The organism is Marinomonas sp. G8-14, assembly GCF_055808935.1.
The window spans coordinates 1,461,535-1,519,205 of the sequence record NZ_CM147891.1 but is presented as its reverse complement, the minus strand read 5'-3'; the positions used below and the strand labels follow the sequence as shown (position 1 = coordinate 1,519,205).

Genomic DNA, 57,671 nt, shown 5'->3' with positions numbered 1-57,671 from the left:
AGCGGCTGGCACAGTGTCCGTGACAGGTACAGCAACAGGTGGCGACATCGCAGAAGGCGATACCGTGACCTTGGTGATCAACGGCAAGACTTACACAACCGCAGTGGATGAAAACGGCGAATGGTCTGTAGACGTAGCGGGTTCTGACCTTGCCGCGGATACGGCGTCTCGATGCGGTCGTGACGTCTTCTGATGCCGCGGGCAACACAGTCGATACAACAGGTTCTTCAACTCATACGGTTGACTTGAATGCTAATGCCAATATTGATATTGACAGAATTACCTCTGATAGTGTGATTAATAGCAGTGAATCCGCAGATGGTGTGATGGTTGGTATCACTGGTTGGGTCGGCGGGGATGCTAAGCCTGGTGATACGGTTACTATTACTTTGGATGGCGAGGTGATTGGATCCGGTATTGTTTCAAATGAGCAAAATGCCTCAGGTAAGTATACATACTCTGTTGATGTTTTAGGGTCCGACCTTGCTACTACAACGTTGGCTAATCCATTTGTGACGGCTACCGTGACAGGTACTGATGAGGCAGGTAATCCCTTCTCTGCAAGCAGTACAGAGATCTTTAAAGTTGATACATTTGCCGATGTTGATGTGTTTTTAGCTGAAAACAACAATGATGGCGTGGTTAATTTTGATGAGGCTGGTAATTTAACTGTTGGTGGTTGGTTAGAAGTTGGAGGAAATGTCACCTCTATCACTGTTACTGACAGTGAAGGTCAAATGGTTACTCTGACTGGTAATATTGTGGTTTCTGAGGATGGCAGTGGTTGGGCATATTTCGAAACTAATATTGATGTCTCAACACTTGCTGATGGTGAGTTAAGTGTGGTCGTTAATGTAACAGATGTTTATGGTAACGAAGGGGTTTCTAACCCTCAGTCGATTGTTAAGGATACAGTGGCTGATGCCGGTACGGTGACCGTGAATGCGATCACTTCTGACGATGTTATCAACGCGGAAGAAAGTGGCCAAACTATCACTGTGTCAGGTAAGGCCGTTGGTGGTGATATTTCCGTTGGAGATGTTGTCAAGATGACTATTAACGGCAAGGAATATTCTACGACGGTTGCTGTCGGTGGTTTATGGGCTCTTGCTGTTGCTGGCAGTGATTTGGCGGCTGATACCGAGTTCGAGGTTGTCGTGACGTCTTCTGATACGGCTGGTAATACCGTTGAGAGTAAAACAACGTCTACTCATGTCGTCGATACTACCGCGCCAGATTCACTTGTTATATCACTTAACACTGATAGTGGTAGTTCAGCGAATGACAATTTGACTAATGATGGCAGCTACACGATTACTGGTATCGAAAGTGGCGCTACGCTTGAATATTTTGTTGATGGAGAATGGATCACTACAGCACCAACCACAACAGAAGGTGTGAATACAGTTACTGTTCGTCAAGTTGATTCTGCAGGAAATACGTCTGAGAGTAGTACGTTAGAGTTTACTCTTGACACAGTTGCTGAGGTGGCTGGTGAAACAGTGTCTATGAATGAGGATTCTGCTGAGCCGATAGTCATTAATATTCTCGCAAATGATGAAAGTGGTGCCGTATTGGTTCCCGGCAGTGTCTCTTTTGACTCTGAAAAAGGGACTGTCACTGTCAATGAAGATGGCACACTACTCTTTACACCGGCTTCGGATTTCAGTGGTGAGGTAGAGATTGCGTATCAAGTTATAGATGAGGCTGGTAATACGGCTTCAGCGACGGCAACCGTCAACGTCACGCCAGTCACTGATGTGCCAACAGTTGAGTTGACGTTGGCGCCGACTACGACAACTACTTTGTATAGCGTAGATTTATCCAACGTGCTAGATGGAGTAGAAGATCCAGTTGGTAATCCAGCTGGTTTTACTGTGACTGCTTATAACAGCGACAATGATGTCGTTGCTATTTCCATTAAGGATTCAGGAACGCCTACTGGTTTCGGTGTGACGGGACAGGCTAGTAACGGGGCGGACTCAGAAATTGGTAAGCAAGAGAAGTTAGTCGTCGAGCTTGATAAGCCGGCTTCATCCGCAACATTCGAGTTGGCTTGGTTAAATAGTTATAATGAGACGGCTGTTTATACTGTCAAGTATAGTGATGGAACATCGGAGACTTTTACCATCGATGGTAATAGTGACGAAGGCGGTTATGATCGAATTGGTGCTCCTGTAACGGTGAACGCGCCAGAGGGTAAATCCATATTGGCAATCGAGTTTTCTACACCGACAACTGGGGATCGTGTTGCGACAAGTGATTACTTGCTTCATAGCGTTTCTTACGAGTCAGCTGTAACAAATTACATCGTAGACATTACGGCTGCTCCGACAGATACAGACCATTCTGAAAACATTACTGAGTTAACTGTGACAACGCCAGAAGGGACATCCTTGTCTGGAGCTGAAAAGTTGGGGACAGAGAATGGCATAACAACTTGGAAAATCTCGCTAAACAGTGGTGGATTTACAAATAATGTGGAGGTTGATCCTGAAACTGGTGTTGTTACGGTTAAAGGTTTAATACTGTCAGTTCCTGACAACTTTGATGGTGAGTTGTCAGTAACTGCGACAGCTACAGCAGTAGATCCAGGTGCTGCTGCCGTTTCCGGTAGTGCAACTTGGGAAAATTCTGCCCCTGAGCTAGCGTTTGCGGATGGTTCTGATTCTGTGGTCATTTCCGAAGAAGATTTGCTTGATAGCGATTCTGCAGCGGCGAATGGTGTCTCAGTGACTGGGACATTTAGTATAAGTGATGCAGAAGGTCAGAATTTGGCGTTATCACTTGTTGCTCCAGCTGAGGTCATGACATCAGGTGGTGTAACCTTGGTTTGGACAACCGACAGCAGTGGCAATTTGGTCGCCAAAGCGGGTGAGACTGAAATTATTCGTGTGGCGCTTACAGACACAGATGGTCAGCATGGTTATGTGGTTACTTTAAGTGGTCCTGTGGATCATGGTGATACTACATTGGGGGATGCGGTCACTGTTGACTTTGGTATTGCAGTCAATGATGGTCTTGTGACAACGACTGAGTATGTCTCTGTTTCGATTGAAGATTCTGCGCCTGTTGCCGTGAATGACGAAGATAGTATTATTGTTCGTCGAGAAACCTTTGAGGTTACTGGAATAGAGGCAAACTGGGTAAGCTATCAAAATGGTTCTGATATTCGTAAGTTTGATAGCGATGACAATGACGATGGTTTGGATCAGATTCGTTGGGGTAGTCCGGCAGGTTCAGGCTCTCAATCGGGTTATGGTTTTGTAGATAATGATGCGAACCTCGATGGCCGTTTTGAGTTAAATGAAGATATCGTGCTTGGTACATTTACTCACTACAATTACCCTGTTTATGACGGTGGTGCTATCACAGCAGCTTCTATGGAAGTCGCTTTCTCTATCACCGATGACACTGGTGCGACTCAATCAGTCACACTAAAAGTAGACTTTGATCATAATGAGACCGTTAACTCAAGCGATGCTTTAGCTTCACGAGATATTGTTACGGTTAAAAATACTTTTGTGACATTTGAATGGGAAGGTGAGGTTTATACTTTACAGGTTGTTGGTTTTAGAGAAGTCGGTAATTCAGATGGCGATATAATTACTTCTATTTACACGGATGAAAATGCATCGACTAGTTACGAATTGGTTGTTCGAGTTGTTGAAGGTGAAGGGTATAGCCTTCCCGAAACAACAGGTAATGTGCTTGAGGGCGATGATGGTGTCGGGGCTGATGTACTCAGTCAAGATGGCGATATTTCTGTTGTCAGTGTGGCTCTTGGGGGGCTCGTTACTGAGTCTGATGCGAATGTTGGTTCTAGCATTCAGGGGCAATATGGTAATTTAGTGCTTAATGCAGACGGCAGTTACACGTATCAAGTAACGGTTTCTGTAGACAAAATTCCAGCTGGCGCGCAAGAAACATTCTCTTACATGATCCAAGACTCAGATGGTAGTACATCATCTGCGACTTTATCTATCAACGTCGGAACGAACACGGCTCCCGTTGCTCAGAATGACCTGTTTGCTGGTGAAACTGCGCAAGGATTAGTGATAAGTGTAGAAAGTTTACTTTCGAACGATACAGATGTAGATGGCGATACTTTAACTGTGACGAGTATTAGTAATGTTCAGAATGGGTATGCATACCTGAATTCTGACGGGAATGTTGTCTTTACGCCGGCATCAGGCTTTTCTGGAACTGCTTCGTTTGACTATACGGTTTCAGATGGCAATGGCGGTACAGATACTGCGACGGCAACCATCAATATAGTGGCAGATGAAGAGGGGCAGGCTAGTGTTACCGTGACTCTTAATCGAGTTGAACCTCAAGTTACCAGTGATATCTGGCAGGGATTTGAGGAAGGTCATACTTTTGATATTCAAAAATATGACTGGCATGATTGGTATAATGTAGGAGGTAATGACTACAAAAATACAGGTGATACAAGAGTTCAGTTTACGGACATAAATGGTTCAAGTGATGTATTACTTAAAGGAAGCACTTGGTCTAATTCAACTATTACAACCAATCAAGGTGATGATTTTATTCAGATCACTGGCAATTCGAGTGCTGTAATCTCAACGGGTGATGGCAATGATAGTGTTGCTCTAGGTTCTTCTACTAACAGTGGGTCTTCTATTTCTCTTGGATCAGGTAATGATTCTTTGTATGTAAATGGTAACTTAACTGGTAGTGTAGATATGGGAAGCGGTAAAGATAAGATTCTGATTGAAGGGAATCAAAATGGAAGCGGTACGATTACTACTGGCTCTGGTGATGACACTGTTGTTGTCCGTGGTGATGCAAATGCGACCATTTCGACAGGTTCTGATAACGACACAGTTTACGTAGCTAAGACTCTTAATAGTGGCGCTAATATAAATACTGGAAGTGGTAATGATAAGGTATTTGTAGGTGGCAATGTTAATTCAACTATTGATATGAGTGATGGCGATGATGTCCTTATTATAAAAGGTGTAGTAAATGGGACATTAAAAGGTGGACTTGGTACAGATTCATTGTATTTGTCGGAATATACCATTGCACAGGTTCGATCTCTGATTAATAACGGTAGAATATCAGGCTTCGAAAATATTAAGGCAAGTGATGGGATAGTACAGGGAAGTGACTTTTCGGTTTCTTCTTCAGATCCTTTTGTTACATCCTCTTCTGCCGTTTATTACACCGTGTCTATTGATGTGTCTAATTTGGCGAGCGATGAAACTTTATCGAGTGTTGTCATCGATGGCGTTCCAACAGGGGCCAAATTGCAACAGAATGGCGTGGATCTCGATATAAATGATGATGGAACCTATACCGTTTCTGTTGATAGTGGTGTTACTTCAATAGACAACCTAACAATTGTTAGTAGCTCTGATTCTCCGCTTGATGATTTTGAACTTACGGCATCTATTAATACCAATGGTGTAAATGATGATTTGATTGGTACCACAGATGAATCTGTTATTGTTGGCGGTTCCGGTGATGATTTCTTGTCTGGTACTACTGGGGAAGATTCATTATTGGGTAACTCTGGCGATGATGTGTTGTTTGGTGGTAATGATCAAGTTTCAGATACCCTGATGGGAGGCTCTGGTAACGATATCTTTATATTGAATGACACAGCAGATGTGTCAAATATCGATATTATTACCGATTTTAACGCGGCTGAGGACGCATTAGATTTAACTGATCTGTTAACAGGAATAGAAGGAAACCCTGGTAAAGATGCTGATGCCGATGCGATTACCAAGTTCTTAACAGATAACGTTAAGGTAACAGATGGACATGTTAAAGTTGGGGGCGAGGATGTGGCTGAATTTGGTTCTGCTTCTAGTTTCGATTCTAACTTGGATGGTTCGGTGTCATCGACTGATTCGATCAAAGTTATCTACAATGACCAAGAGTACAACATCAATATTGATGGTTAATCTGAGTCTGAAAAGACGAAAATAAAAAAGGCCGAATCGTTATGCGATTCGGCCTTTTCGTTTCTAAAACGTGTTTAGTCTAGAGTGTGATTATTCTTGTTAACTTAAATTATACGCTTAAGCCAATAGGGCAGCTCACGCCTGTGCCTGCGAGGCCACAATACCCATTCGGGTTTTTGTGTAGGTACTGCTGGTGATATTCTTCAGCAAAGTAGTAGGTATCGAGTGGCTCAATCTCTGTGGTGATCATGCCGTGGCCTGCGCCGAGTAGTTCTTTTTGGAAGGCCGCTTTGCTGGCTTCCACAATTGGCATGTCTTTATCGTTTGTTGTGTAGATAACAGAACGATATTGGCTGCCGATATCATTGCCTTGGCGCATACCTTGGGTAGGATCATGGTTTTCCCAGAAAACTTTAAGGATGCCTTCTAATGAAATAATAGAGGGGTTAAATACAACCTGTACGACTTCGCTGTGGCCTGTTTGTCCTGAGCAAACTTCTTCATAGGTTGGGTTGGGGGTGTAGCCGCCCGCGTAGCCAACAGAAGTGACGATAACACCGGGCGTATTCCACAACTTACGCTCGGCCCCCCAAAAACATCCCATGCCTAGGATAATCTCAGATTCATTAGGGTTTTTAGTGCGGACAAACGGTTCATTGTTGACAGCGTGTATCCCAGAGATTTTAAGAGGAGCACTTCTACCAGGAAGAGCATCGGCTTTAGCGGGGATTGTTGATTTTTTGAGAATGGTTTCAATATTGCTGGGCATTTATATCTCCTAACCATATGGTCGAAAAAGTATCGTAGCTATCTTTACCCTGCCATAGTCTTTTATACAAGGTGTTATAGGTGTCTCTAACGTAGATCTGCGTTTACTGATATTAGATAATGAGGGGGAAAGGTCAATTTTCAACTATTCGTAGATATATTCTCAAGTGGGCTTGACTCTTGGATTAATCTACCTATAATACGCACCTCGTTAGCAAGGGTTGAGCAAATTTGCTTAACCAACAAGCATTGATGAATGTTTGTTGTTAATGATGATTAGTCGCGGGATGGAGCAGTCTGGTAGCTCGTCGGGCTTCATAACCCGAAGGTCGTTGGTTCGAATCCGGCTCCCGCAACCATTTTAAATAAGGTAGCAAGTTCCTATTTTTAATTCTAAATAGAGCAATAGCGTATCTTATTTTAGATGAAATCTAATCAAACGAAATCGTTAGTGATTCTTGTAAAAGTTAATTTGTCGCGGGATGGAGCAGTCTGGTAGCTCGTCGGGCTTCATAACCCGAAGGTCGTTGGTTCGAATCCGGCTCCCGCAACCAATTCGTAAAGCAGTAAGAATTTATAACCGTTTTGTAAAATATATTTCGAAATTAACCTATTTAATCTCAATAGGTTGCATGTCGCGGGATGGAGCAGTCTGGTAGCTCGTCGGGCCTCATAACCCGAAGGTCGTTGGTTCGAATCCGGCTCCCGCAACCATTTTGAAAAGGTCGTTGGTTCACTTTTTAATTAAGAAAAGGGCTCCCGCAACCAATTCGTAAAGTAGTGAAGAATTGGTCATAAAGATTATATCTACACATCAAAAAATCTATATATAGATTCGTTGTCGCGGGATGGAGCAGTCTGGTAGCTCGTCGGGCCTCATAACCCGAAGGTCGTTGGTTCGAATCCAGCTCCCGCAACCATTTCTTAATAAAAAATCTTAGGCTCACTTTTAAGTAAAACCAAGTTCTCATGCAACCAATGAGATTTATTGTCTAAGCAGAAAGTTGTCTCACACCTTTATTTTTCCAATATTTTCCTATCTTAGTTCTATTTTCATTTTAAATGCAGTGTTCTTATCAATTGTTTGTTCTTTATAGTTCTGACATGATTTTTGCGGTCAGCTCGGTTCTAGTTTGAACAGTAGTTTTTTTAAAAATGTGGTTTAAGTGAGTTTTTAAGGTCGCTAGGCCCATATCAATACGCTTAGCAATTTCTTTATTGTTCGCCCCCGAAATAAGCATTTCTAGTACATCCAATTCTCTGTCGGTTAGATTATATCGAGTTTGCAAACTGGTACGTTCTTGATCTCGCTTAGGAAGGTAAACCGTGTTTAAACTGTATTCCATGAAGGCGTGAACGGAGTGTAATAGATCGATTTCTTCCTTAGTAAAATCTGACAGAGACTTGTCTCTTAGTAAGCTAATGACGGCAATAATCTCATTGCGTGAATTCCGAAAAAATATATCCAACACATACCTATGTTGGTACTTCTGCATGAATTCTAGATAGTAGCGGTGTTTCATCAAACGTTCAGTTGAAATTTGGGAGCTGAGTGTGACAACGCGATCATTGGTATCTTTAAAATTTCTAGGATGAATTGGATCAAGGGCAAAATAAGTTGAAGTGTAGGCTTTTTCAATTTCAGAGGGCGCGTTGGAAATATAGGCACCTTGATGCTTCATGTCTGGTTGTACCAAGAAAAATACCGAACTGCTTATTTTGATAAGGTTATTAATTAATTCGAGACTTTTGGCTTGAAATAAACTTGGAAACTGATGACTCTGCAAACTTTACCACCAACTGATTTTATCACAAATTGCTGTTGTTTTACTCAAACTTGAGGTCAACCATCTGGTGGATACAATAGCAGATTTGGCTCGTCTAGTATGTAGTTTCTATTTTACGGTTTTTTGTAGGTGCTACAATGGAAAGTCAAACAGAGTTGTTATTAAAACGACGCCATAACACTATTGGTAAGTATTCTCCGTTATTTTATGAACAACCTATTCACCTCGCTCGTGGTGAGGGGGTTTGGTTATACGATACGGACGACAATAAATTTTTAGATTGCTACAACAATGTGCCTCATGTAGGGCATTGTCACCCCAAAGTCGTTAATGCCATTACTCAGCAAGTTACGAAGTTAAATATTCATACTCGCTATCTGCATGAAAACATTGTCAATTATGTTGAACGGCTGACTGCTACCTTTGCTGAGCCTCTTAATGCCGCTATGTTAACTTGTACAGGAAGTGAAGCAAATGAGTTGGCTTTGCGTATGGCACGCTTTATGTCTGGCTCGCAAGGAATAATAGTAACCGATGCGGCTTATCACGGTAATACGGAGGCCGTTGGTGAATTGGGAACAGGATTTATGCCTGAGGCTCAAAGAACGAAGCGAGTGCGTTCTTTTCCTATTCCAGATACGTATCGTGGTCTTCCAAATGTTCCTGTAGAAGAGTTAAAAGACGCTTATCTTAAGCACATCAAAGCCGCGATCAATGCTTTTCAAGAGGATGGTCTTGGTGTAGCTGGTATGTTGGTTTGTCCAGATTTTGCTAACGAAGGTTTGCTCAATCTTCCTGACGGCTTTCTTGAAGAAGCGGCTGAAATGGTGCGTGCAGCAGGCGGTTTTGTCATTTTTGATGAAGTTCAAGCTGGCTTTGGTAGAACGGGCAAGCATATGTGGGCGCATCAGTGGTATGACGTTGTTCCTGATATTGTCACGATGGGGAAACCCATGGGAAATGGTTTTCCGTTGGCGGGTATTGTTTCGAGTTTGGATAATATCAACGCTTTTACAAAACATGCTATGTATTTTAATACTTTTGGTGGAACACCTGTCGCTTGTGCTGTCGGTAATGCCGTATTAGATGCCTTGGAAGAAGACAATCTTTTGGAAAATGCTGTGACGACAGGACAATACGTGACGGAAGGTCTACTTAAATTACAAGAAAAATTCGATTTGATTGGTGATGTAAGAAGCCGAGGTATGTTCTTTGGTGTGGAGTTGGTATTAGATAAAACCTTAAAAACACCAGCTAAAGTACAAGCTAAGCAAATCGTTAATTTCATGCGTCATCATGGTGTATTGATCAGTACGATTGGTCCTAGTGACTCGGTTTTAAAGATTCGTCCCCCTATGCCATTTAAACCAGAGCATGCAGACATTTTACTCGCTGCTCTGTTTAAGGCGTTTGATGCAGTATCTCAAGAGGTGGGCGTATGAGTAATAAAGTTGATGATCGTTTAGCCCAGTTAACTCATGCCGCTGAGGCTTCTTTAGTACATTGGAACTTAGAAGGTTCCAAGCTGGATTTAATTAAATACCGTGAAAATGCAGTTTATAAATTAACGACTGCTGACGGTGAGCGTTACGCATTACGGATCCATCGTCCAGGTTATCATGAATATGCTGCTTTGCTTTCTGAACTGCAGTGGATGAGCGCATTATCTGAGTTTGGTGTTGCAACACCTGATGTCATTAAGAATATTAATGATGAATTAATGACTAACATTGTTATTCCTGAAACGGGTGAAGAGGTCTTTGTTGACTTATTTGGTTGGGTCGATGGAGAGCCTATCGGATCTGTCGAAGAAGGGGTGGCAATGACACCAGAGCAAAGTTATGAGATTTATCACACCATTGGTGAAATTGCTGCACAGCTTCATAACCAATCATCTACTTGGACTTTACCAGAAGGTTTTAAACGCCACGCTTGGGATCAAGAAGGTTTAGTGGGTGAAATGCCATTCTGGGGGCGTTTTTGGGAGTTAGAATTACTGACCCCAGAGCAAAAATCTAAGATAGAAGAAGCCAGAGCGAAAGCGATTGAAGTGCTCCAGAGCATTGAAAAGACGGATCAAAATTACGGTTTGATTCATGCGGATTTCGTTCCCGAAAACTTGATGAAAGAAGGTAATAAAGTTCGTCCTATTGACTTTGATGACGCTGGTTTTGGCTGGTATATGTTTGAGCTTGCCACGGCTTTGTATTTTATTCAAAAAGAAGCACACTTTGAGGATGCCAAAGCGGCATTAATAAAGGGCTACCGTTCTAAACGTGACCTTCCTGACAGTGAATTGGCTTTGTTAGATTTGTTTTTAGCGTTACGAAGCTTTACCTATCTGGGTTGGATTCGCAGTCGACAAGAAACTCAAACCGCAAAAGAGTTAGCCGAATACTTGATTGAAAGAGCGATGAGTCAAGTAAAGCAATTTCTCGCGTGGGCCGATAACTATCAAGCTCCATAAATTGGTTAAGATGAAAGCGCTTATTAGATAGTGATAATAAAAAGATGGGTTGTTATACAAAACAGCCCATTTTTATGTCATTACCAGTAAGGTAGCCCTTTTACATGCTGAGACAACGCTTCTGTGAATGCCCTTTGCAGGGGGGTGACTTGTTTGCGGTTGGCGTAAACAGCATAAACGCCTAAGGTTTTAGGCTTCCATTCAGGCAATAGTTTTACGAGCTTTCCATTTTCTATTAATGGCTGCACTGTTGGGAGTGGTTGTAAGCTTATTCCGTTGCCTTGTAATGTTGCAGCGAGCAATACTTCTGAAAGATTAGCGCTTATGTTCCCTGTAATAGGAACAGATTCAGGTCCATTTGGCCCATCAAAAACCCAAGCTGAGCGACCAAAATAAGTGAAAGATAAGCAGTTATGCTGACTTAACGACTGGGCGTCCTGAGGCGTTCCATGTTTAGCCAAATAAGCTGGAGATGCACAGATAACAGATCGGCATTCTCCTAATTTTCTGGCGACCACATTGGGAGCTAATTCATTGGTAATTCGAATGGCTAAATCTATGCGTGACTCAATCAAATTCACCGATTCATCAGTCGACATTATGTCGATAGATGTGCCGGGCCACGTAGAGACAAAGTCATGGATTACATTCATTAAAAAGCTATCTATTAGTGAATAACTGGCTGTTATTCTCAGCTGTCCTTTAAGTGTCGGTGTGTTTTTATTACGAATTCCTTCTAGATCTTCAGTCATTGCCAAGAGGTTTTGAGCAATTTCTAATGTTTCTTCTCCTATGGATGTCAGGCTGAGGCTTCTTGTTGTTCGGTGGAGTAGCCTTATATCCATCCAGCTTTCGAGTTCGGCAAGATATCTTGATACCTTTGCCCTAGACATATCTAGTCGTTCAGCAGCAGCACTTAAGCTGCCTTGCTCTGCAATGGTCACAAATACATGTAATGCGGTGAGTCTATCCACGTAAGTATCCGTTTATTAGATCGAAAAATGAGACAGTGAAAGTTAATTTATAGGGTATTTAGTCGGAATTCAATCAAATATAGTATCGTTATTCACAAACAGCTTCTTAAACATTATGAAAAAAGGCAATCGTATTATGACTAAATTCTCTTCGATAATTCTTACCAGTGCGGCATTGGTTGTTGGCTCTGCATCTGCATCCGATTTGACATTCTCACAATATAATCCGGGGGAAAATGCAATTTTCCCTGTTACCTCTGTGTTGGTAAGTGGTGAGAAAGACGCCATTTTGTTTGATGCACAATTCAATACACAAGATGGACAGGCTTTGGTTGACATGATCAAAGCAAGCCACAAAAACTTAAGCATGATTTATATCTCTGCTGGAGATCCTGATTACTACTTTGGCCTTCAGTCTTTAGTTAAAGCGTTTCCAAAAGTCAGGGTGGTTGCCAGCCAAGCGGTAGTTGAACACATTCAAAGTACAAAAGATGCCAAGCTAGAATACTGGGGACCTATTATTGGTGATGCTGCGCCAACTAATATTGTAGTGCCTGAAATACTAAATGATACGACATTGATGTTGGACGGTAAGGCCATTGAGATCAAAGAGATTAACACTCATCAGGCGTATGTGTGGATTCCATCTATCAAGGCTGTATTGGGTGGTGTTTCAGTCACTTCTGGTATGCATGTCTGGACAGCGGATACGCAAACGCAAGCTTCTAGACAAGAGTGGACTGAATCCCTTAAAAAAATGGCTGCTTTACAGCCAGATGTGGTTATTCCAGGTCATTATTTGGGTGCGATGCCTGCAAAAGCGGAAGCGATTTCTTTTACTATTGATTACCTAACAGCCTTTGAAAAAGAATTAACAGCAGTAGAAAAGCTCAAAGCAAACAAGTCTGATGCCGTAATTAAAGCAATGAAAAAACGTTATCCAGAACTGCCAGGTGAAAGTGATTTGGAGTTGAGTGCAAAGGTGAACACTGGCGAAATGCAGTGGTAATTTTGTCATTAAATAAGGTTGCTCTATGAACAATAGGGCAACCTTATTCTACAAATGTATCCCTCAGATATGAGATCATTATGGTGAATATTGAATACAGACCTGCATCTGCAGATGATTTTGATGCTATCGTTGAAATCTTCTTGGCGAACATGAACCTGAGTATTTTCACCACTTCAACGGATAAGGACGCGTTACGTAATTTGGCGGTTATTTTTTTAGCGAATGATTTTCGTAATGCAAGCTATATGCAAGTCGCTGAATGTAAGGGGGAAATATGTGGTGTGCTTATAGGTATTACTCGAACGTTATCTACGAAAGCGTTAGTTTTTGATTCCAAGCCTTTGGTTAAACAGGCGAAAGCTAATTTACGTAGTTTTGAGGAGGGCGTTAAAGTACTGTCTGATTTAGCCAAAAATAAAAGCCCAATATCGTTCACAAACAACAGTGCTATATCTGATTGTGACAGTGAGTTGGTATTCTTTAGTACCAATGCAAAATATCGACGTCATAAAATTGGCTCTACTTTAATGACGAGGTTTGAGACATTTTTGAAAGAGTGCAATGCAAAAAAATATTTTCTTTATTCTGATAGTCTTTGTACATATCAGTTCTACGATAATAATGGTTTTCAGCGAGTAGAGAAAAAGCAAAATACCTTTAATCCAAAGGTTGAAAACTACACCTATGTTAAAAAAATTATTTAATTTTTTTAACATAGGTGACTGTAATAAATGGTTGGTTTTTAATAAGTATTAAGGTTGTTTGATTTTTACTATGTTAAATGTAGCTTGCGGTATTCTTTTGAGAACTCATCCCTGTAAAAATTTTAAACGCTCTTGAAAAGTGAGCTTGATTAGAAAATCCACATTGATAAGCAATTTCTGAAATGTTCGAATAGTTTTTTTCTGATGATGAGAGTAATTGCGCTGCTCGTTCTAGTCGTTTCAAAATGATATATTGCTTAGGTGATGTATTTTCCTGGGCAAATATTCGTGTGAGATGACGCGAAGAAAGTTCACAAGTCATTGCTATCTCTTCACAACTTAAATCTGGATTATGTAAGTTTTCAAAAATATAATGCTTAGCAGCGATTAAATAGCTTAAACCAAGGGTGTCGCTATTATTAAAGTTTTCAGATAGTATACTTCCTAATAGATCAATGATTTCGTGTTTAAATGTTTCAGCCTTATTTTGGTTCGGGTCCTCTAGATATTGCATTCCGATATGATAAAGCGTTTTAATTAGAAAACGATTTCTTTTAGTATCGTTTTTTATTATTTTAGGGGTGTCTAGATTTATTGTCTTCTTGAACAATAAATGATGTCTTTCATAGGGTATGTCAAAGGTTAATTGTTTCATGTTGGATGAAAAGCCAAAAAGGTAAGGCTTATCTGTTCTATAAATGATGAGATCATTTATATCGGGTTTGAAACATTCTTTACCTTGATAAAAAAAAGTATGGCTACTTAACCCGAGTGAGAAAAATATAGACTCCTTTGGTAAATCTTTAACAATATGAATGTTTCTTTCGACAACATGTTCATTGGCACGTATAAAAGCTATACCAAAATTATCTATGTGGATGTTCTTTCCCGAGGCAATAAATCCTTCATCTGAAAAAGTGGAACAGCGTAAACCGATCAACTGCTTACCGTTATAGTTTTCCCAGAATTGGCAGCGCTGTTCGGGAGGAGTTAAACTTGTACTAATTGAATCAATTCTTACTGATGTGGTCATTATTCTTATTACTCCCAGTAATTAGGACTCTCTACATTTTAATGATAATTATTATCTTTTATTCCTTTGGTCTTTTGATTTCCAGTCTTGGTGACTAAAGATATCCTATTTTTAATACTACATAAATAGCGGATTGACACATTCGGATTGCCTGATGTTTGTCCGTTTTGATCAAAAAATATGGCAGATAGTATCAAACTCATATGGCAAATCTTTCTTAGAATTTCTACGTTGAAACAACAATAATAAGATTAGGAGAATGTTATGCCTGAGTTAGCGAAAAACGAATTTTGGAAGGGGCTAAAACCAATTGAAAACTGCCTTATGCCAGATTCGAAACCAGAAGTCTATTTGCCTGATGTTGCCACTGACGATTTAAAAATGTACGTCCCTTTTACTGAGACGGTATCATCGCGCCCGTTATGGATCTCCCCTAGTGAGAATCGTTGGTGCGACATCCTTATGTCGACCAGTGCAGGATTGGTTAATCGTCATTATCATCCCCATGAGGTATTTGCCTATACCATATCTGGAAAATGGGGATATCTAGAACATGACTGGACTGCCACTGCTGGCGATTTTGTCTATGAAACCCCAGGAGAAGGACATACTTTGGTGGCCTATGAGCATGACGAGCCTATGAAAGTATTTTTTATCGTTAAAGGGCCATTAATTTGGCTAAATGACGACGGTAAACCCGATGGCTATTTTGATGTGCATGACTACATTGCTATGTGTCGAAAACACTATGAAGAAATAGGCTTAGGTGCTTCTTACGTGGATAATTTATTCCGTTAAGACTCTACAACACACTTACTCCATAAAATTAAAATAATATGCGGTAGCAATTAACATTGATGCCGCAAGGAGCATTATTATGAATGGTCAGCATTCAGTTAAATACGAAAACACTTTATTGTGTATTCTTTTTTAGCATTCGGCTTTGTTTTTTTTGATCGTTTAGCAATCTCTTTTTTATTTCCTTTCATGCAAGAGGAAATGAATCTCACTAATACCGATTTAGGTCTGTTATCGTCAGTTCTAGCATTAGCTTGGGCACTTTCAGGTGCTGTTGTTGGGGCTTATTCAGACCGAAAAGGAATTAGAAAGCCTATATTATTAGTCGCTATCATACTATTTTCTTTATGTTCTGCGATATCTGGTTTGGTTACCACATTTCTCACCTTGCTGGTGTTCCGCTTAATTATGGGATTGGCAGAAGGGCCAATTTTACCATTATCACAATACCTCATGGCAGAAGCATCAAGTCCTAAACGTAGAGGCTTCAATATGGGGCTCCTACAAGGATCTGCTGCAGGTTTACTTGGTGCTGTTGTTGCACCAGTGGTATTGGTGGGTTTGGCCGAATATTACGGTTGGCGTCATGCGTTTGTTTTATCCTTGATTCCTGGTTTGATTATTGCCTTTCTCGTCTGGCGTTTTGTAAAACCAGATGATGCGGTAACAAGTGAACGCAAACACATACAGAAGGAAAAAGTTTCTTTCATAGACCTTTTAAAATATAGAAATATATTGGTATGTGCGCTGATTTCTTGTGCTTATCTTAGTTGGTTTGTCGTACTCGTCTCATTTACGCCCACCTTTTTAGTAAAACAACGCTTATTGGAGCCAAGCAACATGGCCACAGTGATGAGTTGTCTTGGTATCGCGTGGGTATTTTGGGGGGCTGTGGTTCCTGCTATTTCAGATCGGATAGGTCGTAAAGTTACGATTATTGTATTCTCTTTGGTTGCAGCATGTTGCCCAATTGTCCTTATGTTTGCACAGGGCACGCTGTTGCTAAGCTCTTTAGTCATACTCACCTATACAGGATTGGGGTGTTTTACTCTTTTTATGGCGACCATTCCAGCAGAGACAGTGCCTAAGGCTCAACTAGCGACCGCTTTAGGCTTGATTATGGGGTTTGGTGAATTGGTCGGTGGTTTTGCTGCTCCGATGTTAGCGGGTTTAGCAGCAGACCATTATGGCTTATCAGCCATTATGTGGATTAGTTTTTTTGCAGCACTTACCGCAGCCTTCTTCGCAATTTTCTTAAAAGAAACCGCACCAATTATTGTTAATAAAACGGCAGTGTTGTCTAGCAATAATTTAGGAGGAATATAATGCAAGCACTTCGATGGCATAATGCCAAAAACATTAAGGTTGAATCTGTTGAGCTTTCACCAATAAAGCCCGATGAGGTTGAAGTTAGCGTAGCGTATTGTGGTATTTGTGGGAGTGATTTACATGAATACATCGATGGACCGCATGCAATACCGGTAAACAGTTGCCATCCCATTAGTGGGGCTTATGCCCCCATTACCCTTGGACACGAATTCTGTGGCACTGTCTCGCAAGTAGGCGCTGAGGTTGTTGGTATCAACGTTGGTGATCGTGTTGCTGTAGAGCCAGAATATCGTTGTGGTCATTGTCAGTATTGTAAAAAAGGGCAATATAACCTTTGTGAGTCTATGGGATTCATTGGATTGATGGGCAATGGTGGCTTTGCTAGTAAAGTTAATGTACCAAGTTATATGCTGCATTTGCTTCCTAATAATGTGTCTTTTGAGCAAGCTGGAGTATTAGAACCTGCGGCGGTTGCACTACATGCAATTAACCAATCGTCACTACAGGTAGGGCAAAGCTGTATTGTTTATGGGTTAGGGCCAATTGGTTTATTAATTATTATTTTGGCTAAGTTAAAAGGGATAGAGAATATATGTGCAGTTGATATGAGCGAAGAACGTCGCTCTTTTGCTAAAAAGTTGGGAGCGACGGCAACATTTGACGCAAAGAAAAGCGACGTTATGTCCGATATCGAAATGTACATGCCTTCGGGTTATGATGTGGCCTTTGAGGCTGTTGGACATCAAGCAACCTTAACAAATTCGATTCATTCGGTGAAAAAAGGAGGCGAAGTTATTTTGGTTGGCTTGATGGGAGATGTCACTATCAATGCTTTCTATCTCGTTAACAATGAAATAAAGCTAATTAGTAGTGTAGGCTATAGAAATGTCTATCCTGAATTGATCCAGTATATATCACAAGGAACACTTGATATTGCTCAGATAGTTACTAAAAAAGTATTATTGGATAATGTTGTTGAAGAGGGCTTTGAATCGTTAATTAAAGATAAAAGCCAAATTAAAGTATTAGTGAGTCCGGCTGAATTCATTAGCTAGTATCTTATTACATAAGATAAAAAAAGAGCCTGAAGCATCATACAGGACCTAAAAAGGGTAGAATAAATGTAAAGTGATCTGTTGTGTTGAAAAGACAGATATACTTGGAATTGCTGTGATAATTCTGAATAAAATTATCCGTAGTCTTGTCTTTATCCATCACATTTAATGTATTAACAAACAGTATTAGGTTTTTATTTGAGCGTCTCAACCCAGTTAATGCAAAGCATGTACTGGGTTAAAAGCGGATATGTAAGGCCTATTAATGTGTCTACTGATCAAATGTCATCATGAACGTTATAGACACCTAAGGTACTTTGATAAGAAGTGCCTTAGGTGTCGCTTTACATGCTAAGCAATGGAACTACAGATGTATTTCATCTCTAAATAGTCTTCGATTCCATACTTAGAGCCCTCACGACCTAGCCCCGATTGCTTAACCCCACCAAAAGGCGCGACTTCATTGGAGATTAAGCCTGTATTGTGACCCACCATGCCATATTCCAAGGCTTCGGATACACGAATCATGCGAGCATGATCACGAGTAAAGAAGTACGCGGCTAGGCCAAAGATGGTGTCATTCGCCATTGCGATAGCTTCTTCTTCCGTATCGAATGGGAAAAGAGGAGCTAAAGGGCCAAAGGTTTCTTCTTGAGCAACATTCATTTCAGGTGTAACGCCCGTTAGAATAGCGGGTGTGATAAATAATCCACCTAAACGATCACCACCATGTACTAACGTCGCGCCTTTACTAACGGCATCTTTGATGTGTTCTTCTACTTTCAAAATGGCCTTTTCTTCGATCATAGGGCCAATGTCTGTGCCTGCTTCAGCGCCATTACCTACTTTTAGAGCTTTGACTTTTTCAGTTAGTTTGGCGGCAAAGGCGTCATAAATACCACGTTGCACTAGGATTCGGTTTGCACACACACAAGTTTGCCCAGCATTGCGGTATTTGGAGGCCATGGCACCTTCAACGGCTTTGTCCAAATCGGCATCATCAAAGACGATGAATGGCGCGTTGCCGCCCAATTCAAGAGAGACTTTTTTGATGGTGTCTGCACATTGCGCCATTAACAAACGACCTACTTCTGTGGAACCCGTGAAAGACAGTTTGCTCACCACATGGCTATCAGTTAGCACTTTACCAATTTTACTGGCTGAACCTGTCACTACTTGGAATACACCAGCAGGGATGCCAGCGCGTTGAGCAAGCTCTGCAATGGCTAAAGCCGTCAGGGGCGTTAAATCAGCAGGGCGCACAATCATTGAACAACCTGCTGCTAAAGCTGGAGCGGCTTTGCGAGTGATCATAGCGGCAGGAAAATTCCAAGGCGTAATCGCTGCTGTTACACCGATAGGTTGACGAATAACCGTAAGTCGTTGATCAGCACGCGGTGCAGGAATCGTATCACCGTAAATGCGCTTCGCTTCTTCGGCAAACCATTCAATAAAAGAAGCGGCATACGCAATTTCGCCTTTTGCTTCCGCCAGCGGTTTACCTTGCTCAGATGTCATGAGCAGAGCTAAGTCGTCTGTGTTTTCAAGTATTAGTTCAAACCAACGACGTAAAATAGCAGAGCGTTCTTTAGCCGCTAAGGCTGCCCATTTTTTTGGGCGATTTTAGAGGCTTCGATCACCGCAGGGATTTCTTCAGGAGAAAGGTGAGGAATCTCGACAATAGTTTCGCCTGTTGCAGGATTGGTAACAGGATGGGTGGTTTTGGCTTTTGCTTCAACCCACTCGCCATTGACAAAACAACGAGACTTGAGAAGGGACATATCCTTTAACATGAGTATCACCTATTTGTTGGTAAATAAAGTAAGCTATTTTTGTACTAATCACATCTCTATTATCAAATCTTCATCGATCAAAGTAAATAGGTTAACATGTTAACTAATTTTTCTTTGATAAAGAGACGGTATCATGAATATAAAACTCTCGGTTGTTGACCAAACGCCAGTGCATGGGTTGCACAGTAAAAAAGATGCGCCTTTGTTAACGGTTGAATTAGCTAAACATTGTGATGAATGGAATTACCATCGTTATTGGGTTGCAGAACATCATGACAGCGTGCATTTCGCGAATCCTTGCCCTGAGATCTTAGTTGCGCATTTGGCCAGTATTACACAACGTATCAAAGTCGGTAGTGGCGGTGTGATGCTATCTAACTATAGTCCATTAAAAGTGGCAGAGTGCTTTTCTATGCTGGCGTCACTTTTTCCTGGACGTATTGATCTTGGTGTTGGGCGTGCTCCAGGTGGGTCCGCAATGACGTCTGCCGCTTTAGCCTTTCCCAATAAAGTCTTGAACGGCCAGTTTTATGCTGAGCAAGCAGATCTGCTAGCAAGCTTTATTCACGGGACGTTTAAAGATAATCATCCTTTTAGCTCAATTCGTGTCATGCCAGAAGTAGGTGATGTACCGGATTTATGGATGCTGGGGTCAAGTGGTGGTAGTGCTGAGTTGGCTGGGCAGTTAGGCTATCATTTGGCTTTAGCGCGATTTATTGATTCTGAAAATTGTCATCCACGTATCTTTGATGCGCACCAAAAAGCGTGGCAACAAGCGGGTCATGAACATCCGCTTCAGCGAATGTTGGCGATTGCGTGTATTTGTGCAGAGACAGAAGAGGAGGCAAAACTTCGAGCAGGAACTGCTGTGTATCGTAAGTTCGCTACCCATATAGGGCAGCGAGAAGATTTTTTGACACCTACCCAAGTTCGCGACAGATACCAGTCAATGCCAGTATCCCATCAAGCTTTATTTGATCGTATTGAAGCCAGTTATACGATTGGGACACCAGAGCAGTGCTGGGCTGAAATGGAATCTCTTGTTAAGACTTTTTCTATTGAAGAGTTTTCTCTTGTGACTGTGACATATAGCCAAGCGGATCGTTTAGATAGTTACCGTTTGTTGGCAAAAAACTTATAGAAAGTGGCATTTTATAATGCGTCAAAATAAAAAACAGGCTGATTCATCAGCCTGTTTAAACACCTAATCATTTTATAAACTAAGAACTATGCGGCACTTAATTGAGCTTTGTTGACTTTAACGGGGGCTGTTTCTGTTAGGAACAGCGATAGCAGTAAGGCCATGAATGACCCCGCAGCCGCAATCCACATGACAATTTGAAGACCATAAGCATCGGCAGCAAAGCCAGCAACTACAGGTGTAATAAATCCACCAAATAGCTCACCAATTCCCATAATCAAACCGAGCGCCGTTGCCACTTGTGTAGATGGAACGGTTTCAGCCGGAATGGTTGCCATGAATAAAGTAAAACAGCCAAGTCCAGTGTAGGTCAGGAAGATTAGCGGAAGCATAGTGTTAGCGTCATCAACAAACAGTAAAACCATTGGACACAAAGTGGCAATCATGGTGAACAAAATTAACGTAGGTTTGCGGCCAAATCGGTCAGATAAAGCAGAAACAATAAACCCCCATACCATCCAAGCAAAACCGAGGCTGGTCATAATGCCTCCCATGACCTCAGGACTAAACCCTTTTAATTGCATCAGATAGGTTGGTGTGAAGGATACTAAGGTGATAAACCAAGAGATGTAAAAGCAAGAAATCAGGATACAAAGTAAGATGTTCTTATTTTTCAATAAGGTTTTTATGTCTGCTTTGTTGCCAATAGCGTGGCTGCTTTGCATCTCTTTGTGTACATGTTTGTTTCGTACGAAGAGCATCATCAAGGCGGCAATGATTAGACCCGGAATAATGGTGGCGTAAAAAGCACTGCGCCAGCCGTAATCTGTTGCAATCCAAATAAGCACCGGAGGCGCAATAACCGCACCGATTAATCCTGGCGCTGAGGCATTAACCAAGCCCATATTTAAGCCTCGGCGTTTTGGTGATGATGCGGCTGCCAATAATGATTGTGAAATGGGGAGCACAGGTCCTTCGGCAACGCCCATCAGACCACGGAATATGAGTAGGCTAATGAAGCTGGTTACCATGCCGGATAGTGCAGAGCAAAGCGTAAAAGCGATAACCGATAATATGAGAATGTATTTTTTTGATTCCTTGCGATCAGCATAGGCTCCCAGTGTCATGCCTGATATGGCCCACATTAACGATAGGGCAGAAGAGAGCATGCCTAAATGGCTGTTATTTAAGTCCAAATCCTTTGCGATAAAAGGAAACAAAAAAGACAGCGCTAAGCGGTCAAAAAAGACAAAGCCAAACCCTATAAAGAGAATGACAAGTAGGCGATTTTCATAAGAGTTTATTTTCATTATTAGATCTCTCTTTCGTTATTGTTATTCGTTGTTGAGAATAAATTCAGCGCAACGCTCTGCGATCATAATGGTCGGAGCGTTAGTGTTACCTGATACAATGGTCGGCATAATAGAGGCATCGCAGATGCGTACACCTTTTACCCCATTAACACGGAGCTTAGTATCGACGACGGCTTGCTCATCAGAGCCCATACGGCAAGTGCCAACAGGGTGATAAACGGTTTTAGCGTGGCTGCGAATATGTGCTTCGATTTCAGCGTCTGAAATATCTTCTTTGGAGGAGGGACGAAGTTCTTCGCTGATTAGTTCAGCCATGGCTGGCGCACGTATAATCTTACGAGCCAGTTTTACTCCTCGGATAAGGGTATCTACGTCGTCACGGTGTGATAACGCACCGCTTTCGAAAATCATTGAGTCTTTCGGGTCTGCACTGCGTAGTCGAGCGAATCCTCGGGATTTAGGTCGTAAGAAACAAGGGTTGATGGAAATGCCGTGACCTTCTATAGGCTCGCGGTCCACGTCACCAACCAAAGTAGGTAGCACATGGAATTGAATATCAGGACGACCGCAATTGCTGGTATCAACAAAGCCTCCGGATTCAACCACGTTAGACGTCAATAAACCTGTTTTAAAACAAGTCCATTGGAAACCATAAGACAGTGCTTTAAGGCCTTTATCACTGCCCAGTAAGCTAATTGGTTGCTTAGTACGCCCATAGATACTGACTTCTAGATGATCTTGATAGTTCTCTCCCACTTCTGGAGAATCGTACAGCGTTGATATGCCGTGTTGGGACAGTTGATTTTTTGGACCGATACCTGACAGCATTAAAATTTTGGGGGTTGATAATGCGCCAGCGGTTAAGATGATTTCTTTCTTCACAGAGAGTATTTCTATCTTGCCCGACTCATTACGCAACTCAATGCCTGTCGCATTGTTATCACCATCAAAGATAATCTTGTTAACGTAACACCCAGTTCGAATTTCTAAGTTTGGCGCGTTTTCAACCTCTTTTAGGTAAGTTGAAGCGGTGCTACCACGGCGTCCATCAAAGGTGGTTGTGTGGTAGAAACCAACTCCATCTTGTTTTTCGCCATTAAAGTCATCGTTATAAGGAATGCCGGTTTGTTGCGCCGCTTTTAAAAAAGCTTGGCTTAGAGGATGCCGGAAACGAGTGTCGCTGACACGCAAGGGACCATTTGTACCGTGGAAGGGTTCGCTTAGACGCATATGGTTTTCTGAGCGCTTGAAGCTGGCTAGGACATTATCCCAACCCCAACCATCGCAGCCGTTGCGTTCCCACTCATCATAGTCTTCCTTCTGACCGCGGATATAAAGCATAGCATTGATTGAGCTGCCTCCACCGAGTGTGCGACCTTGTGGAACATAGGTTTTTCGTCCACCTGCGTCAGGTTGTGGCTCGCTCTCGTAGACAACAGACCGTTTTGAGCCAATAACACGAATGAAAGTGGCTGGCATATGAACGAATATAGAATCGTCTTTTGGGCCATCTTCCAGTAAAACGACTTGAAAACCTGCTTTTACAAGTCTATGCGTCACAGTGCAACCGGATGAGCCACCGCCCACCACGATGAAATCAATAGACTTCATGAGTAAACCTCTCGATCTTATTATTGTGTTTGAATTTTTATGTGTATGAGCATAGAGGTTTACTGAGAGGGAAAATTGACTTGATCGGACGGGCAATTTTACTCTATCGGACATTTTTAGTCGGCATCATATGTTCAAAATACTTAACATGTTTACTAAGTGATTGTCGAGAGGTATGATCAAAGCCAGATTATCTAGATATTCATCCTTAAAAAACAAAAACTATATCGAGGGATTTATGTCGTTCTCAGCACAAGTGCGAGTCTCCACTCGAGATATAGACCTTATGTCTCGACGTCATTATTGGGAAGAGGCCGTTAACCAATATATGATTCATATTGATTGTCCTATCGCTTCGAATTTAGCATTAGAAGCCGAATTACGACATTCACACGGTGACATTATTAGCATCAATCATATTGAAGCGAATGGACATTCTGTGCAACGCAGTCGCACTGATATTGATGAAGATGGTCGCGATGCCTTTTTCATTTGTTTAATGACAAAGGGGAATGGTTATTCGTATCAAGGTATGGATTGCGCGAGTCATATGCCAGGAGATATGGTTATTTATGATACGGCAAAACCCTATGGGCATGGTTTTCCGAATAATATGGGGATGTATGTATTAGGTGTTCCTCGCATTATTGCTGAACGAGAGTTCGGCATTATTGATAATCTCATTAAAATAGACCGTCATTTACAGTGTGGCACCTCATCAACAAGCGCTATTTTTAAATTATTAGAGAGTAATATTGATAGTCATCACAATTTTCAGTTAAAAACAGAAGAGGTGATGCATCATATTCAAGTTCTGTCTGGACTGCATGGTGCAAAATTCAATCAGAAAAACCGGAATTTATTGTTTTTCAAATGCAAGGCATTTATCGAACAGCATTTAACGTCAGCGGATTTAAATACAGATATGGTCAGTCGTCATTTGTTTGTGTCGTGCCGTCAAATAGCCCGAGCGTTTGAAGCCCATGGTATGACGATGAGCCGATACATATGGCAATCAAGATTGAATAAAAGCCGTGATGATATTTTAAATTTAGACAATTTGAGTATTACGGATATCGCTTATAAGTGGGGGTTTAGTCACTCTTCGCATTTCAGTCGTGCCTATAAACAGTATTTTAATGAATCACCTCAAGAAACCAGAAAACGAAAAAGACAGCTCTTGGTATAGGAGTTGTCTTTTGATGGACTGCTTAACTTTCCAGTGCGATGACGTCACTTAATAGTCGACTAAGTTCTTTTAATTTGTCTTCGCCGAGTTTTTCTTTGATTCGTTGATAAGCTGCATCGACTTCTGGACGAAATTTTTTAACCGTTTCATTCCCCTTTGGCGTTAATGAAAGTAGGGAAATACGTTGATCTATTGGGGATTTTTTGCGTATTAAAAAGCCATCTTCTTCAAAGCGCGTGATAATGCGTGTCAAACTTGGGCTAAGAATACAGCATAGGTGCGCCAGTTGTTTTGCCTCTAACTCTTCATGATCGTTTAACACACGTAAGACTCGCCATTGCTGTTCTGTAAAGCCTGCTTTTTGTAGGACAGGTCTAAAAAAAGTCATGGATGATTCACGGGCTCTTAATAATTGCAGTGTCAGGGAGTCTTCTAATCTTTTCATGTAATCTCGATAATATCTAAAATTATGGTGTTGATAGCATCAAATACGCTTTCCTAAAAAAATATTAGCGCATGGTCTGTTGCTATCTTCTTGTTACGATAGTTTTGTGCGTAACACTTTGCTAAAAGTGTACATCCTAAGATGGCAAAGGCAATCATAGATGGATGCAAATCCATCATTAACGGCACGGCTTGGGCAAAAACCGCTCCAAAGCTTAGTTGAAGAAAGCCTATCAGTCCTGCAGCCATACCTGCTAATTTATCAGCAGCGCCAATCGCAGCACTTTGGTAACTTGGTTGGCTAATTCCACGGCCTAGTGTTACCACAGACATGGGTAAAAAAAGGCTCGCAAAACTAGTTGGTAAACTGATTTGTAGTATCAATAAAATACTAGCCCCAAGTAAGCAAAGACTGTTTCCAAGCTGGATTGATTGGTCTAAGGAAAGGCGCTTATTTAACAAGGTACTCATATACCCACCTAGCATAAAGGTACCCGATATCAGAATAAACCAATAGCCGTAAGCTAGATTATTCTCGCTCAAACCTTTGGTTAGATGTGGGGAGGCACTTATAAAGAGATAAAAACAAAGTGCTATGAAGGTATTTGCCATGGTGTAACGGCTAAAAGAATGTTGACGAATCAAGCTCATATAATGATTAAGCATCATTGAAAGGGTGAGCTTTTGTGGCTGTTCAAACGCAGGCTTAATCAATTTGAGGCTGAATAGTAGCAATATTGCGCCTTGAATGGCGGAAAATGCAAAGATGGCTTGCCAACCTATGTGGGTATTGAGCGTGCTGCCAACCAAAGGTGCGATACTTTGTGAAAATGCAATGGCCATCACGATATAACCCATTTGTTGAGCGGCTCGGTCTTTGCCTGAGCTGGCAACCAATAAGGCTCTCGCCATTGACATACTAAATGCACCACCAATGCCTTGTAAAATACGACCTAGTAGCATTAACCATAAGCTGTTTGTTATGAGGGCGACCAAGCCACCTACAATAAAAGTTGAAATTCCTAAGAGAATGGTCGAGCGATTACCAAGTTTAGTGATTACCGCACCGACAGAAAATTGCCCTAGTGCAAGTGCTGCTAAATAGAGTGAGTAATTTAACTGCACCATTGATGAATCTATATCCAGTTGCTCCGCGATTGCTGGCAAAGCAGGTAGCATTGCATTAAGTGCGATAGGGCTACACATAGCCAGAAAAATGAAATAGGCGATAGGAATCATGGGAAACTTAACTAGTTAAATAAATCCAGTATACAGACATAAAAAAATCCCACGAGGGGATTTTTTAGCTTTTTACCAAACATGTTAATGAATAGTGGCTATTGCTGCTATGTTGGGTTTTAAGACAGTTGAGTTAATAGCTGATGTAGCTGTTGCTTGAACTTCGTGAGCCTCGTCTTCTTCCAACTTAGAAAAGATATCTTTTTGCTGTTGGTCTGATATTGCCCATAAGCGCTCAGCCATATCATGGCCTTTTTCGGTTAGGGCTAGTTCACCATTGATTAAGCCAAAACTTTTCAAGCTTTCGACACTTTCAACGACATCGACCGATGGGATGGTGACGAGATGGGTTAAATCTTCAATGGTAATTCCAGTTGTGTCACTTAATACCAGCAATAAGCGAGCTTCACTGGTGCTAAGGCCAGTCGCAGACTGCTTTGGTAAATAGTTTTCTTGAACTTTTTGCAGGACTTTATGCATAAGATAAATGGCGCTGTCATGCAGGCGAGCAAGTGTTTTGTCTGATGCAAGGTTTTGAGCCGGAGTTTTAGCTCCTGTGAAGGGAATCGCCCCCGCATAGCTACCTTGCACATAAAGTAACGGTGCACGGCCATAGTTTGCGAATTCAACGACTTTGCCAATCATGATCCAATGATCACCACCGTCGACAACTTGGTATTTTTCACATTGAAAATTAGCCGCTGTATTGATGAGTAAAGGAGCACCACCAACCCCAGACAGTGTCTCAATATTCGCAAATTTATCGTCGCTTGGTTTGGCAAAATTATTGGATAAATCAATTTGATCCGCGGCCAAAATATTGACAGCAAAATGGTCTGAATTTTCAAACACAGCATAACTGCTTGATGTTTTAACTATGCTCCACAGTACCAGCGGCGGATCAAGAGATACAGAGTTAAAGCTATTGGCTGTCACACCAACTTGCTTACCATCAGCGGATTTAGCGGTAATAACGGTAACACCTGTTGCAAAGTTGCCAAGGCAACGACGGAATTCTTTAGGGTCAAAGCTCATAGGATTCTCTCTTATTCTTATGTGTATTCAGATCTAACCATGATAAGTCATGGTTAGATCTCAGTGTGTCAATATTTAAAGTAGGGACGGATCTGGTTCTAAGCCCATAACTTCTCGACCGATAATTTGTGCGCAAACATCGTAGTCTGTATAAGCATGAGCCTCCGCACATATGACAATCTCGGAATAGTCTTTGTGCTTCTTTGTCTAATAGCCAGTTGTTGGCTCCAATGGCATTAAATAGGCGATCAACGGCTTCGATACACATTTTGACTGCATAAGCTTGGTTTGTTCTCCAATGAGCCAACGTGTAACGATCTGGGTAACGATGAGCTTCAGCGTATTCTGCATGTTCTTCCCAGGTTTTTTCTAAAAAGGCGCGAGCCGCCAAGATTTGATGGGTTGATTCGCCAGTACGAAGGATCGCCGGGATAGCGGCATGAACCTTCGCTCCGGTATAAGCTCGAACACGGTTAGATGTCACTTCTTTGTAGACTTCTAACATTCTCTCCGCTGTACCCAGCGCCATAGCCGCAAATCCAGAGGCAAAGTAAGGGCGGTATGGAGAGTAGAAAAGCTTACTGTCTGGGTATAAGCCATAACCAGCAGATTTACCTTCCATCATGTCTTTGGCTTTTTGGATGCGATGCTCTGGTACAAAGGCGTTTTTGATAAGCAACGTTTTTGTGCCTGAGCCTTTCATTGCCATCGAGTACCAGTCGTCCTCGATGTTGTAATCTGAGGCAGGAATAACCGCAAAGCAGTAATCTTTTGCTCCTTCGGCATTGTCACGTAAAAAGCCCACTATTGCCCATTGTGCGTGGTCACAGCCACTACTCCACTTCATTTCACCATTAAAAATAATGCCGCCATCGGTTTCTTCATATCTACCAAACGGCGCAATACTGCTGCTTGCCATTGCATCTGGATTGTCTTTCCAGACTTCGTCTTGGAGTTGTTTTGGGAACATTGCGATTTGATGATTATGCGTACAAAGCAAACTAAAAGCCCAGGCGGTACTACAGCATGCGCCTGCTAATGCTGCGATACAGTCACCGAATTCAGGTAGGGATATTTCGTAACCACCATAAGCTTTAGGGAGAAAGGCTTTATGCAATCCTACTTTTTGCAGTAGCTCTATGTTTTCGGTAGGTACTTTTCTAAGTTCTTCTGCTTTGTCTGCATTTTTAGCAATCTCAGGTAATACCTTTTTTAGCTCTTCTAATAGTGGGTTTTGACGTTTCATGCACTGTGTCCTCTTATTTTTTTTGTCTTTAGTTCACACAGTATTGATATTCGGTGGTCTTAAATGAATGTGCTTTTTAAGCAAAGTTTGGGACTTTTCTAGAAAAAAAATTTTATTATTGTCTCGTTGTAAAAAAAACGAGCTGAGTGATATAAAATACTTGAAATTAGTTAACATGTTCACTAATTTGTTATCTTCTTGAGGAAATAAAGTGCATGGATTTTTACAACATGGCTGCTTAGTCAACTTTAACATGACTGCTTAGTCAATTTTGTAAAAGCGTATGAGGGATAAAAATATCCCTATAGGGACATAGAAGGCGTTAATTTGAGAGAGTAGTTTTGATGTGTATTATTAAAAAGGAACGATAAAAATGAAAAAACAAATATCTTATGCTTTAAAAGTAATAGCCGCTTCTACTTTGTTGATTTCGACTGTTGCAAGTACGGTTTCTATTGCCGCTGATTATCCTAATCGTCCAGTTAAGTTCATTGTTCCATGGCCTCCTGGTGATTTGGAAGATGTATTGACTCGCGTTATCGCCGAAGAAATGTCAAAAGAAACCGGTGTGCCTGCGAGTGTAGTCAACAAACCAGGTGGTGGCGGTGTACTAGGGGCCACAACGGTTGCGCAATCTCGTCCTGATGGTAGTGTAATAGGTTCATTTGTCGTCGACTTGGTAACAAGTCAGGTTGTTGGGGGCAATGCTCCATATGCTGCTGATGCCTTTGTTCCTGTCGGCATTTTCTTGGATTACCCATTTGTTTTGGCGGTTAAGTCAGATGCACCTTACAGTACTCTAACGGAATTGGCTGAATATGCCAAAACACATGATGTCTCTTTAGGGCACTTTGGTTATGAAGCAACGCCCACTGCCATTACTTTTCAGGCAGCGAAAAAATTAGGCTTTAAATTTGCCTCTGATTCTGCTTTTGATGCTTTAGATTGCTCTGTGTTAGCTAATGGTGATGCGGATGTTATTAATACAACAACGCAGCAGATTCTTCCTTGTTTAGATTCAAAAGACGTGAAAGTGTTAAGTTCTTACACTTTCAAGCGTTTGTCAATTCTTCCACAAGTGCCAACTTTGAACGAAGAAACTGGCATTTCTCAAACACTGTGGAATGGTTTGTTTGTTAAAAAAGGCACCCCCCAACCTATTATCGATAAAATTGCTGCGATTGCAGAAACCGCTCTTCAGTCACCCGATGTGCTGAAGTTGCAAGAAAATACGGGGGCTGGCGTGTATTGGACAAACGATAAAGATGCACAAAAATTGATCACTCTAGATTTCGAAAATGCAAAAAAATTAGTCTCTGAAATAAAGTAACTATTAATTTACGTGCTTCAAATTGCTCAAAATAAAAAGAATGGTGGAAAACATGGTTTTAGACATTATTAATCCAGCGACTAAGCAAGTTTATAAGTCAATTCAGACATCTACGGTAGATGATGTAAATGACTCTGTCGAAAAGGCCAAGGTGGCCTTTAAACAGTGGAGTGCAAAATCACATGAGGAGCGTACTGCGGCCTTGCATAATGTGGCGAATGCCATAGAGGCAGCAGCACCTGAGTTGGCTGAAATTATTACAGCAGAGCAAGGAAAGCCTCTGTTTCTTGCTCAGTTTGAAGTAGGTGGAGCAGTGGGCTGGACTCACTACAATGCGGATTTAAAGCTGGATCCTGAGGTGCTTGAAGACAGTGATGAGCGTCGTGTTGAGGTACATCGTATGCCTGTTGGCGTTGTTGCCTCAATTACACCTTGGAACTGGCCTTTAATGATTGCTATTTGGCATATTATGCCAGCTCTTCGTGCCGGCAATAGTGTGGTGATAAAACCTTCTTCTCTCACGCCAATCAATACACTGCGTTTAGTCGATATTATTAATGAGCACACAATGCCTAACTTGGTGCAGTGTGTCATCGGTGAAAAAGAAGTTGGTGAGCCTTTGGTGTCCCATCCAGATGTTAAAAAAGTTGTCTTTACCGGTTCAACACCTGTTGGCAAGCGTATTGCCTCTTTGGTGGCTGGTGATCTTAAAAAGGTGACGTTGGAATTGGGTGGTAATGACGCAGGTATTGTTTTAGAAAATGCCAATGTTGATAAAATCGCAGAAAAGATTTTTATGACGTCTTTTGTCAATATGGGTCAAACCTGCGCATGTCTGAAGCGTCTTTATGTCCACCGTTCTAAATATGAAGCGCTATGTGATGCTCTTGTAAAAATAGCCGCTGCACAGGTTGTTGGTAATGGTATGAAAGAGGGTGTGACGTTCGGCCCGGTACAAAACGTGAATCAGTATGAAAAAGTGAAAGCGATGATTGCTGATGCTCGCGAGTCTGGTGCGGAAGTGATTGCTGCAGAGTTGCCATCTGGTTTAGATGGTTACTTTATTGCTCCAACTATTATCAAAAACCCACAGCATAATATTGATGTTGTTTGTCATGAACAATTTGGTCCGGTGCTTCCGGTTATTCCTTACGATGATCTTAATGATGTCATGTCAAAAGCCATTCATGAAGAATTTGCTTTAGGCGGTTCTGTTTGGGGTGAGCCTTGTGATGAGCTTGACTGGGTTGTGAGCCAACTTGATTCGGGAACAGTCTGGGTAAATAACCATGCAGAAGTACTCCCTCATGTGCCATTTGGAGGCAATAAGTCTTCTGGATTAGGTGTTGAGTTTGGTATGGAAGGCTTGTTAGAGAACACTGTTCGTAAGGTTGTTAATCGCGCGAAGTAAGTTCCAATGCTGAGATCCAGTCTTCTTTTCAGATGACTGGATCTTTGGAGTCCAATAAATGCGAAATATTTTATACGCGTCTGATTTGGAGCAGGGTAGTAGGGTTGTTTTACATGCTGCTTTAGAACAGGCCTCTTTGACTAAAGGAAAGATTTTTTTCCTACATGTTTCTGAACAATTTCATCGTGGTAATGATGATTCATTCGGAGGCTTTAAATTAAAGAAAGCGCATGATGCGCATCTCGAATCACTAAAGGAAGAATTACGAAGCTACATGAAACAACGAATCCATAACTTTGTTGCGGAAGAGTTGAATGATGTTGATTTTGACGAAGACAGTATTGAAGTGGTCGTTCGTTTTGGTGATCCGGCGAAAAAAATTGTTGATACAGTGAAAGATGTTGGAGCCAGCATGTTGGTGATGGGTGACCGTCGTGTTAACGCATTATCGCGAATGTTTCTAGGTTCTACTGCACAAAAGGTGATTCACAATACAACGGTCCCTGTTTTGATCGTCCCTATTTCTAATACTGTTTCTAACCGTAAGCGAGGGGATCACAATGGAATATGAAAATCGCAAGTCCAAGCTATTTTTTTGGTAATGACCCTCATCAGTTGCTATCTAATCTTTTCTTATCAAGGCCATACAGTAGAGATTAAGCGTGATCATGGTTGGTATACTCAACCTTATGTTGCGCCATTGTTTGGTTTAGGTTTATTGGCTTTTTTTTCGTTTATCAAATTGCTGTTGGTGATTAAACCAATAGAGGGAGAAAAAGGCTTAATAGATAGTTTAGTGGAAAGCTTAGGTGAGTATCGAGTTGTACTGATTACTGCCGTTCTTTTCTTTTTTTATGTCAACATTATCACGATGGTAGGCTTTGCTATATCAACCACATTATTTGTCTTATCCATTGTCTGGTTAAGTCGTTTATTGTCGCCAATTTGGGTATTGAATACTCTTATAGCGGTTGCGCTAATTATTCTTATTTTTAGGGTTGGGGTGAATATCTGGATACCAGATGTAGTCTTGTATGAAAAGCTATTCAGCGAGCAAACCCTTTGGTTCATGAACAAATATTTTTAGAGATTTCGTATGGATTTAATTGCATTAGGTATCCATGAGGTATTTGGGAACGGCGTCATTTGGGCTGTTATAATCGGTGCCCTTATTGGTGTGACTATCGGTTCAATACCAGGTTTAGAACCAGCGGGTGTTATGGCTATTTTGCTGCCTTTGACCTTCACAATGGAGCCGCTCTTTGGGGTGACTTTATTGTTAGGTGTCTATGGTGGTGCTTGGTATGGAGGGGCTATCCCTGCCATATTAATGAATACGCCCGGAACCCCTGTAGCGGTTCTGACGACCTATGATGGATACCCCATGGCCCAAAAAGGGCATGGTAAAAAAGCTCTATCTATTGCCTATACCTCTTCGTTTTTTGGTGGCATTGTGAGTGTTTTGTCTTTGGTGTTTTTTGCGCCAACCTTATCTCAGGTAGCTACCCTATTCGGAAGTGCTGAATTCGCTATGCTGGCATTGCTTGGGATGGTTTTTGTGGTGCTTGCTCATAATAAGTATGCGCTCGAAGCGGCAGCCATGATTGGTTTGGGGATGTTTTTAGGTTCAATTGGTATTGATCGATCCTTTAATTCCCAAGTGTATACTTTTGACCAGTCTTGGTTATTGGCCGGAGTGCCATTAGTTCCAGCGGTTATCGGCCTTTTTGCTATGTCTCAAGCCTATGTGCTGATTTCTACCAAAAGCGGTGACTCTTTCAAAACTAAATTAGAGGGGACTGGGCGTTTTGAGGGTTTTGTTGTGCTGATGCGCAATAAGGTGACAGCGATTCGTTCGGCCTTGTTGGGGGTTGTTATGGGATTATTGCCTGGGGTGGGAGAATTTGGCTCACAATTTTTCTCCTATACCTTGGCGCAGAAGTTCTCTAAAAATCCAGAAGAGTTTGGTAAAGGTGCAGAGGCTGGTATTGTGGCATCAGAAACCTCTAACAATGCGGTAACGGCGTCCGTTTTGGTTCCATTATTGGCGTTTGGTATCCCAGCAGACGCATTAATGGCCATGCTGTTGTCGGTGTTTATGGTGCACAACTATACACCAGGGCCTCGTTTGTTCAGTGAGCATCCTGAGTTTATTTCTGGTCTGTATGTTGCCTTGTTTGTGATGAATATTTTTATATTCATATATTTAACGTTTGCTTCAAGATTCATTATTAATATTACGAGAATTCGTGGCCGTTTTATTGGTGCCTTAATTTTTGTTCTCGGATTTTTAGGTGCTTACAGTCAAAATTATCAATTTACTGATGCCTTTATTGCGTTAGGTTTCTCTGTGATTGGCTATGTGATGAAACGAAATAATGTTCCGGCTGTGCCTATCATTTTAGGTTTAGTACTAGGGCCAGTGTTTCTAAACCGTATGCGTCAAACACTGGGCGTCTCTAATGGAGAGTTTAGTATTTTTATTGAGCGGCCTATCGCTTTAACACTGCTTACGGTGACCGTTCTATCTATTCTGGTGTTTACTTTTAGCAAAATTAGAGAAAAGCGACGAGTAGCTTGATAGTTGTTTGACGTAGATACTAGCGAACTAGCGAACTAGCGAACTAGCGAACTAGCGGGCCTCACAATGGGTACCTTTTTTTACACCTTATTTCATCTTTGGATGAGACTTGTTTAAAGGAGTCTTTAGTGGTGTGCCTGCTACAGTGTAATTCTTAATGGGTAAGAGGAGCGATATTATTTGAAATATAGAAACCGATGTATTGTCTTCAAAAACACCATTCAAAGCAGTATTTATCGTTTTAAATGCTTGATGACTTTATTTACTGAAATGTGTGCTTAGATAGAAAACTGAGCAAAGCGTGCCGCAGCATGCCATCATAATCAAAAGGCTTTCTGGAGTGCCATCAAAGAGTAAACTTGCCAGATAACTGATGAAACTTCCCATGGCAAATTGCATTGCGACTAATAACCCTGAAACCGTACCTGCTTTTTCTGGCAGTTGTATAAAGAGTATTGCTAGGCTATTTGCACCAATAGCCCCCGTTACACTGATATAAAGCATGGTGCCTGTGACAAATAATGCGAGTGGTACTTTATTGAAACCAATCATTCCCCAAATAATTAACGTTGCGACAAAAGACACGGCTACCACCACACGCAATGCCATGCTTACGTTATAGCGTTTGCTTAAATAAGAGTTGAGCAAGGTTGCAATAATAATAGCGAAAATGTTCGCAGAAAACAGTAAAGCATAATGGGTTTCGGAAAGTTGGAAATGCTTGATGTAGACAAAAGCGGATGTCGCAATAAAAGCAAACATACCTGCGAATGAAAAGGCATTTGTCAGTACGTATTGAATCAATAAAGGGGCACGTAAACATTCAATGTAGTTTTTACAGTAATGGCCAACACTAGGCTTTGCGACCACATTTTGTTTTACGTCTGGTAATAACAGAGCGCTCCCCATAAACGCCACCATTGAAAATAGCGCTAAGAAGTAAAAGATCCAGCGCCATTCAAAATAGCTAACAATATAAGCGCCCAATATTGGCGATATCAGCATGACCATCATAGAAATGATGTGCATATACGATAGTATGTTGGCAGCACGTTTTAGTTCATATAAATCTCGAACTAAGGCTCTTCCAAGTACGGCAGCGGCTGCCCCTCCTAGAGACTGTAGAAAACGGAAAAGCACTAGGCTTTCGCCAGTCGATGCCATGGCGCAACCAATACTGCTAAAAAATAAAATCCAATACCTGCTAGCAATAAACGTTTCCGACCTAACATATCGGATAAAGGGCCAAAGATAATCATGCCTATGGCCATCCCAAGTAGAAAAACAGTGATTGTTGTTTGTATCAATTGATCTGTAGTGCCTAAATTATCAGCGATAGTCGGTAGACTGGGTAGATACATATCGATAGACAGCGGCCCAAAAGCGACCAAATAGCCAAGTAACGGGATGGTTAGTTTTTTTAAAACAGAGGACATGGAAGCTCCTAATTTAAAGGCATGTGGCGTTTTGGCACATTGTTCATTCATCAACTAACTAAAGTATTTATTGCGATAGTTGCACAATCAATATCCTGTTGTTCACTGCCGCCAGAGACGCCAATTGCCCCAATGACGATGCCTTGAAGTAAAATGGGGATGCCGCCACCTAGAAAGGTAAAGTCTGGTTCGCTCTGTAAAGCGAGTAAGGTGTTATTTCTTTCTGCAAGTCTTTCTTGCCATTGCTTGGTTGGTATACCAAATGATGCAGCAGTAAAGGCTTTCTTATGGGAAATAGCTTGGGATAGAAGAGGTGCATTGTTCATTGCCGCACTGGCAAGAGTTCGACCAGAAGAATTAACAATCGTTATGCAGATGTTGATACCACATTTTTCCGCTTGATCCATCGCAGCACTACAAAGTTGCAGTGCTGCCTGCGTAGCTAGATCTTGTTTTGTAATGGTTTTATTGAGCATGTACCTACCTAATAGGGAATATTACGTTTACCTGCCCAGTACCTGAGCTTGGAAAGTAATTGGTAATGATTTCCGCCTTTGCGTTATATTTATCCCAGCCTAATGCTCCAAATAGCATCGCAGTGTCATGCATACCGCCTTCACCGCAGCAAAATTTTGCGTATTCAGGTAGCATTGCTAGGAATGTTTTTGTGTCACCAGCTTGCCAGAGATCTAAAACACGAAGGTCAACTTGACGGTGAAATTCACGAGAAATAGTAAATGTTCCGTTATTTTGTTCGTATAAATGATTCTCCCAAATTTGATGAGAAAGTGAGCCAGAGGCGATTAGCATGACATTGTTATTGCTACTTTCAATGGCTGCATGAATGGCTTCACCAACGCGACGAGACTCTTCTAAGCTGTGAACCGTACACCAAGCGGCAATAGAGACCACTTTGAAATGTCTGTCTTCGTTCATGTAACGCATTGGCACAAGAGTGCCATATTCTAAGTCGAGTGTTTCAACTTGGTGCGAAAGCATATGCACACCTTTCTCCGTCGCTTTAGTCGCAATAGCATTGCCTAGTTCTGGATTGCCTTCATAAGAGTAAGACAAGTTTTGAATAAAATGGGGAAACTCATGGCTTGTGTATATGCCTTGATAGTGGGCGTTGGCATTAATATGATACCCAGCATTTACCAACCAATGTGTATCTAAAACTACAATAGTATCGACTCCTGCCGCTTTTGCACGACGTGCAATTTCACGATGACCATCAATAGCAGATTGTCGGCATCCTGCTAATCGGCCAGGTTGTTCTGACAACAGCATGGTTGGAACGTGTGTTACTTTTGCCACAATACTTAAAATACCCATAATAACTCCTCAATCATATTATTTTAATTAACATGTTAAGTAAAATGTTTTTTGAGTGTCTTAGTCAATGTATTTGAAGTTTAGCAATAGTTACTTTTGATCTAGGACAAGGTCTTTAACACTTGTTGTAAGACCGTGCTCACAGATAAGTATCTTATTGTGAATGTTTCTTTGTCAGTGAGATATTTGTAGATCAAGATTATCAAGTGGGATGTGTGATGGGATATAAGTTAGTTAATATGAGTTGTTAGAGAAGGGGGGTATAAAGAAGTATTTGGCTCAGATTCAAACTGGTAATCATAGTTTGAGCTAAAGTTTGATCTGAGCTAACGAAACTTATTCTATGATGGATAGATAGTGCTTAACAAAGTGTTCACTATGGATTACCCATTTCAATTTGGTACCTTTTTCAAAAAACCAAGCATCGCCTTTTTTGTAAGTTTTTTCTTCCCCAGTATCAAGAAGGGTTAATGTTACCTCTCCTTCAACAACAACTGCATGCTCATGAAAAGGGTATTCCATGTCAAATTCACCTTTGGTACAGCTGAAGTAAGCACAGCATACCGCTGAATCAGGAGCACCATAGACGACTGCACCTTTAATAATACAGTCTCCTTCGATTTTGTTAGCACCAAGATCTGAAATAGTTCCCCATGGCATAAGCTCAATGCTTGATAAATCGATACTATTCATTCTCATTGATAATCCTCTATATAGATAAAAGTTGGCTTTAATTAGACAGTTACTTACACTAGTGCTTTTATTGAAAACAGATATGTCCCAAAAGCGGTGTTTTTTCAAGAAAATATTCTAATCGTGTTATGGATGCCTTTTAGAAAGTGTTGACGTAATTTTTAATTAATTAAATAAGTTCTTTCGGTGATTATTTATGTCGTATGGATCGGTTATTCTACCTTTCTATAGTGCTTGCGAAAATCTGAAGGGACTCATTCCAGTATTTTTCAAAAAGAACCGAGAGAAATAAGAAGGATCTATATAGCCTAATGTGTAAGCGATCTCGGTGAGGTTTTTATTCGTATGGGATAGCAAGCGTTTGGCTTCCAGTAAAACACGCCCATTTATCATTTTCTTTGGGCTGAGTTTGGTTATTTTTTTGCATAAATAGTTCAATCGGCTTTCATTTATTTGTAACGCATCACAATAAAATTGTATTTGCTTCTCGATTAAAAAATGTCGCTCTAGTAAGGTGCTAAACTCTCTAAAACAGAGAATTTCACTCTGATTGTGCTGTTTTTTAGGCTGCTCGGAGCCTGAGAGTCTTAGCATGTTTATCAAGATAAGTTTAACAAGTGTTTCAATACAGTCCTGTTGATATAGTGCAGATTGGTTCCATTCCAGCTTGAGCATTTTAAAAAGCGTTAATAATTGCTCCCAATGATGTTGGCCTAGCCCTGTTTCTTTTTGTTGATCGATATGAAATGGCATAAGCAATGAGTTGTGATTGCTGTAGGCATTCAGTTCGGCCATGATTTTTTGTAAATGAGTGTTATGAATGGTGATGACATAGCCCGGCGCTGTCGGTTCTGTTAAAAAGGCGTGTGGTGTGGCTGGCGGTGTATAAAAGGCGGCACAGCTTTCCGTTTCGTAAACATTCTGATCGATATTGAACAGCGTTCTACCAGATAAAATGAGGTGTATTTGACAATATTCAGCATGCAAATGCATAGGCATATCACGTCCGAAAAAGTCGGCCATTTTTCCAAGCACATCAAAATGGATAGTGGCGTCTTTGTAAGCGACATCATAATCCTGACCAATATTGATATTTGGAATCCACTCTTTTTTCATTGAATTCGTTTCTTTATTTTAGTGTTGTTTTTTTTAGGAGTATGGCACAGAAATAGTAAAAAAATCCCAGCGCACGAATTAGCGTGACACTGGGCAAAGTAAGGGTGATCAAAAGATCAAACATCTGAGTATGTTAACTGGGAGGCCTACCTACTCAGATGACAATCAGCATTTAATAGACGGACGCTGTTGTTTCTTTATGGGAATTTTGTTCAGGTTTGAACTCATTCACCAAAGCCTTAGTGCTGTTCATTAGCAAGCCTGTGTCACTGCCTACGGCGACAAATAATGCACCAAGCGATAAGTAATGTTTGGCTTGTTGTTTGTCGGCCATCAAAATTCCTGGTGCTTTACCGGCGGCCACGATTTTTTTAATGCTCTTTTCAATTACTTTGACGACTTCTGGGTGGTTTGGCTGTCCAATGTATCCAAGCGAAGCACTTAGGTCTGCCGGTCCAATAAAGACACCATCAACACCATCTACAGCAAGAATGTTATCCAGTTCTTTGACTGCTTGAAGAGACTCTATTTGTACCAGTACACAGATTTCGTCATTGGCGGTTTTTAGATAATCCGGTGTTCTATTGAACTGGGAAGCACGTGCTAAGGCACTGCCAACACCACGAATCCCCGCTGGTGGATATCGAGTTGCTTTGACTATTTCTGCTGCTTGCTCTGCGTTGTCGACCATGGGGGCCAGTATTGTTTGCACGCCAAGATCAAGAATTTGCTTAAGCGCAACATGGTCAGCCCATGCTGGACGCACGATTGGATGGCTAGCAAAAGGCGCAATGGCCTGCAACTGACCTACCATGGTTTGCAGAGTGTTTGGTGCGTGCTCACCGTCGATCAATAGCCAGTCAAACCCTGCGCTCGCAATGAGTTCTGCAGTATAGTTATTCGCTAATCCAAGCCACAGTCCAATCTGTGGCTGGCGGTTTTTGAGTGCTATTTTGAAAGTGTTTTTAGGGGCAGACATGTCTATCTCCTAAGCAAAATGACAAGATACTGAGCCAAGTGGGCCATAGTCCACATTGAACGTATCACCTTTGCGGGCAGCTATTGGCCGAGTAAAAGAACCACCAAGAATAATTTGTCCTGGTTCAAGCTCAACATCAAATGGTGCTAATTTATTGGCTAACCATGCAACCCCATTGGCAGGGTGATTGAGTACACCTGCGGCAACGCCTGTTTCTTCAATTATGCCGTTACGCTGCATAATGGCTGATACCCAACGTAAATCTATTTCGCCGACTTTGATTGGACGGCCACCTAAAATGATAGCGGCATTGGCCGCGTTGTCCGCGATGGTGTCAAAGACTTTGCGAGGGCGTTTGCTTTCTGGATCTATCGATTGGCTGCGGGCGTCAATCAGTTCAAGTGCAGGGATAACGTAATCTGTTGCGTTATACACATCGAAAATCGTGCAGTTTGGCCCTTTCAAGGGTTTTTTTAAAACGAATGCCAGTTCGACTTCGATACGCGGAACAATGAATTTGTCCGTTTCGATTTCGCAGCCATCGTAGTACAGCATGTCATCAAGCAAGGTGCCGTAATCTGGCTCATCTATTTGTGAGGCTCATTTGCATTGCTCGTGAAGTGAGTCCAATTTTATGACCAATTATTGTGCGACCTTCATTCAATTTCATTTGTACCCATTCGCGTTGAATCGCATACGCATCGTCAATCGTGATATCTGGGTAATCTAGTGAAATTTGGCGAATTTGAACGCGTTCTTTTTCTGCCTGATTAAGTCTGTTTGCACAGGAAGTAATGATGTCGTTTGAAAGCATGTTGTCCCCTTAACTATTTAAGTTCTTTAGATATTCTGACTCAGAAATAATGGTGTTCTTGAGGACACCAACGCCTTCAACTTCTGTTATTACCACATCTCCAGGCTTAACATCTGCTAGTCCTTCTGGCGTACCTGTGAAGATCATATCGCCAGGCGATAACGTCATAATGTCACTTAAATAGGCGACTAGATGTGGGATGTTAAACACCAAATCTTTCGTATTGCCTTCTTGCTTTAATTCTCCATTGATGTAAGTACGTAACATCAGGTTATGTGGGTCTTTGACCTCTTTTGCATCAACAATATAGGGGCCAATAGGAGTACAAGTATCACGGCTTTTCACGCGCAGATTAGGGCGGTAATAGTTCTCTAAATAGTCACGGATGGCATAATCATTTCCTACTGTATAGCCGCCAACATAATCCATAGCTTCTTCTTTAGAGACGTTTTTCGCTTCTTTGCCGATGACCACAACAAGCTCACATTCATAGTGCATGTAGTCGACATTGTCTGGACGATAGGTCTTTTGGTCATGACCAATTAAGGAGTTTTTGTTTTTCAAAAACACCAGGGGTTCTTCTGGTGCTGTGAAAGAGAGTTCTGCCGCATGGTCGGCATAGTTGATGGCCAAAACAAACATTTTGCCTTCGCAAGGTGGTAGCCAAGAGAAAGACCCTTCTTCTAATATTTTACCTTGCTGAGTGACGACTTGATTTTGTTCATTAATCGTGACGTCTAATGTTTCATTGTTAAAAAGTATGCGTGCGCTTTTCATGACTACTTCCTATTCTTGTTCTACTGGGTTGACTAGGCGGCCAACGCCTTCGATCTCTATCATGACACTATCACCTGGTTTAATTTCTAAATCGGGTGTGCGTTCCGGTGTGCCTGCGATGATGATGTCTCCCGCTTCTAGGGTCATGAAACTGCTGATGTAGCTTATTATTTCTTCAACTGAGTAGATTAATTGGTCAGTATTGGTATTGTGTACTAACACGTCATTAACATATGTCTTAATGTTCAAATTATTGGGAGTGCTGACGGCTTCTTTGTCTACTGTCCATGGGCCAATAGGGCAAAACGTATCGCGACATTTTGCTTTGACCGCTGGGCGGTAGAAAGACGTTTCTGCAAGGCTTACCTCGTTCACAACCGTAAAACCTGCAACGAAATCTAAGGCGCTGCTGACATCAACACGAGTGGCGTTTTTACCAATAACGATACCCAAGGAGGGTCCCGCATAAATTGGACCTTTATCAACCGGTACCTTGATCGTACTTGCGTAACCAATGTGAGTGTTGTCCGTTTTAATATGAAGAACAGGCGTTTTAGGTGGTTGAATGTGTGGTTTTTCGTTGAAAACGTGCTCTAAGGATTTCACCAAGGCTTTATCGTTTAGAGCGACACCAATGACATTCCCTGACGTTGGAGGAAGAATGGTGTCGTCTAGTTTAATTTCGTAGCTGGCATCGGCTGTTTCTGATACCACTTTATTTAATTTTTTTTGTCTGTAATGAAACATGTTTTTTGCCAATTATAGTTAACATGTTAATTATAATTTCGCAAAAAAGATCTCTTGTCAATACACCTTTTGCGTTACGGAAGGAATTTACAGAATAACTCTGCTTGTGATTTGATTTTTAGCTTGCGATAGATATTCTTGCGATGATTCTTAATCGTTCCTTCTGAAACGAGAGCATTTTTTCCGCAATCGAAGCAGAGGATAAGCCCTCTAAAATAAGCCCAACAATCTCCTTTTCCCGTTTGGTAAGGCTCTGTGATTCTGGGTGAGAGTAATCGTTGCTTTGATTGAGATTTTTATATTCTAGGAGGGGAGTGCGCTCTCGTTGATTCCCAATACGCTCATGAGTTAATACAGCTGCTTTGATGGCATTGAGGCAAGGGGTGAGCCTCTTGATGAACCGCTTGTAAGGATAGATCGTTGTCTTTGGTTGAATAGGCGATACATATTTTTGTGTCGTCATTGGTGCCGATGACGATATTGGTTTCATTGCACCAACCAAGACGCTGATAAAATGTGTCGTAGTAAGTCGAATGAAAAAAATCCTCATTAACAATACTGTCTAAGGTAACCAATTCTTCTTGATTCTTACCATAAATCACATCGTAAATAGGGTCTAACAAATAGGCAGATTCACAGTATATTTTGTCCATTTCTGTGATTGGGTAGTCTCCTAAGAATACGGGATGGTTTGTTTTTGAGTAGCTAACAATTCTGATGTTAGAAATAGAATCTAGAGCTTTTATTGAGTAGACAACTTGATCATAAAAATGACGTTGACCAATGCTCTTAATGAGAGAAGGCAAAATATCGTAAGGACTGATGTTTACCATTTGTATGCGCTCCCGTTTGTTGTCAGTTATTTGATTAGGGCACGTCCGTGATAATTTCACATCTGTGACAAATGTCAATTAATGCAATAAGTATTCCAATTTTTGATGCATGCAAGCCTTTTCATTAAATGTATTTCATTGTTGCTAAGTAGTCTTGACAGGCATGCATGTTGAGTTTAATTTATTTAACATGTTAACTAAATCGATGTCGAGGTTTCTCGTCCGATTCTTTGTCAGGAGAATAAAGAAAAATGATTAAGAACTTGATAAACGGCAAATGGGTTGAAAGCAAAGAAACCTTTCAAACTTTTAATCCAGCGACAGGCGAAATGTTGGCCGAAGTGGCTCATGCATCTGATGAGCAGGTGGCTGAAGCGGTTCAAGCTGCCAAAGATGCATTTCCTGCTTGGGCAAATATGCCAATAGCGAAGCGTTCAAAAATTATTGAAAAGTTGGGCGATCTTATTGCTGAGAATGTTGAAGAATTGGCTCGTCTTGAAACTTCAGACACAGGGCTGCCTCTATATCAAACGTTGAATGCATTGATTCCGCGAGCATCAAATAACTTTTATTTTTTTGCAGAAAAAGCAAAGCAAATGAATGGTCATACCTACCCTGTTGATGACCAAATGCTGAACTATACCTTGTACCAACCAACAGGTGTATGCGCGTTGATTTCTCCATGGAACGTACCGTTTATGACAGGTACTTGGAAGACAGCACCAGCCCTAGCATTGGGCAACACAGTGGTAATGAAACAGTCTGAGCTGTCTCCGTTGACAACAGATTTTCTAGGTCGTCTATCTATCGAAGCGGGCGTGCCACCAGGTGTGTTTAATATCGTCCATGGTCTAGGTGCAACAACGGGTAATGCCATCATCACGAATGATGATGTAGATGCGATCTCTTTCACTGGCGGTACTTCAACGGGTAAACACATTATTGCCAATGCTGGTCTTAAAAAGTTCTCTATGGAGTTGGGTGGCAAATCACCAGTAATGATCTTTGAAGATTGTGACTACGAACGCGCGATGGACGCTGCGGTATTTGGCATTTTCTCGATCAATGGCGAGCGTTGTACAGCAGGTTCTCGTATTTTCGTACAAAAAGGCATTTACGATAAGTTCGCGACGGAATTTGCTGAGCGAGCGAGCAAAATTAGAGTTGGCGATCCGACAGATTTGAATACTCAAGTAGGCTCTTTGATCAGTCAACAACACTTCGACAAGGTTACTGGCTACATTCGTATCGGTATGGAAGAGGGCGCGACATTGATCGCAGGAGGTCCAGATAAGCCAGTTGATGAGTTACCAGATCATCTTAAAGGCGGTCATTTTGTTCGTCCAACGGTATTTAGAGATGTGACCAATGATATGCGTATTGCACGTGAAGAAATTTTTGGGCCTGTTGCGGTATTGATTCCATTCGAAGATGAAGCTGATGTCATTGCCATGGCGAATGACAATGAATACGGCCTAGCGTCTTACTTATGGACGCAAGACGTTGGCAAGGTTCATCGTATCGCGCAAAAAGTAGACGCAGGAATGATATTTGTGAACTCGCAAAACGTACGTGATCTTCGTACGCCGTTCGGTGGCAAGAAAGCGTCTGGTACTGGTCGTGAGGGTGGTGATTACAGCTTCGAAGTGTTCTGTGAACCTAAGAATGTTTGTATCAGCATGGGGTCTCATCATATCCCTAAGTGGGGCGTTTAGTTTAAACATTGGCGAGAGCTTTATGCTCTCGCTCTTGTCGGAGCACTTTTATGCCACATTTTGTTTTTGAATATTCTGCCAACCTTGAAGGTCGCTTAGATTTTCAAGCAGTGTTTAAAACGCTGCATGAATACATTGTTTCAACGGGGCATTTTCCTTTGGGTGGTGTGCGTAGCCGAGCGATTTGTTGTGACCATTTTCGCGTAGCGGACGGTCGTGATGATTTTGCATTAATAAATTTAAACCTAAAAATAGGTCATGGGCGCAGTATGGAAGTGCGTCAAGAAGTAGCGGAAAAAGTCTTTGCTATCTTCTGCGAATGGATGAAGCCAATCACTGATAATAGCTATTGCCAGATCTCTTTTGAGCTGACTGAGTTAGATCCGGTTCTTAAGTTTAATAAAAACAATATTCATGGCCTTTTTAAGTAGAGCATGGATTTACTAAGAATCGATTAAAAATAATTATAAATAGAGGGTAATCGTGATGAAATTTAAAGGTATCTTTTCTGTTGCTGTAGCCGCCACTTTGTCTAGTATGACGTTCGCTGAAACTATCCGTGTGGCGAGTTGGCTACCACCAACCAATCCCATGAACGAGGTTATTATTCCAGCCTGGGGGAAAGCGATTTCTGATGCGACGGGTGGACGAATTAATGTCGAAATTGTCTATGGTTTGGGTCATCCTAAAAGCATGTGGAACTTGGTTGAAGATGGTATTGTTGATGCCAGCTATAGCTATCATGGCTATGCTCCAGGCCGTTTTGAGCTACCACAAGTCGTTGAGCAGCCAGGTTTGGGGGCCAATGCAGAAGCGGCTTCTTATGCGTTGTGGACGACTTATGAAAAGTTCTTTTCTGATTCTCATGAGTTTGATGGTCTAAAATTACTGGCTTTATTTACCCATGGGCCTGGTCAAATTCACTCAAATTTTCCAGTTACTTCCGTTGATGAACTTAAAGATAAAAAAATTCGTATTGGCGGTGGTGTACAGAGTGTTATTGCTGAAAAGTTGCATGTGACAGCCGTTGGAGATCCAGCACCAAAAGTCTATGAAATGATGCAACAGGGCGTTATTGATGGAGCATTTTTGCCTACAGTGGAACAAAAAGTGCTGCGTCTTTCGGAAGTGACTAAGTATTTGACGATTTTTCCAGATGGCCTCTACATGGGCAGTTTTTCTATGTTCATGAACCCTGATACGTTCTCAAGTTTTAGTCAAGCAGACCAAGATATTATTAATAAAATGTCTGGAGAAAAACTGTCGGTTATGGCTGGCATGGCATGGGACGCAAGTGATGCGTCTGGCATCGATGCCGCGACAAATTCTGGAGTTAAAGTAACGATGCTTTCGGACAATTCAGATCTAGTGGCACAGTTTAATGAAAGGCTAAAGGGTGTGTCGGATGTTTGGGTAAAAGAAGCAGATGAAAATGGTTATAAAGGTAAAGAAATCCTGACATACCTTCGTGATACCGCTCACCAGTACGCCGCTAAGCACGGAGAGTAACGATGTGGTTATCTGCGATGGTTAATAAACACCATGGAGAATTTGGGCTGGCTAAGTGGCTAGCCTTCATTCTTGAATTGGTATCGTCAATTGTGCTGCTCGCCTTGATGTTATTGACTTGTTTTGACGTGATTGGGCGATATGTTTTCAACAATTCTATCAATGGTACAACTGAGCTGACGGAGTTGGCTCTTTGTATTATCGTCTTTTGTCAGCTGCCTATCGTAACCCTTACTAGTGCGCACGTGGTAGTGGATATTCTTGATCGCATATTGCCTGTGATTTTTATGAGAATAAGCAGTTTAGCTATTAACCTGACAATTGCAGCTGGTTTTTTCTTTTTATCCGAAAGAGTTTGGTTCCAAGCGGCTAGGTCCTTGCGTCGTGGGGTCATGACAGAGTTTTTGCATATTCCTGTGGCGTATTTCATTCAGTTTATTGCCATCATGATGTTTGTGACAGCTGTTATTCTTGTGCTTAAGGCTTTTTATACGGCTTTTTCAAAAGCGGAGATATCTAAATGATTGTTTCAGCTTTTGGTTTTGCCACTCTTCTTGTGCTTATTTTAGTTTTTAGAATGCCGATTGCTTTTGCTATGGGGGCCGTTGGTATTGTTGGATTTGGTTATTTGCAAGGTCTGAGTCTTGATAACCTGTTTGATTTTCGTTGGACAGGGCCTTTATCACTGGCTGCCAATCGCATTATCGATACATCACAAGAGTATGGTTTATCTGTTATACCTCTGTTTATCTTGATGGGGAACTTTGTTACCAAAGCAAATTTGTCTGGTGAGTTATACAAAGCCTCCAATGCTTTTCTGGGGCATCGAAAAGGTGGTTTGGCGATGGCAACCATTGTGGCTTGTGGTGGGTTTTCGGCGATATGTGGCTCGAGTCTAGCGACATCAGCAACCATGGCAAAAGTCGCTATGCCGCCGATGAAAAAGTATGGTTACAGTGATGGCCTTGCCAGTGCATCTATTGCCGCAGGTTCTACACTCGGTATTTTGATCCCTCCTAGTGTTATTTTGCTGATGTATGGTTTGTTAACGGAGACCAGTATACGCGAATTGTTTGCTGCAGGTTTTTTGCCTGGCTTACTGGGGATTTTACTGTATCTATTGGCGGTGAAATTTGTGGTTTGGCGGCATCCAGAAAAAGGCCCAAGTGCGGAGCGCGCAGGGGGGCTGAGCGTATACAAGCGCTGAAAAATGTTTGGGGTGTTTTGCTCTTATTTTTGGTGGTAATGGGAGGGATTTACCTTGGCGTTTTTACACCGTCTGAAGCGGCAGGTGTTGGTGCTGGTGGGGCTTTCTTAATTGCTCTAGTGCGAAAATCTCTAACCTTAGAGGCGGTTTTCCATGCCCTGATTGATACAGGTAGAACAACGGCTATGTTGTTTACCGTATTAATTGGCGCGTTAATCTTTTCTGATTTTATTACCATTGCTGGTTTGCCCGCTGAATTATTGGCTTTTGTACAAAGTTTCAACCTGTCTGCATTTGGTGTCATTTTAATTATTATTGCAATTTATTTGGTCTTAGGAATGGTTTTCGAAAGTTTATCTATGATTCTTTTAACGGTTCCTATCTTTTATCCTTTGGTACAAAGTCTAGGTTTTGATTTGGTCTGGTTTGGCATTGTGGTGGTTGTGGTGACTGAAATCAGTCTTATTACCCCGCCAGTAGGGATGAATGTTTTTGTGTTGAGCGCTGTTTTGAAAGATGTCAAAGCGGGAACGATTTTTAAAGGGATTACACCATTTTGGTGTGCCGATATGGTCAGGCTTGGCTTAATTGTGTTTTTTTCATCGGTCGCTCTTTTCTTGCCAGAACTGTTATATAGATAAACACTATTTGGAGATTTACTATGGGTAAGTTAGCTCTTGCTGCAAAAATAACACACGTACCATCTATGTATCTTTCGGAGCTTGATGGCCCTCAAAAAGGCTTTCGTCAAGCAGCCATTGACGGCCACTATGAGATCTCTAGGCGCTGCCGTGAGTTGGGAGTAGATACCATTGTTGTGTTTGATACACACTGGTTGGTTAATGCGAATTATCACATCAATTGTGCACCACACTGGGAAGGGGTTTATACCAGTAATGAGTTGCCACACTTTATTAATAATATGGCGTACAGTCTTGATGGCAACCCAGAGTTGGGACGTATTATTGCTAAGGTTTGTAACGAACACGGCGTTGAAACCATGGCTCATGATGCGACAACACTAGCACCAGAGTATGGGGCGTTGGTACCAATGCGTTATATGAACTCAGACCAACATTTTAAGTGTATTTCAGTATCAGCCCTATTAACAGTGCATTACTTGAATGACTCGGCGCGTTTGGGCTGGGCAATTCGTGAGGCGATTGAAAAATACTACGACGGTACAGTGGCTATTTTGGCGAGCGGCTCATTATCCCATCGTTTTGCTCAAAATGGACAAGCGCCTAATTTTTCAACGAAAGTCTGGAGTCCATTTCTAGAGACTTTAGACCACCGTGTCGTTGAAATGTGGGAAAATGCGGAGTGGAAAACATTTTGTGAAATGTTACCTGAATATGCGGCAAAAGGTCATGGTGAAGGCTTTATGCACGATACAGCGATGTTGCTTGGAGCGCTAGGCTGGTCTGACTATGATCAAAAAGTAGAAGTTATCACTCCGTATTTTGGTAGTTCTGGAACAGGGCAAATTAATGCTATCTTCCCTGTCTCTCCACAAACAGGTGACGCCGTACCTGCTCCTCAGGCCTCTACGGAAAATGGTACTTTTATTTATGGTGCTAGTCGTTTGTAAAGCATTCCATTTGTACAGAACATAAAATAATGGCTGAATGTAAGTATAGTTCAGCCATTATTTTGCAAATAATTCTGCCTTTCATTCCCCACCTTTCAGTTGCTTTAGTCTTTGACAATCCTAAGTATGCTATTAGCACCACTAAATGTCCCTAAAGGGATATTTTAATGGGAATTTTTTATATATAGGATGAAGAATCTTTGATTTAAATTTCTCTTTTTAAGGTCGTTAAAAAATAAATATTTTTATGAGTAATACATAAGAATGCGAAAATTAATATTGATTTTTTTAACCTTATTTTATCTTTAAGAGAAGTGTTAATTACTAATATAAAAATATAAACCAAATGTTAATAGGTATGGCTATGAGCGAGAATACGAAAATCGATTTTATTTACCTTTCTGAGTCAGACATGATCAAAGCTGGTGTGACTGATATGCCCAGCTGTGTCGATACGATGGAAGAAATGTTTGGACTTTTGTATAAGGGCGATTATCGCATGGCTGGCCCTAATAATGATTCTCATGGTGCCATGATTACCTTTCCTGCTGAATCTCCATTCCCTACGATGCCAAAGCCCACTGCAGATCGTCGATTGATGGCGATGCCTGCTTATCTTGGTGGGAATTTCCAAACATGTGGCGTGAAATGGTATGGCTCAAATATCGCTAACCGAGAAAAAGGCTTACCTCGCTCTATCTTGATGATGATTTTGAATGATATCGATACTGGAGCGCCTTTGGCTTATATGTCAGCAAATTTGCTGTCCGCTTATCGGACGGGGGCTATTCCTGGTGTAGGGGCACGTCATTTGGCTCGTAAAGACTCGAAAATTATTGGCCTTTTAGGTCCTGGGGTAATGGGGAAGACGACCGTAGCGGCTTTTATTGCGGCCTGTCCTGAAGTCGACACGATTAAAGTGAAAGGTCGTGGTCAAAAAAGCTTAGACAGTTTTGTTGCTTGGGTAAAAGAAACCTTTCCTCAGGTTACTCGTGTTGAGGTTGTTGATAGTGTTGAAGCCGTTGTTCGTGATTCGGATCTGGTTTCTTACTGTAACTCTGGAGAAGTTGGTGATCCAACGACTTACCCAATTGTTAAGCGTGAGTGGGTTAAACCCGGAGCGTTTTTAGCGATGCCTGCTAGCTGTCGTTTAGATGATGGCATGGAGCAAAAAGATGTTCGTAAAGTCCTTGATAACACAGGTTTGTATGAGGCTTGGTACGAGGAGGTGCCTAAGCCTGCTCATTGCGTGATTCCGCTTGTGGGTGTTCGTTGCATGGACATGATTGCAGAAGGCAAGTTAACCCATGACGATATCGAAGACCTTGGCAAAATTGTTTCTGGTGATTCGCCTGCTCGTCGAAATGAAGACGAGATCATCATTCTTTCTGTGGGCGGTATGCCAGTAGAGGACGTGGCATGGGCAACGGTTGTCTATCGTAATGCTGTTGAAAAAGGCATTGGGGTGAAGCTGAACTTATGGGATGTCCCTGCATTGCGTTAAGCCGCTTTATGTTTTTTTGAAGGCTTTTTCTGTGAATAAGCAGAACCACCTTATTTTTCCAAATCATATTATTTAGATTGAATATTAGGCAAAGCATATGACTAAAATTGTAAAAGCTAAAACTGGCTCAAAATTCGAAGAAAGTGCGAGCTATTCACGATTGGTTGCCGTAGATAATTGGATTTTTGTTTCCAATACCGCTGGCCGTAACCCTGACACACAAGAAATTCCGGAGGATGTAATTGAACAAGCCGAGCAGGTGTTTAAAAACATCGAACGTGCCTTGGCCTCAGTTGGTGCAACCTTAGCGGATGTGGTTATGTCTCGTGTATTTATTCAGGACCCAGCACATATTCACGATGTTATGAACTTTATTGGTACAAAGTTCAAAGGAATTAACCCAGCATCGACAGCAACTTGTCCACCATTGGGTTCAACGGTTTACAAAGTTGAGATTGAAGTGACTGCATTTCGGGGAGCATCTACCGCAAATGTTGAAGAAATCTCCATAGGCAAATAACCGTTTACTTTCAGTGGTTAGAATAAGATTTAACTTCTCTATGCTTTCAGGAAAAAGTTATGACCAAAACACTTGAAAAGGTTGAGACCCAAGATCAACTTCCTGATTCAACCCGTGTGGTTATCATTGGGGGCGGCATTGTTGGTGTGACGGCCGCTCTTGCTTTAGCAGAGCGAAATATACCTGTTGTTCTTTTGGAAAAAGGTCATATTGCCGGCGAACAATCTTCTCGAAATTTAGGTTGGATTCGTAAAACTAACCGACATTTAGATGATGTTCCCTTGGCGCAAGCTGCGGATAAACTTTGGGCAGAGATGCCTGATCGAGTTGGCCGTGATGTGGGCTATAAACAAGCCGGTATTATGTTTTTAGCGAGAACGCCAGCGCAACTGGCAATGCACAAAAGCTGGTTAAAGTCTGTGGAGTCTCTTTCATTGGACTCTAGAATGGTTAGTCCTCAGGAAATTGATGAATTAGTACCGGGTGGCAAAGGTAGCTGGCTTGGTGGTGTTTATACTCCTTCAGATGGTAACGCAGAACCGTCTATTGCTGCCCCTGCCATTGCGAATGCAGCCATTAAAAAAGGCGCTGTTATTGTTCAGCAATGTGCGGTGCGTAGCTTGTCTACCGAAGGGGGGAAATTCGTGGCGTTGTTACAGAAAAAGGGGACATTCGCTGCGAACAAGTTTTGCTAGCGGGTGGTGCGTGGTCAAGACGCTTCTTGGGCAACTTGGGGATTTCATTCCCAACACTTCCGTTAATCTGTTCGGTATTGCGTACTAAACCCATGGAAGGACCAACCAGTATAGCGGTTGGAGGACCTGATTTTTCTTTCCGTAAACATCAAGATGGTGGTTATATCATTACGCAGCGAGGCAAATTAGATGCTCCGATTACTCTGGATCACCTGTTAATTGGTCATAAATATCTTGACCAGCTTCGTACTCAGCGTAGTTTTCTGAATGTCTCAATGGGAAGCTATTTCTTTAAAGATTTAGTGCTTCCTCGTCGCTGGGGGGCAAACAGCCGTTCTCCTTTTGAAAAGGTCAGAACCAATGATCCAGATTTTAACGCTGACTTAAATCAGCAGGCGCTTAATAATCTCCGTCAAGCATGGCCAATTTTTGAAAAAGCAGAAATTGCTGAAGCATGGGCTGGCATTATTGATGTGACACCTGATTCAAATCCGATAATTGATCATATTAAATCCATTCCAGGCTTAACCGTGGCGACGGGGTTTTCAGGACATGGCTTTGGCACGGGACCTGCCGCTGGGCAATTAGCGGCAGATCTAATCTCAGGTGTTACACCTATTATTGACCCAAGTCCTTATCGGTTTGAACGGCTATAGTGCCATGAATGCAGTGTTGGAAAGCGTTACTAAGTAGCGAAAAGCAGACAAAATTGTCTGCTTTTTTATTACAGAAAAAAACAGTTTATTAAGCTACAAAGCAGCCACATCAAAACGGCGTAGTGGCGGCTGTTGTTAATAATGGTTCGAGTCGGTATTTGGTAACGGCTGGTCATCAATAATCCGAGTCCTGTTAACCCACTGCTACCGGCTGCGATGGCCCAAGCACTTAAAAACAAAAAGCCCAGCTGGGTTGGGTCTGGATTTAATGGTAATAACATAGGGCTGGCAATGGCGACACTTACGACCGGGTGTATGCCAATGACGCCGGCGATGATCATGGCCGCCAAGGTAAGAGAAAATAACAGAGGGCTAAAGGTAAAGGTATCAAGATTAAAAAACTGCGGATAACTGAGGATAATGGCGCTGATACCACTGGAAAAAACACCGGCACCAAGGAAAAGAGCAAACTGACTGCCTATCTGTGGCAGTTTATGGTTTACAAAGTGAGACAGGCTCTTTTGTCTTGATTGAGTGCGCATTAAAAGAATGGCAGCAATGGGTGCCAAAATGCAAATAAGCACGAGTATGCTGATATCAGGCCAAATAAAATGAAAAAAAATCACACAGGAAGCCAAAAATATGGGAATAAACAGGCTTTCTAAGCGAATGGGGTAGCCGTGAAAGTCGCCTTTGGTGCGTCGGTAAGCTTCAAGGCTTGAAAAAATAATCGAGATAGTCGCCATTAAAAGACCTGGTAGCAGAGTCTTTTGCCATTGCATGCCGGGTGCATACGTAATGGCCACCCCAGTGGCGACAAAAAAAGGTGACCACCATGCAGCGGCAGAAAAACTACGCGTAAGAACAAATTGCTGTACGGGCGTTAGTCTGATTGCTCCCTTCATACGATCCGCAAACACCATGATCACCGATAGATTAATTACAGCACCTAAAACTTGCACGCCAATAGCGGTGTTAAAAATAGCGCTTAAACCTTTTGGCAAAGGGCGGCTTTCATCTTTGGAGCCAGTAAGATCTAAAAAAGACACCGCAACAAACATCGCCAACATGGGTAAGTTGACCGCAAAAACTTGTTGCCAAGTCATCCATGTACCTTTTGAGGCGGCAAACAATAGCGCCGCTATTCCTATTGCCATTAACCAAGAGACTTGGCGTTTTGCACTTGGCGCTAAAGTATGCCACATGGCGAAATTAGCGGACCAAGCCAGTATGGTTGGAAGCAATACAGAAATGAATGGCGGAACAGTTAATAGATAAAAAAGCAAAGTGCCCAGTACCAGCCAACCGGTGTGTTTTTTTAGAAATGTCATTATGTGACAGATGTTCCTTGTGTCATGAAGGCATATTTTCTTACATACCTAGCCTTACACCAAATACTGATACATATAAAAACAATGGGCAATAAAATATTGTGATTATGCTGTGTGATTTTTAATCCTTATTAAATGAGCCGTTTATAAAAAACGCCACACACAAACAAAAAAAGATAATACCGCTTGGTAAACCATCGATTTACATTCCTCTTACTCCATCCGGAGATCGTTCACTTTATAAAAATAACAAGGAATGAAAAGATGAAAAAAATCGTTTCTATGAGTCTGCTGGCGACTCTTTGTGCTGCGACATCACTTCCTGCATTGGCTGCAGGTGAAAAAATCGGTTTATTAATGTCTGACTTACGCTTAGAGCGTTGGCAGAAAGACCGTGATTTGTTTACTCAAGCGGCGGAATCTATGGGCGCAGAGGTCTATACTCAGTCTGCCAACGGCGATGTAACGACTCAGATTTCTCAGATCGAAAACATGATTTCTCGTGGTGTTGATGTGTTGGTTATCGTGCCGGAAAACGGTGAGGTACTTGGTAATGTTTTGGCCGAAGCCAAGGCCGAAGGCATTAAAGTGCTAGCGTATGATCGCTTGATTAAGTTTGCCGACATCGACTTGTATGTGTCTTTTGACAACATTCGAGTGGGAGAAATGCAGGCTGAAGCCTTGCTGGGGTTAAAACCTACGGGCAATTATTTTTTGATGGGCGGCTCACCAACGGATAACAACGCAAAGATGTTCCGTCAAGGTCAGATGAATGTGTTGCAGCCGGCTATCGATGCGAAAAAAATTAACGTAGTGGGTGACCAATGGGCAATGGGTTGGTCGGCAGAAGCGGCCTTGAACATTATGGAGAATGGGCTGACGGCCAATGCCAATAAAATTGACGCGGTGGTTGCGTCTAACGATTCAACCGCAGGTGGCGCGATTCAAGCACTTGCCGCACAAGGTTTGAGTGGCAAGGTGGTCATTTCTGGCCAAGATGCAGACTTAGCCGCGGTGCGTCGTATTGTTGCGGGCACACAAACTATGACCGTGTACAAGCCGATTTCCAATCTTGCCAAAACCAGTGCAGAGATGGCGGTGAAGCTGGCACGAGGTGAAAATATTCAATCCAATGGATCGGTGAATAATGGCACAAAAGAGGTTAATGCCGTATTACTTGCGCCTATTTCTGTTACCAAAGCTAACCTAGATGCCACCGTGATAGCCGATGGCTTCCACTCTCGTAATGATGTTTACAACCCTTAACTTTTTATTGTATGGCGCTCCATTGAGCGCCATTTGCTGTTTTTTTTGTATGCAAAAAAGCTGTAGGAAAGAGGTGTAAACATGACGCAACCATTATTGGACATGCGCGGTATTGTAAAAAGCTTTTCGGGTGTTCGTGCGTTGAATGGCGTCAGCATTCAGCTTGCTCGCGGTGAGGCCTTGTCTATCTGCGGGGAAAATGGTTCTGGTAAATCGACTCTGATGAAGGTGCTCAGTGGTGTGTGGCCTCATGGTTCCTATGAGGGTGAGATTTTTTTCGAAGGTAATCTGGTGAAAGCCGCGACCATCCGCGATACCGAAGCGCTTGGTATTGTCATTATTCATCAGGAGCTAGCGCTGGTGAAAGAATTATCGGTATTGGAGAATATTTTTCTCGGTAACGAACTGGGTTCTTTTGCACGACTCAATGACGAGGAAATGTATCGTCGCACGTCAGAATTGTTGGCTCGGGTGAAGCTTAATGTGTTGCCCGATACGCCAATACGAGATCTTGGCGTCGGCCAGCAGCAGTTGGTCGAGATCGCCAAAGCGTTGAATAAAAACGTGAAATTGTTAATTTTGGATGAGCCAACCTCGTCTTTGACGACGACAGAAATTGACATTTTGTTGAACATTGTGGGTGAGCTAAAACAACAAGGTATCGCCTGTATTTATATTTCTCATAAATTGGATGAGGTGTTGGCTTTATCCGATTGGGTTACTGTGATTCGAGATGGTGACCACATTGATACCAAGTCCGCGGCTGATCTGACGCAAAATGACATCATTAGTATGATGGTTGGTCGCGAATTGGATGAGTTATTTCCGCGTGAAGAACACGACATCGGTGATGTGGTTTTGCGCGTTAAACACGCTACCGCCAAACAAGCAGGCGCGCCCGGAACCAGGTAGACGACGTTAGCTTTGAATTGCGTCAAGGGGAAATTCTTGGTATCGCTGGTTTGATCGGTTCTGGCCGTACTGAGCTGATGCAATGTCTGTATGGTTCTTACGATGGTGAGTATCAGGCAGAGATCGAGTTAGAAGGCCAAACGGTCAACATTCGTTCTCAACGTGTGGCGCTAGAGGCTGGTATTGCCATGGTGCCAGAAGATAGAAAGCGTCATGGTATCGTGCCTATTATGAGTGTTGGTCGCAATATTACGCTATCCGTATTAGGTCAATACTCTTCTTGGTTTGGCGCCGTCAATGAAGACAAAGAAAGTCATGATATCAACAACTACATCGCACAACTAAAAGTCAAAACGGCCTCCGCAGATTTATCGATTAAAAACCTCAGTGGCGGCAATCAACAAAAAGCCATCATCGCCAAATGTTTGTTAACCCATCCGAAAATTCTGATTCTCGATGAACCAACTCGCGGCATCGATGTAGGCGCTAAATATGAGATCTACAAGTTGATGTTTGCTCTAGTGAAACAAGGCATGTCCATCATCATGGTGTCGTCTGAATTATCCGAAGTAATAGGGATCAGTGACCGAGTATTGGTGATGCACGAAGGGCGTTTAAAAGGGCAATTTGACCATCAAGGTTTGACCCAAGAAATGATTATGAATTGTGCGATCAAAGAAGGTGTAGCGAATGTTTAAAACAATAAAAACCAGTCAATTACAACTGTTTGCGATGTTGGCAGCGATGCTGCTGATTGTCGTCTTTTTTTCCATTGCCACCGATGGGGCGTTTATCTCGCCACGGAATATTTCGAACTTGATTCGCCAAACGGCGATTGTGGGCGTGCTCGCGATAGGGATGGTGTTCGTCATAATTAGTGCGGAAATTGATTTGTCGGTTGGCTCTATGATGGGCTTATTGGGTGGTATTGCGGCGATTTTGGATGTTTGGTTTAACTTTCCGATTTTATTGACTGTGTTGGTGACGGTGGTCGCGGGTTTGGCTCTTGGTTTGTTTAATGGTTGGTGGGTGGCCTATCAAAGGGTGCCATCGTTCATCGTTACCTTGGCGGGCATGTTGGCGTTTCGCGGTATTTTGGTGGGTTTGACCGATGGTGCCACCGTTGCACCAACGTCGAGTTCACTGGCCGTTATTGGTCAAAGTTATGTTCCTTCTGGTTGGGGCATCAGTGTGGTGGGCTTATTGTGTTTAGGTCTAATCGCAAAAGTCTATGCTCGACGCAAGGCAAGAAAGCAACATGGCGTTGAAAACAAGGCGGCGAAGTTTGAATACGCAAAAGCCTTAGTTGCTGTGGTGGTGTTGTTGGTCTTGTTGTATGCCTTGGAAAGTTATCGAGGTATTCCAACGCCGATTTTGATCATGGGCGGATTGATCCTTATTGCCACTTATGTTGCCAAACGCACTGCCTTTGGTCGTCGAGTCTATGCTATTGGTGGCAACATTGAAGCCACTCGTATGTCTGGGGTGAACGTTGAGCGCACCAAAATGCTGGTGTTTGGCTTTAACGGCATGATGGTGGCAGTGGCCGCTTTGATTCTGACTTCTCGGCTTGGTGCGGGTTCTCCAGCGGCCGGAAACATGGCGGAACTGGATGCCATTGCGGCCTGTGTGATTGGCGGAACCAGTTTGGCTGGCGGTGTTGGTGCGGTATTTGGTGCCATCATGGGGGCGTTGATTATGGCAAGTTTAGACAACGGCATGAGCATGCTGGATGTACCAACTTTTTGGCAATTAATCGTCAAAGGCATGATTTTATTGCTGGCTGTCTGGCTGGATGTGAAAACCAAAAAAGCACAGTAAAGGTTAGCGCGCGAA

General features: G+C 42.0%; 51 protein-coding genes, 2 tRNA genes and 3 pseudogenes (1 of these 56 running past the window's edge). 31 read left to right on the top strand and 25 right to left on the bottom strand.

What is annotated here, in order from left to right; all coding sequences use genetic code 11:
* Positions 1 to 193: the 3' portion of an Ig-like domain-containing protein gene (locus AC0L6V_RS07780; RefSeq protein ID WP_265219363.1), read on the top strand. 134 nt of this gene lie to the left of the window's left edge; 193 of the gene's 327 nt are visible here — the last part of the coding sequence; its start codon lies beyond the left edge, outside the window; its stop codon occupies positions 191 to 193.
* A complete protein-coding gene (locus AC0L6V_RS07775; RefSeq protein WP_418138899.1) occupies positions 180 to 5,939 on the top strand; it encodes an Ig-like domain-containing protein in 5,760 nt (1,919 codons plus the stop codon). Before AC0L6V_RS07780 ends, AC0L6V_RS07775 begins: the two co-directional genes overlap by 14 nt.
* 109 nt (positions 5,940 to 6,048) lie before the next feature.
* On the opposite strand, the gene msrA is transcribed toward AC0L6V_RS07775, so the two are convergent.
* Complete coding sequence (gene msrA, locus AC0L6V_RS07770; RefSeq protein ID WP_168827646.1) at positions 6,049 to 6,708, bottom strand: peptide-methionine (S)-S-oxide reductase MsrA; 660 nt, start codon at positions 6,706 to 6,708, stop codon at positions 6,049 to 6,051.
* A 635-nt stretch (positions 6,709 to 7,343) separates the two neighbouring features.
* Between msrA and AC0L6V_RS07765 the strand changes: the two genes are divergently transcribed.
* A tRNA-OTHER gene (locus AC0L6V_RS07765) sits at positions 7,344 to 7,421 on the top strand.
* A gap of 128 nt (positions 7,422 to 7,549) precedes the next feature.
* A tRNA-OTHER gene (locus tag AC0L6V_RS07760) sits at positions 7,550 to 7,627 on the top strand.
* Positions 7,628 to 7,798: 171 nt separating this feature from the next.
* On the opposite strand, the gene AC0L6V_RS07755 is transcribed toward AC0L6V_RS07760, so the two are convergent.
* Positions 7,799 to 8,494, bottom strand: coding sequence for a helix-turn-helix transcriptional regulator (locus AC0L6V_RS07755; protein WP_265220753.1), 696 nt, complete (start codon positions 8,492 to 8,494; stop codon positions 7,799 to 7,801).
* Between the two features lie 137 nt (positions 8,495 to 8,631).
* Here AC0L6V_RS07755 and AC0L6V_RS07750 point away from each other — a divergent pair, with 137 nt between their 5' ends.
* Positions 8,632 to 9,936, top strand: coding sequence for an aspartate aminotransferase family protein (locus tag AC0L6V_RS07750; RefSeq protein WP_265220754.1), 1,305 nt, complete (start codon positions 8,632 to 8,634; stop codon positions 9,934 to 9,936).
* Complete coding sequence (locus AC0L6V_RS07745) at positions 9,933 to 10,961, top strand: phosphotransferase enzyme family protein (RefSeq protein WP_265220755.1); 1,029 nt, start codon at positions 9,933 to 9,935, stop codon at positions 10,959 to 10,961. Before AC0L6V_RS07750 ends, AC0L6V_RS07745 begins: the two co-directional genes overlap by 4 nt.
* A gap of 80 nt (positions 10,962 to 11,041) precedes the next feature.
* Here AC0L6V_RS07745 and AC0L6V_RS07740 read toward each other — a convergent pair whose 3' ends face one another.
* Positions 11,042 to 11,935 carry a LysR family transcriptional regulator gene (locus AC0L6V_RS07740; RefSeq protein WP_265220756.1) on the bottom strand — a complete coding sequence of 298 codons (894 nt, stop codon included), beginning with the start codon at positions 11,933 to 11,935 and terminating at the stop codon, positions 11,042 to 11,044.
* 136 nt (positions 11,936 to 12,071) lie between these two features.
* On the opposite strand from AC0L6V_RS07740, the gene AC0L6V_RS07735 reads away from it, so the two are divergent.
* On the top strand, positions 12,072 to 12,944 hold the full coding sequence (locus tag AC0L6V_RS07735) for a Vmh family MBL fold metallo-hydrolase (RefSeq protein ID WP_265220757.1): 873 nt from the start codon (positions 12,072 to 12,074) through the stop codon (positions 12,942 to 12,944).
* Between the two features lie 80 nt (positions 12,945 to 13,024).
* Positions 13,025 to 13,651, top strand: a complete 627-nt coding sequence (locus tag AC0L6V_RS07730; protein WP_265220758.1) for a GNAT family N-acetyltransferase — start codon at positions 13,025 to 13,027, stop codon at positions 13,649 to 13,651.
* A gap of 73 nt (positions 13,652 to 13,724) precedes the next feature.
* Here AC0L6V_RS07730 and AC0L6V_RS07725 read toward each other — a convergent pair whose 3' ends face one another.
* Positions 13,725 to 14,684, bottom strand: a complete 960-nt coding sequence (locus tag AC0L6V_RS07725; RefSeq protein WP_418138897.1) for a helix-turn-helix domain-containing protein — start codon at positions 14,682 to 14,684, stop codon at positions 13,725 to 13,727.
* Between the two features lie 264 nt (positions 14,685 to 14,948).
* On the opposite strand from AC0L6V_RS07725, the gene AC0L6V_RS07720 reads away from it, so the two are divergent.
* The 3 genes from AC0L6V_RS07720 (at position 14,949) to AC0L6V_RS07710 (ending at position 17,866) form a co-directional block, all read left to right on the top strand.
* Positions 14,949 to 15,482, top strand: a complete 534-nt coding sequence (locus AC0L6V_RS07720) for a 2,4'-dihydroxyacetophenone dioxygenase family protein (protein WP_265220761.1) — start codon at positions 14,949 to 14,951, stop codon at positions 15,480 to 15,482.
* 120 nt (positions 15,483 to 15,602) lie between these two features.
* A complete protein-coding gene (locus tag AC0L6V_RS07715; RefSeq protein WP_418138896.1) occupies positions 15,603 to 16,808 on the top strand; it encodes an MFS transporter in 1,206 nt (401 codons plus the stop codon).
* Positions 16,808 to 17,866: a 2,3-butanediol dehydrogenase gene (locus AC0L6V_RS07710; protein WP_265220763.1), complete on the top strand. Its 1,059-nt coding sequence runs from the start codon at positions 16,808 to 16,810 to the stop codon at positions 17,864 to 17,866. The genes AC0L6V_RS07715 and AC0L6V_RS07710 overlap by 1 nt, the downstream gene beginning before the upstream one ends.
* A 351-nt stretch (positions 17,867 to 18,217) precedes the next feature.
* On the opposite strand, the pseudogene AC0L6V_RS07705 reads toward AC0L6V_RS07710, so the two are convergent.
* Positions 18,218 to 19,659 (bottom strand): annotated as a pseudogene (locus AC0L6V_RS07705) (NAD-dependent succinate-semialdehyde dehydrogenase).
* Positions 19,660 to 19,792: 133 nt separating this feature from the next.
* Here AC0L6V_RS07705 and AC0L6V_RS07700 point away from each other — a divergent pair.
* Positions 19,793 to 20,800: an MsnO8 family LLM class oxidoreductase gene (locus AC0L6V_RS07700; RefSeq protein WP_265220764.1), complete on the top strand. Its 1,008-nt coding sequence runs from the start codon at positions 19,793 to 19,795 to the stop codon at positions 20,798 to 20,800.
* Between the two features lie 86 nt (positions 20,801 to 20,886).
* Here AC0L6V_RS07700 and AC0L6V_RS07695 read toward each other — a convergent pair whose 3' ends face one another.
* Both AC0L6V_RS07695 and AC0L6V_RS07690 read right to left on the bottom strand, forming a co-directional pair.
* A complete protein-coding gene (locus AC0L6V_RS07695; protein WP_265220765.1) occupies positions 20,887 to 22,110 on the bottom strand; it encodes an MFS transporter in 1,224 nt (407 codons plus the stop codon).
* Between the two features lie 24 nt (positions 22,111 to 22,134).
* On the bottom strand, positions 22,135 to 23,724 hold the full coding sequence (locus tag AC0L6V_RS07690; RefSeq protein WP_409419630.1) for a GMC family oxidoreductase: 1,590 nt from the start codon (positions 23,722 to 23,724) through the stop codon (positions 22,135 to 22,137).
* 238 nt (positions 23,725 to 23,962) lie between these two features.
* Here AC0L6V_RS07690 and AC0L6V_RS07685 point away from each other — a divergent pair, with 238 nt between their 5' ends.
* Positions 23,963 to 24,913, top strand: a complete 951-nt coding sequence (locus AC0L6V_RS07685; protein ID WP_265220768.1) for a helix-turn-helix domain-containing protein — start codon at positions 23,963 to 23,965, stop codon at positions 24,911 to 24,913.
* 22 nt (positions 24,914 to 24,935) lie between these two features.
* On the opposite strand, the gene hpaR is transcribed toward AC0L6V_RS07685, so the two are convergent.
* The 4 genes from hpaR to AC0L6V_RS07665 all read right to left on the bottom strand — a co-directional run bounded on the left by hpaR (position 24,936) and on the right by AC0L6V_RS07665 (position 28,877).
* Positions 24,936 to 25,358 (bottom strand): homoprotocatechuate degradation operon regulator HpaR, encoded by a 423-nt coding sequence (gene hpaR / locus AC0L6V_RS07680; protein WP_409419629.1) that lies wholly within the window; start codon positions 25,356 to 25,358, stop codon positions 24,936 to 24,938.
* 53 nt (positions 25,359 to 25,411) lie between these two features.
* Complete coding sequence (locus tag AC0L6V_RS07675; protein ID WP_265220770.1) at positions 25,412 to 26,596, bottom strand: MFS transporter; 1,185 nt, start codon at positions 26,594 to 26,596, stop codon at positions 25,412 to 25,414.
* 84 nt (positions 26,597 to 26,680) lie between these two features.
* The gene (locus AC0L6V_RS07670) at positions 26,681 to 27,631 is read right to left on the bottom strand and encodes a p-hydroxyphenylacetate 3-hydroxylase reductase component (protein WP_418138895.1); all 951 of its coding nucleotides are present in this window, start codon (positions 27,629 to 27,631) and stop codon (positions 26,681 to 26,683) included.
* Positions 27,621 to 28,877 (bottom strand): p-hydroxyphenylacetate 3-hydroxylase oxygenase component, encoded by a 1,257-nt coding sequence (locus AC0L6V_RS07665; protein ID WP_418138894.1) that lies wholly within the window; start codon positions 28,875 to 28,877, stop codon positions 27,621 to 27,623. The genes AC0L6V_RS07670 and AC0L6V_RS07665 overlap by 11 nt, the downstream gene beginning before the upstream one ends.
* Before the next feature lie 373 nt (positions 28,878 to 29,250).
* Between AC0L6V_RS07665 and AC0L6V_RS07660 the strand changes: the two genes are divergently transcribed.
* The 5 genes from AC0L6V_RS07660 to AC0L6V_RS07640 are packed head-to-tail and all read left to right on the top strand — an operon-like array spanning position 29,251 to position 34,199.
* Positions 29,251 to 30,207, top strand: coding sequence for a tripartite tricarboxylate transporter substrate binding protein (locus AC0L6V_RS07660; RefSeq protein WP_409419627.1), 957 nt, complete (start codon positions 29,251 to 29,253; stop codon positions 30,205 to 30,207).
* A gap of 52 nt (positions 30,208 to 30,259) precedes the next feature.
* Positions 30,260 to 31,618 carry an aldehyde dehydrogenase family protein gene (locus AC0L6V_RS07655; RefSeq protein ID WP_265220774.1) on the top strand — a complete coding sequence of 453 codons (1,359 nt, stop codon included), beginning with the start codon at positions 30,260 to 30,262 and terminating at the stop codon, positions 31,616 to 31,618.
* Between the two features lie 58 nt (positions 31,619 to 31,676).
* Positions 31,677 to 32,189 (top strand): universal stress protein, encoded by a 513-nt coding sequence (locus AC0L6V_RS07650; RefSeq protein ID WP_265220775.1) that lies wholly within the window; start codon positions 31,677 to 31,679, stop codon positions 32,187 to 32,189.
* A gap of 30 nt (positions 32,190 to 32,219) precedes the next feature.
* Positions 32,220 to 32,705 carry a hypothetical protein gene (locus AC0L6V_RS07645; RefSeq protein WP_418138893.1) on the top strand — a complete coding sequence of 162 codons (486 nt, stop codon included), beginning with the start codon at positions 32,220 to 32,222 and terminating at the stop codon, positions 32,703 to 32,705.
* Between the two features lie 9 nt (positions 32,706 to 32,714).
* A complete protein-coding gene (locus tag AC0L6V_RS07640) occupies positions 32,715 to 34,199 on the top strand; it encodes a tripartite tricarboxylate transporter permease (protein ID WP_265220777.1) in 1,485 nt (494 codons plus the stop codon).
* Positions 34,200 to 34,457: 258 nt separating this feature from the next.
* Here the strand turns inward: AC0L6V_RS07640 and AC0L6V_RS07635 are convergent, their stop codons facing one another.
* From AC0L6V_RS07635 to AC0L6V_RS07575, 13 genes are all read right to left on the bottom strand, one after another.
* Entirely contained in the window at positions 34,458 to 35,363 is a 906-nt protein-coding gene (locus tag AC0L6V_RS07635) for an MFS transporter (RefSeq protein ID WP_265220778.1), read from the bottom strand.
* Positions 35,339 to 35,635 carry an MFS transporter gene (locus AC0L6V_RS07630; RefSeq protein ID WP_265220779.1) on the bottom strand — a complete coding sequence of 99 codons (297 nt, stop codon included), beginning with the start codon at positions 35,633 to 35,635 and terminating at the stop codon, positions 35,339 to 35,341. Before AC0L6V_RS07630 ends, AC0L6V_RS07635 begins: the two co-directional genes overlap by 25 nt.
* 50 nt (positions 35,636 to 35,685) lie before the next feature.
* Positions 35,686 to 36,111, bottom strand: coding sequence for a GlcG/HbpS family heme-binding protein (locus AC0L6V_RS07625; protein ID WP_265220780.1), 426 nt, complete (start codon positions 36,109 to 36,111; stop codon positions 35,686 to 35,688).
* A gap of 4 nt (positions 36,112 to 36,115) precedes the next feature.
* Complete coding sequence (gene hpaD, locus AC0L6V_RS07620; RefSeq protein ID WP_265220781.1) at positions 36,116 to 36,970, bottom strand: 3,4-dihydroxyphenylacetate 2,3-dioxygenase; 855 nt, start codon at positions 36,968 to 36,970, stop codon at positions 36,116 to 36,118.
* 336 nt (positions 36,971 to 37,306) lie between these two features.
* The gene (locus AC0L6V_RS07615; protein ID WP_265220782.1) at positions 37,307 to 37,663 is read right to left on the bottom strand and encodes a cupin domain-containing protein; all 357 of its coding nucleotides are present in this window, start codon (positions 37,661 to 37,663) and stop codon (positions 37,307 to 37,309) included.
* A 225-nt stretch (positions 37,664 to 37,888) separates the two neighbouring features.
* The gene (locus AC0L6V_RS07610) at positions 37,889 to 38,779 is read right to left on the bottom strand and encodes a helix-turn-helix domain-containing protein (RefSeq protein WP_418138892.1); all 891 of its coding nucleotides are present in this window, start codon (positions 38,777 to 38,779) and stop codon (positions 37,889 to 37,891) included.
* A gap of 172 nt (positions 38,780 to 38,951) precedes the next feature.
* Positions 38,952 to 39,758 (bottom strand): 4-hydroxy-2-oxoheptanedioate aldolase, encoded by an 807-nt coding sequence (hpaI, locus tag AC0L6V_RS07605; protein ID WP_265220784.1) that lies wholly within the window; start codon positions 39,756 to 39,758, stop codon positions 38,952 to 38,954.
* Between the two features lie 9 nt (positions 39,759 to 39,767).
* Entirely contained in the window at positions 39,768 to 40,313 is a 546-nt protein-coding gene (locus tag AC0L6V_RS07600; RefSeq protein ID WP_418138891.1) for a fumarylacetoacetate hydrolase family protein, read from the bottom strand.
* A 28-nt stretch (positions 40,314 to 40,341) separates the two neighbouring features.
* Positions 40,342 to 40,572: an FAA hydrolase family protein gene (locus tag AC0L6V_RS07595; RefSeq protein ID WP_265220786.1), complete on the bottom strand. Its 231-nt coding sequence runs from the start codon at positions 40,570 to 40,572 to the stop codon at positions 40,342 to 40,344.
* A gap of 9 nt (positions 40,573 to 40,581) precedes the next feature.
* Complete coding sequence (locus AC0L6V_RS07590) at positions 40,582 to 41,349, bottom strand: fumarylacetoacetate hydrolase family protein (RefSeq protein WP_265220787.1); 768 nt, start codon at positions 41,347 to 41,349, stop codon at positions 40,582 to 40,584.
* A 9-nt stretch (positions 41,350 to 41,358) separates the two neighbouring features.
* Positions 41,359 to 42,096, bottom strand: a complete 738-nt coding sequence (locus AC0L6V_RS07585; RefSeq protein WP_265220788.1) for a fumarylacetoacetate hydrolase family protein — start codon at positions 42,094 to 42,096, stop codon at positions 41,359 to 41,361.
* A gap of 74 nt (positions 42,097 to 42,170) precedes the next feature.
* Entirely contained in the window at positions 42,171 to 42,299 is a 129-nt protein-coding gene (locus tag AC0L6V_RS07580; RefSeq protein ID WP_418139079.1) for a LuxR C-terminal-related transcriptional regulator, read from the bottom strand.
* A 138-nt stretch (positions 42,300 to 42,437) separates the two neighbouring features.
* Positions 42,438 to 42,929: a hypothetical protein gene (locus AC0L6V_RS07575; protein WP_418138890.1), complete on the bottom strand. Its 492-nt coding sequence runs from the start codon at positions 42,927 to 42,929 to the stop codon at positions 42,438 to 42,440.
* Between the two features lie 251 nt (positions 42,930 to 43,180).
* Between AC0L6V_RS07575 and hpaE the strand changes: the two genes are divergently transcribed.
* The 9 genes and pseudogenes from hpaE (at position 43,181) to AC0L6V_RS07530 (ending at position 52,326) form a co-directional block, all read left to right on the top strand.
* Positions 43,181 to 44,644, top strand: a complete 1,464-nt coding sequence (gene hpaE, locus AC0L6V_RS07570) for a 5-carboxymethyl-2-hydroxymuconate semialdehyde dehydrogenase (RefSeq protein ID WP_409419621.1) — start codon at positions 43,181 to 43,183, stop codon at positions 44,642 to 44,644.
* A gap of 50 nt (positions 44,645 to 44,694) precedes the next feature.
* The gene (locus AC0L6V_RS07565) at positions 44,695 to 45,075 is read left to right on the top strand and encodes a 5-carboxymethyl-2-hydroxymuconate Delta-isomerase (protein WP_265220793.1); all 381 of its coding nucleotides are present in this window, start codon (positions 44,695 to 44,697) and stop codon (positions 45,073 to 45,075) included.
* Between the two features lie 55 nt (positions 45,076 to 45,130).
* Positions 45,131 to 46,153 (top strand): TRAP transporter substrate-binding protein, encoded by a 1,023-nt coding sequence (locus AC0L6V_RS07560; protein ID WP_418139078.1) that lies wholly within the window; start codon positions 45,131 to 45,133, stop codon positions 46,151 to 46,153.
* A 2-nt stretch (positions 46,154 to 46,155) separates the two neighbouring features.
* Entirely contained in the window at positions 46,156 to 46,677 is a 522-nt protein-coding gene (locus AC0L6V_RS07555; RefSeq protein ID WP_265220795.1) for a TRAP transporter small permease, read from the top strand.
* A pseudogene (locus tag AC0L6V_RS07550) lies at positions 46,674 to 48,001 on the top strand (TRAP transporter large permease). The gene AC0L6V_RS07555 and the pseudogene AC0L6V_RS07550 overlap by 4 nt, the downstream one beginning before the upstream one ends.
* A 20-nt stretch (positions 48,002 to 48,021) precedes the next feature.
* Entirely contained in the window at positions 48,022 to 48,951 is a 930-nt protein-coding gene (gene hpaD, locus AC0L6V_RS07545; protein ID WP_265220796.1) for a 3,4-dihydroxyphenylacetate 2,3-dioxygenase, read from the top strand.
* A 364-nt stretch (positions 48,952 to 49,315) separates the two neighbouring features.
* Positions 49,316 to 50,455: a tyramine oxidase subunit B gene (locus AC0L6V_RS07540; RefSeq protein WP_409419619.1), complete on the top strand. Its 1,140-nt coding sequence runs from the start codon at positions 49,316 to 49,318 to the stop codon at positions 50,453 to 50,455.
* 97 nt (positions 50,456 to 50,552) lie between these two features.
* The gene (locus AC0L6V_RS07535) at positions 50,553 to 50,975 is read left to right on the top strand and encodes a RidA family protein (protein ID WP_265220798.1); all 423 of its coding nucleotides are present in this window, start codon (positions 50,553 to 50,555) and stop codon (positions 50,973 to 50,975) included.
* 59 nt (positions 50,976 to 51,034) lie between these two features.
* A pseudogene (locus tag AC0L6V_RS07530) lies at positions 51,035 to 52,326 on the top strand (NAD(P)/FAD-dependent oxidoreductase).
* Positions 52,327 to 52,394: 68 nt separating this feature from the next.
* Here the strand turns inward: AC0L6V_RS07530 and AC0L6V_RS07525 are convergent.
* Positions 52,395 to 53,657, bottom strand: a complete 1,263-nt coding sequence (locus AC0L6V_RS07525) for a hypothetical protein (protein WP_409419617.1) — start codon at positions 53,655 to 53,657, stop codon at positions 52,395 to 52,397.
* Positions 53,658 to 53,921: 264 nt separating this feature from the next.
* Between AC0L6V_RS07525 and xylF the strand changes: the two genes are divergently transcribed.
* The 4 genes from xylF to AC0L6V_RS07505 all read left to right on the top strand — a co-directional run bounded on the left by xylF (position 53,922) and on the right by AC0L6V_RS07505 (position 57,656).
* Entirely contained in the window at positions 53,922 to 54,923 is a 1,002-nt protein-coding gene (gene xylF / locus AC0L6V_RS07520; RefSeq protein ID WP_265220802.1) for a D-xylose ABC transporter substrate-binding protein, read from the top strand.
* A gap of 81 nt (positions 54,924 to 55,004) precedes the next feature.
* On the top strand, positions 55,005 to 55,835 hold the full coding sequence (locus AC0L6V_RS07515; protein WP_418138889.1) for an ATP-binding cassette domain-containing protein: 831 nt from the start codon (positions 55,005 to 55,007) through the stop codon (positions 55,833 to 55,835).
* Positions 55,836 to 55,852: 17 nt separating this feature from the next.
* Positions 55,853 to 56,533, top strand: coding sequence for an ATP-binding cassette domain-containing protein (locus tag AC0L6V_RS07510; protein WP_418138888.1), 681 nt, complete (start codon positions 55,853 to 55,855; stop codon positions 56,531 to 56,533).
* Positions 56,526 to 57,656: a sugar ABC transporter permease gene (locus tag AC0L6V_RS07505; protein ID WP_265220804.1), complete on the top strand. Its 1,131-nt coding sequence runs from the start codon at positions 56,526 to 56,528 to the stop codon at positions 57,654 to 57,656. Before AC0L6V_RS07510 ends, AC0L6V_RS07505 begins: the two co-directional genes overlap by 8 nt.
* Positions 57,657 to 57,671 lie beyond the last annotated feature (15 nt).

Bases quoted from the DNA above. Each gene is read 5' to 3' on its own strand.
- msrA (WP_168827646.1), bottom strand. From the start codon at position 6,708: ATGCCCAGCAATATTGAAACCATTCTCAAAAAATCAACAATCCCCGCT.
- xylF (WP_265220802.1), top strand. From the start codon at position 53,922: ATGAAAAAAATCGTTTCTATGAGTCTGCTGGCGACTCTTTGTGCTGCG.
- hpaI (WP_265220784.1), bottom strand. From the start codon at position 39,758: ATGTCTGCCCCTAAAAACACTTTCAAAATAGCACTCAAAAACCGCCAG.
- hpaE (WP_409419621.1), top strand. From the start codon at position 43,181: ATGATTAAGAACTTGATAAACGGCAAATGGGTTGAAAGCAAAGAAACC.
- AC0L6V_RS07645 (WP_418138893.1), top strand. From the start codon at position 32,220: ATGACCCTCATCAGTTGCTATCTAATCTTTTCTTATCAAGGCCATACA.
- AC0L6V_RS07615 (WP_265220782.1), bottom strand. From the start codon at position 37,663: ATGAATAGTATCGATTTATCAAGCATTGAGCTTATGCCATGGGGAACT.
- AC0L6V_RS07675 (WP_265220770.1), bottom strand. From the start codon at position 26,596: ATGATTCCTATCGCCTATTTCATTTTTCTGGCTATGTGTAGCCCTATC.
- AC0L6V_RS07560 (WP_418139078.1), top strand. From the start codon at position 45,131: ATGAAATTTAAAGGTATCTTTTCTGTTGCTGTAGCCGCCACTTTGTCT.
- AC0L6V_RS07540 (WP_409419619.1), top strand. From the start codon at position 49,316: ATGAGCGAGAATACGAAAATCGATTTTATTTACCTTTCTGAGTCAGAC.
- AC0L6V_RS07690 (WP_409419630.1), bottom strand. From the start codon at position 23,724: ATGAAGTCTATTGATTTCATCGTGGTGGGCGGTGGCTCATCCGGTTGC.
- hpaR (WP_409419629.1), bottom strand. From the start codon at position 25,358: ATGAAAAGATTAGAAGACTCCCTGACACTGCAATTATTAAGAGCCCGT.
- AC0L6V_RS07515 (WP_418138889.1), top strand. From the start codon at position 55,005: ATGACGCAACCATTATTGGACATGCGCGGTATTGTAAAAAGCTTTTCG.
- AC0L6V_RS07565 (WP_265220793.1), top strand. From the start codon at position 44,695: ATGCCACATTTTGTTTTTGAATATTCTGCCAACCTTGAAGGTCGCTTA.
- AC0L6V_RS07585 (WP_265220788.1), bottom strand. From the start codon at position 42,096: ATGTTTCATTACAGACAAAAAAAATTAAATAAAGTGGTATCAGAAACA.
- AC0L6V_RS07660 (WP_409419627.1), top strand. From the start codon at position 29,251: ATGAAAAAACAAATATCTTATGCTTTAAAAGTAATAGCCGCTTCTACT.
- AC0L6V_RS07505 (WP_265220804.1), top strand. From the start codon at position 56,526: ATGTTTAAAACAATAAAAACCAGTCAATTACAACTGTTTGCGATGTTG.
- AC0L6V_RS07630 (WP_265220779.1), bottom strand. From the start codon at position 35,635: ATGTCCTCTGTTTTAAAAAAACTAACCATCCCGTTACTTGGCTATTTG.
- AC0L6V_RS07600 (WP_418138891.1), bottom strand. From the start codon at position 40,313: ATGCTGTACTACGATGGCTGCGAAATCGAAACGGACAAATTCATTGTT.
- AC0L6V_RS07670 (WP_418138895.1), bottom strand. From the start codon at position 27,631: ATGAGCTTTGACCCTAAAGAATTCCGTCGTTGCCTTGGCAACTTTGCA.
- AC0L6V_RS07625 (WP_265220780.1), bottom strand. From the start codon at position 36,111: ATGCTCAATAAAACCATTACAAAACAAGATCTAGCTACGCAGGCAGCA.
- AC0L6V_RS07685 (WP_265220768.1), top strand. From the start codon at position 23,963: ATGTCGTTCTCAGCACAAGTGCGAGTCTCCACTCGAGATATAGACCTT.
- AC0L6V_RS07665 (WP_418138894.1), bottom strand. From the start codon at position 28,877: ATGAAACGTCAAAACCCACTATTAGAAGAGCTAAAAAAGGTATTACCT.
- AC0L6V_RS07735 (WP_265220757.1), top strand. From the start codon at position 12,072: ATGACTAAATTCTCTTCGATAATTCTTACCAGTGCGGCATTGGTTGTT.
- AC0L6V_RS07575 (WP_418138890.1), bottom strand. From the start codon at position 42,929: ATGGTAAACATCAGTCCTTACGATATTTTGCCTTCTCTCATTAAGAGC.
- AC0L6V_RS07750 (WP_265220754.1), top strand. From the start codon at position 8,632: ATGGAAAGTCAAACAGAGTTGTTATTAAAACGACGCCATAACACTATT.
- AC0L6V_RS07700 (WP_265220764.1), top strand. From the start codon at position 19,793: ATGAATATAAAACTCTCGGTTGTTGACCAAACGCCAGTGCATGGGTTG.
- AC0L6V_RS07640 (WP_265220777.1), top strand. From the start codon at position 32,715: ATGGATTTAATTGCATTAGGTATCCATGAGGTATTTGGGAACGGCGTC.
- AC0L6V_RS07635 (WP_265220778.1), bottom strand. From the start codon at position 35,363: ATGGCATCGACTGGCGAAAGCCTAGTGCTTTTCCGTTTTCTACAGTCT.
- AC0L6V_RS07650 (WP_265220775.1), top strand. From the start codon at position 31,677: ATGCGAAATATTTTATACGCGTCTGATTTGGAGCAGGGTAGTAGGGTT.
- hpaD (WP_265220796.1), top strand. From the start codon at position 48,022: ATGGGTAAGTTAGCTCTTGCTGCAAAAATAACACACGTACCATCTATG.
- AC0L6V_RS07525 (WP_409419617.1), bottom strand. From the start codon at position 53,657: ATGACATTTCTAAAAAAACACACCGGTTGGCTGGTACTGGGCACTTTG.
- AC0L6V_RS07730 (WP_265220758.1), top strand. From the start codon at position 13,025: ATGGTGAATATTGAATACAGACCTGCATCTGCAGATGATTTTGATGCT.
- AC0L6V_RS07595 (WP_265220786.1), bottom strand. From the start codon at position 40,572: ATGCTTTCAAACGACATCATTACTTCCTGTGCAAACAGACTTAATCAG.
- hpaD (WP_265220781.1), bottom strand. From the start codon at position 36,970: ATGGGTATTTTAAGTATTGTGGCAAAAGTAACACACGTTCCAACCATG.
- AC0L6V_RS07655 (WP_265220774.1), top strand. From the start codon at position 30,260: ATGGTTTTAGACATTATTAATCCAGCGACTAAGCAAGTTTATAAGTCA.
- AC0L6V_RS07590 (WP_265220787.1), bottom strand. From the start codon at position 41,349: ATGAAAAGCGCACGCATACTTTTTAACAATGAAACATTAGACGTCACG.
- AC0L6V_RS07610 (WP_418138892.1), bottom strand. From the start codon at position 38,779: ATGAAAAAAGAGTGGATTCCAAATATCAATATTGGTCAGGATTATGAT.
- AC0L6V_RS07725 (WP_418138897.1), bottom strand. From the start codon at position 14,684: ATGACCACATCAGTAAGAATTGATTCAATTAGTACAAGTTTAACTCCT.
- AC0L6V_RS07720 (WP_265220761.1), top strand. From the start codon at position 14,949: ATGCCTGAGTTAGCGAAAAACGAATTTTGGAAGGGGCTAAAACCAATT.
- AC0L6V_RS07745 (WP_265220755.1), top strand. From the start codon at position 9,933: ATGAGTAATAAAGTTGATGATCGTTTAGCCCAGTTAACTCATGCCGCT.
- AC0L6V_RS07695 (WP_265220765.1), bottom strand. From the start codon at position 22,110: ATGAAAATAAACTCTTATGAAAATCGCCTACTTGTCATTCTCTTTATA.
- AC0L6V_RS07710 (WP_265220763.1), top strand. From the start codon at position 16,808: ATGCAAGCACTTCGATGGCATAATGCCAAAAACATTAAGGTTGAATCT.
- AC0L6V_RS07555 (WP_265220795.1), top strand. From the start codon at position 46,156: ATGTGGTTATCTGCGATGGTTAATAAACACCATGGAGAATTTGGGCTG.
- AC0L6V_RS07535 (WP_265220798.1), top strand. From the start codon at position 50,553: ATGACTAAAATTGTAAAAGCTAAAACTGGCTCAAAATTCGAAGAAAGT.